The 55,467-nt window shown below is 64.9% G+C and carries 57 protein-coding genes (2 of these 57 only partly in view); 8 read left to right on the top strand and 49 right to left on the bottom strand.

Annotated elements, in window-relative coordinates:
• Window positions 1-305: the 5' portion of a sodium:proton antiporter gene (locus tag BMI89_RS06350; RefSeq protein WP_078570263.1), read on the bottom strand. 1,576 nt of this gene lie to the left of the window's left edge; the window shows 305 of its 1,881 coding nt (coding positions 1-305); it begins with the start codon at window positions 303-305; its stop codon lies beyond the left edge, outside the window.
• Window positions 306-589: 284 nt separating this feature from the next.
• Here BMI89_RS06350 and BMI89_RS06345 point away from each other — a divergent pair, with 284 nt between their 5' ends.
• Window positions 590-2,173, top strand: a complete 1,584-nt coding sequence (locus BMI89_RS06345) for a DEAD/DEAH box helicase (RefSeq protein ID WP_078570262.1) — start codon at window positions 590-592, stop codon at window positions 2,171-2,173.
• Between the two features lie 135 nt (window positions 2,174-2,308).
• Here the strand turns inward: BMI89_RS06345 and BMI89_RS06340 are convergent, their stop codons facing one another.
• The 32 genes from BMI89_RS06340 to BMI89_RS06185 form a co-directional block, all read right to left on the bottom strand.
• A complete protein-coding gene (locus BMI89_RS06340) occupies window positions 2,309-3,931 on the bottom strand; it encodes a ribonuclease J (protein WP_078570495.1) in 1,623 nt (540 codons plus the stop codon).
• 47 nt (window positions 3,932-3,978) lie between these two features.
• Complete coding sequence (locus tag BMI89_RS06335) at window positions 3,979-4,755, bottom strand: type III pantothenate kinase (RefSeq protein WP_078539517.1); 777 nt, start codon at window positions 4,753-4,755, stop codon at window positions 3,979-3,981.
• Window positions 4,756-4,771: 16 nt separating this feature from the next.
• Entirely contained in the window at window positions 4,772-5,524 is a 753-nt protein-coding gene (locus tag BMI89_RS06330; RefSeq protein WP_281478224.1) for a biotin--[acetyl-CoA-carboxylase] ligase, read from the bottom strand.
• Window positions 5,514-6,953: an NADH-quinone oxidoreductase subunit NuoN gene (gene nuoN / locus BMI89_RS06325; protein WP_078570260.1), complete on the bottom strand. Its 1,440-nt coding sequence runs from the start codon at window positions 6,951-6,953 to the stop codon at window positions 5,514-5,516. The genes BMI89_RS06330 and nuoN overlap by 11 nt, the downstream gene beginning before the upstream one ends.
• 11 nt (window positions 6,954-6,964) lie before the next feature.
• Entirely contained in the window at window positions 6,965-8,503 is a 1,539-nt protein-coding gene (locus BMI89_RS06320; protein ID WP_078570259.1) for an NADH-quinone oxidoreductase subunit M, read from the bottom strand.
• On the bottom strand, window positions 8,503-10,692 hold the full coding sequence (gene nuoL / locus BMI89_RS06315; protein WP_078570258.1) for an NADH-quinone oxidoreductase subunit L: 2,190 nt from the start codon (window positions 10,690-10,692) through the stop codon (window positions 8,503-8,505). The genes BMI89_RS06320 and nuoL overlap by 1 nt, the downstream gene beginning before the upstream one ends.
• Before the next feature lie 6 nt (window positions 10,693-10,698).
• Complete coding sequence (gene nuoK / locus BMI89_RS06310; RefSeq protein WP_075774485.1) at window positions 10,699-11,004, bottom strand: NADH-quinone oxidoreductase subunit NuoK; 306 nt, start codon at window positions 11,002-11,004, stop codon at window positions 10,699-10,701.
• A 49-nt stretch (window positions 11,005-11,053) separates the two neighbouring features.
• The gene (locus tag BMI89_RS06305) at window positions 11,054-11,662 is read right to left on the bottom strand and encodes an NADH-quinone oxidoreductase subunit J (protein ID WP_078519419.1); all 609 of its coding nucleotides are present in this window, start codon (window positions 11,660-11,662) and stop codon (window positions 11,054-11,056) included.
• Entirely contained in the window at window positions 11,659-12,069 is a 411-nt protein-coding gene (locus BMI89_RS06300; RefSeq protein ID WP_078519420.1) for a carboxymuconolactone decarboxylase family protein, read from the bottom strand. The genes BMI89_RS06305 and BMI89_RS06300 overlap by 4 nt, the downstream gene beginning before the upstream one ends.
• A complete protein-coding gene (gene nuoI, locus BMI89_RS06295) occupies window positions 12,066-12,557 on the bottom strand; it encodes an NADH-quinone oxidoreductase subunit NuoI (protein WP_075774482.1) in 492 nt (163 codons plus the stop codon). Before nuoI ends, BMI89_RS06300 begins: the two co-directional genes overlap by 4 nt.
• Before the next feature lie 3 nt (window positions 12,558-12,560).
• Window positions 12,561-13,598, bottom strand: coding sequence for an NADH-quinone oxidoreductase subunit NuoH (gene nuoH, locus BMI89_RS06290; protein ID WP_078519421.1), 1,038 nt, complete (start codon window positions 13,596-13,598; stop codon window positions 12,561-12,563).
• Window positions 13,599-13,613: 15 nt separating this feature from the next.
• Complete coding sequence (locus tag BMI89_RS06285; RefSeq protein WP_210402151.1) at window positions 13,614-14,024, bottom strand: hypothetical protein; 411 nt, start codon at window positions 14,022-14,024, stop codon at window positions 13,614-13,616.
• 14 nt (window positions 14,025-14,038) lie between these two features.
• Window positions 14,039-16,072: an NADH-quinone oxidoreductase subunit NuoG gene (gene nuoG, locus BMI89_RS06280; RefSeq protein WP_078570257.1), complete on the bottom strand. Its 2,034-nt coding sequence runs from the start codon at window positions 16,070-16,072 to the stop codon at window positions 14,039-14,041.
• A 53-nt stretch (window positions 16,073-16,125) separates the two neighbouring features.
• Window positions 16,126-16,431, bottom strand: a complete 306-nt coding sequence (locus BMI89_RS06275; protein WP_078570256.1) for a hypothetical protein — start codon at window positions 16,429-16,431, stop codon at window positions 16,126-16,128.
• Window positions 16,428-16,928 carry a DUF3291 domain-containing protein gene (locus BMI89_RS06270; protein ID WP_078570255.1) on the bottom strand — a complete coding sequence of 167 codons (501 nt, stop codon included), beginning with the start codon at window positions 16,926-16,928 and terminating at the stop codon, window positions 16,428-16,430. The genes BMI89_RS06275 and BMI89_RS06270 overlap by 4 nt, the downstream gene beginning before the upstream one ends.
• The gene (gene nuoF / locus BMI89_RS06265) at window positions 16,925-18,220 is read right to left on the bottom strand and encodes an NADH-quinone oxidoreductase subunit NuoF (protein WP_078570254.1); all 1,296 of its coding nucleotides are present in this window, start codon (window positions 18,218-18,220) and stop codon (window positions 16,925-16,927) included. Before nuoF ends, BMI89_RS06270 begins: the two co-directional genes overlap by 4 nt.
• A 10-nt stretch (window positions 18,221-18,230) precedes the next feature.
• Entirely contained in the window at window positions 18,231-18,446 is a 216-nt protein-coding gene (locus BMI89_RS06260) for a DUF5337 family protein (RefSeq protein ID WP_078570253.1), read from the bottom strand.
• Window positions 18,447-18,456: 10 nt separating this feature from the next.
• Window positions 18,457-19,356, bottom strand: coding sequence for a hypothetical protein (locus BMI89_RS06255; RefSeq protein ID WP_078570252.1), 900 nt, complete (start codon window positions 19,354-19,356; stop codon window positions 18,457-18,459).
• Between the two features lie 50 nt (window positions 19,357-19,406).
• A complete protein-coding gene (locus BMI89_RS06250; protein WP_078570251.1) occupies window positions 19,407-20,645 on the bottom strand; it encodes an NADH-quinone oxidoreductase subunit E in 1,239 nt (412 codons plus the stop codon).
• Window positions 20,645-21,889 carry an NADH-quinone oxidoreductase subunit D gene (locus BMI89_RS06245; RefSeq protein ID WP_078539530.1) on the bottom strand — a complete coding sequence of 415 codons (1,245 nt, stop codon included), beginning with the start codon at window positions 21,887-21,889 and terminating at the stop codon, window positions 20,645-20,647. Before BMI89_RS06245 ends, BMI89_RS06250 begins: the two co-directional genes overlap by 1 nt.
• The gene (locus tag BMI89_RS06240; protein ID WP_078519431.1) at window positions 21,886-22,497 is read right to left on the bottom strand and encodes an NADH-quinone oxidoreductase subunit C; all 612 of its coding nucleotides are present in this window, start codon (window positions 22,495-22,497) and stop codon (window positions 21,886-21,888) included. The genes BMI89_RS06245 and BMI89_RS06240 overlap by 4 nt, the downstream gene beginning before the upstream one ends.
• A 12-nt stretch (window positions 22,498-22,509) precedes the next feature.
• Window positions 22,510-23,034, bottom strand: coding sequence for an NADH-quinone oxidoreductase subunit B (locus BMI89_RS06235; RefSeq protein ID WP_075774728.1), 525 nt, complete (start codon window positions 23,032-23,034; stop codon window positions 22,510-22,512).
• Window positions 23,034-23,399: an NADH-quinone oxidoreductase subunit A gene (locus BMI89_RS06230; RefSeq protein ID WP_078519432.1), complete on the bottom strand. Its 366-nt coding sequence runs from the start codon at window positions 23,397-23,399 to the stop codon at window positions 23,034-23,036. Before BMI89_RS06230 ends, BMI89_RS06235 begins: the two co-directional genes overlap by 1 nt.
• A gap of 297 nt (window positions 23,400-23,696) precedes the next feature.
• Window positions 23,697-24,479, bottom strand: coding sequence for a crotonase/enoyl-CoA hydratase family protein (locus BMI89_RS06225; RefSeq protein WP_078570250.1), 783 nt, complete (start codon window positions 24,477-24,479; stop codon window positions 23,697-23,699).
• Window positions 24,472-25,335 (bottom strand): hydroxymethylglutaryl-CoA lyase, encoded by an 864-nt coding sequence (locus tag BMI89_RS06220; protein WP_078570249.1) that lies wholly within the window; start codon window positions 25,333-25,335, stop codon window positions 24,472-24,474. Before BMI89_RS06220 ends, BMI89_RS06225 begins: the two co-directional genes overlap by 8 nt.
• Window positions 25,328-25,996: a glutathione S-transferase family protein gene (locus BMI89_RS06215; RefSeq protein WP_078570248.1), complete on the bottom strand. Its 669-nt coding sequence runs from the start codon at window positions 25,994-25,996 to the stop codon at window positions 25,328-25,330. Before BMI89_RS06215 ends, BMI89_RS06220 begins: the two co-directional genes overlap by 8 nt.
• The gene (locus BMI89_RS06210) at window positions 25,993-27,909 is read right to left on the bottom strand and encodes an acetyl/propionyl/methylcrotonyl-CoA carboxylase subunit alpha (RefSeq protein WP_078570247.1); all 1,917 of its coding nucleotides are present in this window, start codon (window positions 27,907-27,909) and stop codon (window positions 25,993-25,995) included. The genes BMI89_RS06215 and BMI89_RS06210 overlap by 4 nt, the downstream gene beginning before the upstream one ends.
• A 130-nt stretch (window positions 27,910-28,039) precedes the next feature.
• Complete coding sequence (locus BMI89_RS06205; protein WP_078546600.1) at window positions 28,040-29,644, bottom strand: carboxyl transferase domain-containing protein; 1,605 nt, start codon at window positions 29,642-29,644, stop codon at window positions 28,040-28,042.
• Entirely contained in the window at window positions 29,641-30,105 is a 465-nt protein-coding gene (locus BMI89_RS06200; RefSeq protein ID WP_078570246.1) for a lysozyme inhibitor LprI family protein, read from the bottom strand. The genes BMI89_RS06205 and BMI89_RS06200 overlap by 4 nt, the downstream gene beginning before the upstream one ends.
• A complete protein-coding gene (locus BMI89_RS06195) occupies window positions 30,102-30,629 on the bottom strand; it encodes a lysozyme inhibitor LprI family protein (RefSeq protein WP_078570245.1) in 528 nt (175 codons plus the stop codon). Before BMI89_RS06195 ends, BMI89_RS06200 begins: the two co-directional genes overlap by 4 nt.
• Window positions 30,626-31,141 carry a lysozyme inhibitor LprI family protein gene (locus BMI89_RS06190; protein ID WP_078570244.1) on the bottom strand — a complete coding sequence of 172 codons (516 nt, stop codon included), beginning with the start codon at window positions 31,139-31,141 and terminating at the stop codon, window positions 30,626-30,628. Before BMI89_RS06190 ends, BMI89_RS06195 begins: the two co-directional genes overlap by 4 nt.
• On the bottom strand, window positions 31,141-32,301 hold the full coding sequence (locus tag BMI89_RS06185) for an acyl-CoA dehydrogenase family protein (RefSeq protein WP_078570243.1): 1,161 nt from the start codon (window positions 32,299-32,301) through the stop codon (window positions 31,141-31,143). Before BMI89_RS06185 ends, BMI89_RS06190 begins: the two co-directional genes overlap by 1 nt.
• 187 nt (window positions 32,302-32,488) lie before the next feature.
• On the opposite strand from BMI89_RS06185, the gene BMI89_RS06180 reads away from it, so the two are divergent.
• Window positions 32,489-33,730, top strand: coding sequence for an FAD-dependent oxidoreductase (locus BMI89_RS06180; RefSeq protein ID WP_078570242.1), 1,242 nt, complete (start codon window positions 32,489-32,491; stop codon window positions 33,728-33,730).
• A gap of 25 nt (window positions 33,731-33,755) precedes the next feature.
• Window positions 33,756-34,679: an ornithine cyclodeaminase gene (locus BMI89_RS06175; RefSeq protein ID WP_078570241.1), complete on the top strand. Its 924-nt coding sequence runs from the start codon at window positions 33,756-33,758 to the stop codon at window positions 34,677-34,679.
• Window positions 34,680-34,682: 3 nt separating this feature from the next.
• Here the strand turns inward: BMI89_RS06175 and BMI89_RS06170 are convergent, their stop codons facing one another.
• From BMI89_RS06170 to BMI89_RS06160, 3 genes are read right to left on the bottom strand one after another with little or no spacing between them, the layout of a single operon-like run.
• Window positions 34,683-35,861 carry an aminotransferase class I/II-fold pyridoxal phosphate-dependent enzyme gene (locus tag BMI89_RS06170; RefSeq protein WP_078570240.1) on the bottom strand — a complete coding sequence of 393 codons (1,179 nt, stop codon included), beginning with the start codon at window positions 35,859-35,861 and terminating at the stop codon, window positions 34,683-34,685.
• A gap of 3 nt (window positions 35,862-35,864) precedes the next feature.
• Window positions 35,865-37,085 carry a TCR/Tet family MFS transporter gene (locus BMI89_RS06165; RefSeq protein ID WP_078570239.1) on the bottom strand — a complete coding sequence of 407 codons (1,221 nt, stop codon included), beginning with the start codon at window positions 37,083-37,085 and terminating at the stop codon, window positions 35,865-35,867.
• 58 nt (window positions 37,086-37,143) lie between these two features.
• Entirely contained in the window at window positions 37,144-37,815 is a 672-nt protein-coding gene (locus tag BMI89_RS06160; RefSeq protein WP_078570238.1) for an HAD-IA family hydrolase, read from the bottom strand.
• 107 nt (window positions 37,816-37,922) lie between these two features.
• On the opposite strand from BMI89_RS06160, the gene glmU reads away from it, so the two are divergent.
• From glmU to BMI89_RS06145, 3 genes are read left to right on the top strand one after another with little or no spacing between them, the layout of a single operon-like run.
• Window positions 37,923-39,269: a bifunctional UDP-N-acetylglucosamine diphosphorylase/glucosamine-1-phosphate N-acetyltransferase GlmU gene (glmU, locus tag BMI89_RS06155; protein WP_078519446.1), complete on the top strand. Its 1,347-nt coding sequence runs from the start codon at window positions 37,923-37,925 to the stop codon at window positions 39,267-39,269.
• Window positions 39,270-39,272: 3 nt separating this feature from the next.
• Entirely contained in the window at window positions 39,273-41,087 is a 1,815-nt protein-coding gene (glmS, locus tag BMI89_RS06150; protein ID WP_078570237.1) for a glutamine--fructose-6-phosphate transaminase (isomerizing), read from the top strand.
• Window positions 41,084-41,935, top strand: coding sequence for a DNA alkylation repair protein (locus BMI89_RS06145; protein WP_078570236.1), 852 nt, complete (start codon window positions 41,084-41,086; stop codon window positions 41,933-41,935). The genes glmS and BMI89_RS06145 overlap by 4 nt, the downstream gene beginning before the upstream one ends.
• Here the strand turns inward: BMI89_RS06145 and BMI89_RS06140 are convergent.
• The 3 genes from BMI89_RS06140 to BMI89_RS06130 form a co-directional block, all read right to left on the bottom strand.
• A complete protein-coding gene (locus tag BMI89_RS06140; RefSeq protein ID WP_078570235.1) occupies window positions 41,930-42,619 on the bottom strand; it encodes a D-lyxose/D-mannose family sugar isomerase in 690 nt (229 codons plus the stop codon). The two genes, BMI89_RS06145 and BMI89_RS06140, sit on opposite strands and share 6 nt — an antisense overlap.
• A 26-nt stretch (window positions 42,620-42,645) precedes the next feature.
• The gene (locus BMI89_RS06135) at window positions 42,646-43,419 is read right to left on the bottom strand and encodes a gamma-glutamyl-gamma-aminobutyrate hydrolase family protein (RefSeq protein WP_075774454.1); all 774 of its coding nucleotides are present in this window, start codon (window positions 43,417-43,419) and stop codon (window positions 42,646-42,648) included.
• Between the two features lie 123 nt (window positions 43,420-43,542).
• Window positions 43,543-44,604, bottom strand: a complete 1,062-nt coding sequence (locus BMI89_RS06130; RefSeq protein WP_078570234.1) for a Hint domain-containing protein — start codon at window positions 44,602-44,604, stop codon at window positions 43,543-43,545.
• 207 nt (window positions 44,605-44,811) lie between these two features.
• On the opposite strand from BMI89_RS06130, the gene BMI89_RS06125 reads away from it, so the two are divergent.
• Window positions 44,812-45,048: a hypothetical protein gene (locus BMI89_RS06125; protein WP_078570233.1), complete on the top strand. Its 237-nt coding sequence runs from the start codon at window positions 44,812-44,814 to the stop codon at window positions 45,046-45,048.
• An 11-nt stretch (window positions 45,049-45,059) separates the two neighbouring features.
• Window positions 45,060-45,404, top strand: a complete 345-nt coding sequence (locus BMI89_RS06120) for a hypothetical protein (RefSeq protein WP_078570232.1) — start codon at window positions 45,060-45,062, stop codon at window positions 45,402-45,404.
• Window positions 45,405-45,747: 343 nt separating this feature from the next.
• On the opposite strand, the gene BMI89_RS06115 is transcribed toward BMI89_RS06120, so the two are convergent.
• From BMI89_RS06115 to BMI89_RS06070, 10 genes are all read right to left on the bottom strand, one after another.
• Window positions 45,748-46,986, bottom strand: a complete 1,239-nt coding sequence (locus BMI89_RS06115; protein WP_078570231.1) for an aminopeptidase — start codon at window positions 46,984-46,986, stop codon at window positions 45,748-45,750.
• Between the two features lie 80 nt (window positions 46,987-47,066).
• Entirely contained in the window at window positions 47,067-48,038 is a 972-nt protein-coding gene (galE, locus tag BMI89_RS06110) for a UDP-glucose 4-epimerase GalE (protein ID WP_078570230.1), read from the bottom strand.
• Window positions 48,039-49,343, bottom strand: coding sequence for a tetratricopeptide repeat protein (locus BMI89_RS06105; protein WP_078570229.1), 1,305 nt, complete (start codon window positions 49,341-49,343; stop codon window positions 48,039-48,041).
• Window positions 49,344-49,363: 20 nt separating this feature from the next.
• Complete coding sequence (locus tag BMI89_RS06100) at window positions 49,364-49,843, bottom strand: prepilin peptidase (protein ID WP_078570228.1); 480 nt, start codon at window positions 49,841-49,843, stop codon at window positions 49,364-49,366.
• Entirely contained in the window at window positions 49,840-50,565 is a 726-nt protein-coding gene (locus BMI89_RS06095) for a helix-turn-helix transcriptional regulator (RefSeq protein WP_168173942.1), read from the bottom strand. The genes BMI89_RS06100 and BMI89_RS06095 overlap by 4 nt, the downstream gene beginning before the upstream one ends.
• A gap of 378 nt (window positions 50,566-50,943) precedes the next feature.
• Complete coding sequence (locus BMI89_RS06090) at window positions 50,944-51,945, bottom strand: type II secretion system F family protein (protein ID WP_143593837.1); 1,002 nt, start codon at window positions 51,943-51,945, stop codon at window positions 50,944-50,946.
• A gap of 16 nt (window positions 51,946-51,961) precedes the next feature.
• Window positions 51,962-52,933 carry a type II secretion system F family protein gene (locus BMI89_RS06085; protein ID WP_078570227.1) on the bottom strand — a complete coding sequence of 324 codons (972 nt, stop codon included), beginning with the start codon at window positions 52,931-52,933 and terminating at the stop codon, window positions 51,962-51,964.
• Between the two features lie 3 nt (window positions 52,934-52,936).
• Window positions 52,937-54,367, bottom strand: coding sequence for a CpaF family protein (locus BMI89_RS06080; RefSeq protein WP_078570226.1), 1,431 nt, complete (start codon window positions 54,365-54,367; stop codon window positions 52,937-52,939).
• A 13-nt stretch (window positions 54,368-54,380) separates the two neighbouring features.
• Window positions 54,381-55,280 (bottom strand): hypothetical protein, encoded by a 900-nt coding sequence (locus BMI89_RS06075; protein WP_078570225.1) that lies wholly within the window; start codon window positions 55,278-55,280, stop codon window positions 54,381-54,383.
• A gap of 18 nt (window positions 55,281-55,298) precedes the next feature.
• On the bottom strand, window positions 55,299-55,467 hold the 3' end of the coding sequence (locus BMI89_RS06070; protein WP_078570224.1) for a TadE/TadG family type IV pilus assembly protein. Its footprint extends 482 nt past the window's final position; only the last 169 of its 651 coding nucleotides appear in the window; the start codon falls outside the window, past its right edge; the stop codon is at window positions 55,299-55,301.

Here is a 55,467-nt window from a genome sequence, read left to right as displayed (position 1 = left end):
CCGATGAAGACCAGCCGCCGTACCCCGGTTTTCGCGTCGCCCAAGCGGTGGAAATCGAGCGAGAATCCCCCCTCGAACAGGATCACCGCCACCGCGAGCGCGATCAACGGACTGAGCAAGTCGCCAAAATCCCGGCTCGGGTTCAAAAGCCCCGTCGCGGGCCCCGCGATGAGCCCTGCGACCAGCATGATCACGATGGCGGGCAGGCGCAGGCGCCAGGCCAGCCATTGCGCGCCCACGCCGCACACACCCACCAGCGCAAAGGCCAATACCGGGCCGAGACCCGCCGATTCCGCGATTGCCATACCTGTCCCTCGTCACGCTTCCGGATCAAACCCCGTTCAGGAGGTCAGGTTCCGTGCCCTTTTGCAAGAGGCCGAATATCGCGCAGGACCGCGCTATGTTCCGCGCGCAGCCCCGGGTCACCCCCTGAAAAGATTGACCTTTGCGTCGCAATCCGGTAGGGCGCAATCAAGCTCCGTAATCCGGCGGAGCTTCTCCTGGGCGCCCGGTTCCTCAAGCGCCCGATAGCGGCCCCGCCCGATGCGGGTCGCGACAGGACGCGATCAAAGGTAAACCAAGGAAACCCATGACTAAATTCACTGATCTGAAGCTGGACCCGAAGGTCCTTTCCGCCGTTGTCGACGCTGGCTACGAAGAGCCCACGCCCATTCAGGCTGGCGCAATTCCGCCCGCGCTCGAAGGCAAGGACGTGCTCGGCATCGCGCAGACCGGGACCGGCAAGACCGCCAGCTTCACCCTGCCGATGCTGACGCTGCTGCGTCGGGGCCGCGCCCGCGCCCGGATGCCGCGCTCGCTCGTGCTCTGCCCGACGCGCGAACTGGCAGCCCAGGTCGCCGAGAACTTCGACCTCTACGCCAAGAACACCAAGCTGACCCGCGCTCTGCTGATCGGCGGCGTGTCCTTCGGCGAGCAGGACAAGCTGATCGACAAGGGCGTCGACGTGCTGATCGCGACGCCGGGCCGCCTGCTCGACCATTTCGAGCGTGGCAAACTGATCCTGACCGACGTGAAGGTCATGGTCGTCGACGAAGCCGACCGGATGCTCGACATGGGCTTCATCCCGGATATCGAGCGCATCTTCCAGCTGACGCCGTTCACGCGCCAGACGCTGTTCTTCTCGGCCACGATGGCCCCTGAGATCGAGCGGATCACCAACACCTTCCTGCATGCGCCGACGCGGGTCGAAGTTGCGCGTCAGGCGACCACCGGTGCGAACATCACCCAGAAGCTGATCCAGATCGAACCGGCGCGCCGCGACCAGACGGCCAAGGCCAAGCGCGAATTGCTGCGCGCGGTAATCTCGGCCGAGGGCGAGGCCTGCACCAATGCGATCGTCTTCTGCAACCGCAAGGTCGACGTCGATATCGTCGCCAAGAGCTTGCAGAAATACGGCTTCGACGCCGCCCCGATCCATGGCGACCTCGACCAGAGCCAGCGCACGCGCACGCTCGAGAATTTCCGCGATGGTAAGCTCAAGCTGCTGATCGCCTCCGACGTGGCCGCGCGCGGTCTCGACGTGCCCTCGGTGAGCCACGTCTTCAACTACGACCTGCCGATGCATGCCGAGGATTACGTCCACCGGATCGGCCGCACGGGTCGCGCGGGCCGCAAGGGCACGGCGATCTCGATCGCGGTCCCGTCGGACGAGAAGTTCCTTGGCCAGATCGAAAGCCTCGTCGAGCAGGAAATCCCGCGCGCCGAGCCGCCGGAAGATTTCGAGCTGTCCGAAGGCGCGAAGCAACCGGCGCGCAAGCGCGAAGACGCCAAGGGCGGTCGTTCGCGCGGCGGGCGCAGCCGGGATCGTGGCGGGCGTGGGTCGAAACGCGACCAGCGCAGCGAAGAGACGCAGCAGCCGCAAGGCGCCGCGCCGCAGGAGCAGCAGGAGCAAGAGCAGGCCCCCAAGAAGGCCGAGGTTCAGCCCGAAGAGGCGCGTAGCGAAGCCCCCGAGGCCGCGAGCGCTCCGAAGCCGCAATCGCGCAGCCAATCCTCCGACGAGGGCGGTAATGCCCGCCGGTCGCGCGGTGGCCGCAACCGCCGCGAGCGCGACAACGAAGTCGTGGGCATGGGCGATCACGTTCCGGACTTCCTCACCGTCTCCTTCCGCCCCGGCGCGGTTGAGGAGACCGCCGAGGACAAAGCGGACAGCTGACGCTTTCGTATTGGTAAAAATATCCCCGCCGGAGGCTTCCTCCGGCGGGGTTTTTCTTTGTCTTTAGGGATGGCGCGCGCCCCTGCCCGCCTGCGCCTAGGGCGATCCGCGCCCTTCACAGGCGCGGAGCCACGCTCACTCGGTCAGGCGGCTGGTGACGACGATCACTTCGGGCTTCTTGCCGATCTCTTCCATCGAGACCTGACGTGCGATGCGACGCAGGCCCTCGTCGATCTTGTCGTCATTTTTGAGGACTTTGATCGAAGCGCGTTCGAGATATTGCGTCATCTCGTCTTCGATCGTCTCGGCCAGCGGCGCGCCCGAGCGGCCCAGTTTCGGCAGGCCGTTCAGCTCGACCCAGGGCTCGCCCAGGGGCTGGTCTTCCTCGTCGAGGATCAGGGTCACGAGGCACAGCCCGTTCAGCGCCATGCGCATCCGGTCCCGCACCACGCCATCCATCGCGCCGATCTGCACCGAACCGTCGAGATAGGTGCGGCCCGCTTCGATATATTCGACGACTTTCGGCGACTTGCCGGTCAGGTCGATCATCGTGCCGTTCGTCGCGACTTCTGACGCGATGCCCTTATCCGAGGCCAGCTTCGCGTGTTCGCGCAGGTGGCGATGCTCGCCATGCATCGGGATCAGCATCTTCGGCGCGAGCAGTTCATGGACCGCTTCCAGATCGGGGCGGTTCGCATGGCCCGAGACGTGATAGAGCCCGCCGTGATCGTCCACCACGTCGACGCCCATCTCCGAGAACGCGTTCATGATGCGGATCACGCCGCGCTCGTTGCCCGGGATCGTCTTCGAGGAGAACAGGAACGTGTCGCCCTCTTTCAGCTCGAGACCCAGATATTTGCCTCGGCTCAGCTGAGCCGAGGCCGCGCGGCGCTCGCCCTGAGAACCGGTCACGATCAGCATCAGGTTCTGGCGCGGCACGTCGCTCGCCTCTTCCGCCGAGATCGTGCCGGGCATGCCCTTGAGCACCCCGGTTTCTTCCGCGACCGACACCATACGCTTCATCGCGCGGCCAAGCAGACAGACCGAGCGGCCCGCAGCCTTGCCCGCCTCGGCGAGCGTCTTCAGGCGCGCGACATTCGAGGCGAAGGTCGTCGCGACGACCATGCCGGTTTGGGCGCGGATCAGTTCCGAGATCGGCTCGGCCAGCGTGGCCTCCGACCGACCGGGCAGCGGCGAGAAGACATTCGTGGAATCGCTCACCAGAACTTTCACACCGTCGCCTTCCTTGGCGATGGCATGCCACATCTCGGGCTCGAAGGGCTCGCCCACGATCGGGTTGCCGTCGAGCTTGAAATCGCCCGTATGGACGACGCGGCCCGCGGGCGTGTCGATGATGAGGCCGGAGCTTTCGGGGATCGAGTGCGAGATCGGCACGAACTGCACCTTGAACGGACCTGCCTCGATCACCTTCGGGCGCGGCTCGACGATCTGAATCGTCTCGGGCGGGATGCCCGCCTCTTCCAGCTTCAGCTGACCGATGCGGCCGGTGAAGGCGCGCGCATAGACCGGCTTGCGCAGCTTGTTCCAGACATGGGGCAGCGCGCCGATATGGTCTTCATGGGCGTGGGTGATGAAGATCGCGTCGATCCGGTCGGCATTCGCTTCCAGCCATTCGAGATCGGCGAAGATCAGATCGACGCCGGGCGTGCCGTCCATATCCGGGAAAGTCACGCCCAGATCGACAACGATCAGCCGCTCTTTCCCCTCTGGGCCGTAGCCGTACACATAGGCGTTCATGCCGATTTCGCCGGCACCGCCGAGGGGGAGGTAGATCAGTCTGTCACTCACGCGGGAAGATCCTTGTTATAGTCGTTGAGGAGGCGAAGGCCGTGCATGGTAAGGTCGTAATCCACACTGTCAAAGAGGTCAAAGCCCTGCGAGAACAGTTCGGCCAGACCGCCGGTCGCGATGACTTTCATCGGGCGGTCGCGTTCGAGCCGGATTTGGCGCACGACGCCTTCGACGAGGCCGATATAGCCCCAGAAAACGCCCGATTGGATACAGGCGACGGTATTCGTGCCGATGGCCTTTTCGGGCATCGTCACATCGACATGAGGTAGGGCGGCGGCGGAGGCGTGCAACGCCTCCAGCGAGAGGTTCACGCCGGGCGCGATCACGCCGCCGATATAGGCCCCGTCGGAGGCCACCACGTCGAAGGTGGTGGCAGTGCCGAAATCGACGACGACGATATCGCCGCCATGCCGGTCATAGCCCGCCACCGTGTTCACGAGGCGATCCGGCCCCACGGTCGTGCCCGGATCGACGCGCGGCTCGACCGGCAGGCGGCATTCGGGCTTGCCCACCACCAGCGGCCGGCAGTTGAAATACCGGTTCGACAGAACCCGCAGGTTGAACACGACGCGCGGCACGGTCGACGAGATGATCACCTCGGTGATCGAGCCCGCGATCTCCTGCACGCGCATCATGCCCGACAGCCAGAGGAAATACTCGTCCGCCGTGCGCTGGTGGTTCGTCTCCATCCGCCATGTGGCGACGAAATCCGTCCCGTCCCAGACCGAAAAGACCGTATTGGTGTTACCGCAGTCGATGCAGAGAAGCATGGCTCCCCCTTTCCGCTCAGAAAAAGATATCCGCTGCCGAGATGGCGCGACGGCCCTCGGGCGTGGTCAGGATCAGCGCGCCGGTCTCGTCGATGGTCTCGAAGGTGCCGCGATAGGTCTCAGTGCCGACCCGGGCGGTGATCTCTTCGCCCAGACGCGCCGCGCGGGCGAGCCACGCATTGCGGATCGCGTCGAAGCCGTAATCGCGGAATTGCCGGTCGTAGTTATCGAAGGCCTGCGCCAGCATCGGCAGGAAGTCGACCGGGGCGATCTGCATCCCGGTCTCGCCGATCAGGCTGACCGGAGCCATCGCCTCGGGCTCGACCTCGCTGCGGTCGGGCGCCTGCGCGAGGTTCACCCCGATGCCGATCGCGATCTGCTCTCCGCCCCGCAGGCTCTCCAGCAGGATACCCGCGATCTTGCCACCGCTCAGCAGCACGTCATTGGGCCATTTGATCGAGAGTCGCGCATGCGGGCCCCCGACATGGGCGAGCGCCGCCTCGAGCGCCAGAGCCGCGACGAAGGAATAGAGCGCCGCCTGCCCCAGCCCGCCCTCGGGCCGCATCACCAACGTGGCCGAGAAATTGCCCGTGGGCGCGCGCCAGGCACGCCCGCGCCGACCGCGGGCCGCGGTCTGCTCATGCGCGAAGATCCACGCTGAACCGGAGAGGCCCGGCGCTAGCCGGGCCGCTTCATCCATGGTGCTATCGACCGAGGGCAGGACGTGTCGCGCCACGCCCTCGGGCCAGTCATCGCGCTCAGTTGACAAGAGCCGCCGCCGCAGCCTGGGCCGCGCCCTCGATGCCGAAGAGGTTGAAGATACCGAGCAGCATCGCCAGCGCGGATACCATCAGAAGCCCCCATTGGATCGCGGGCATCCGGTTGTCCAGCGGGTCCGTCTCCTTGCCGAAATACATGTAGAACACGATCCGCAGGTAGTAGAAGGCCGCCACGACCGAGGCGATCACGCCGAGCAGCACGAGCCAGATATAGCCCGCATGCAGCGCCGCCTGAAGCACCGCGAACTTGGCGAAGAAGCCCAGGAACGGCGGCACGCCTGCAAGCGAGAACAGCAGTACCAGCATCGCCAGCGCCTTGGTCGGATCCTGACGGGCATATTGGTTCAGCGACTTGATATCGGTCACCGGCTGGCCGTCCCGCTCCATCGAGAGCATGAAGGCGAAGACGCCGACATTCATCGTTACGTAGATCGCCATATAGGTCAGCATCGCCTGCACGCCCTCGGCAGTGCCCGCCGACAGGCCCAGCAGCACGAAGCCCATATGGGTGATCGAGGAGTAGGCCATCAGGCGTTTGATGTTCGTCTGACCGATTGCCGCGACCGAACCCCAGACCATCGACAGGCCCGCGAGCAGCGCGAGGATCTGGCCCCACTCCGCCGGGACCTGACCGAAGGCGTCGAAGACGAGCCGTGCGATCAGCGCCATCGCGGCGATTTTCGGCGCGGTGGCGAAGAAGGCGGTGACCGGCGTGGGCGAGCCTTCATAGACGTCGGGCGTCCACATGTGGAACGGCACCGCCGAGACCTTGAAGGCGAGACCGGCGATCAGGAAGACCATGCCGAACAGCAGGCCGATCGGCAGGTGACCTTGTTGGACCACTCCGATGATACCCGCGAATTGCGTGGTGCCCGCGAAGCCGTAGGTCAGCGAGGCGCCATAGAGCAGGATGCCCGAGGACAGCGCGCCGAGCACGAAGTACTTCAGACCCGCTTCCGAGCTCTTCTCGCTTTCGCGGCGCAGCGCGGCCACGATGTAGAGCGCGAGCGATTGCAGCTCGAGCCCCATATAGAGCGACATCAGGTTGCCCGCCGAGACCATCATCATCATGCCGATGACGGCCAGCGTCGCAAGGATCGGGTATTCGAAGCGCAGCAGCCCGCGCCGCTGCATGTAATCGGTGCCCATCGCGAGAACCAGCGCAGCCGAGACGAGGATCATCACCTTGGTGAAGCGCGAGAACGCGTCGTCGATGAAGAGGCCACCGAAGGCCTCATGCGAGCCAACCTCGGCCAGACCGATCCAGGCCGCGATCACCAGCATGACGCCGGAGGTGATCCACAGCAGGGTCGGCGCAAGCTTGTCCTTGCCGAACCACACACCCGCGAGCAGCGCCACCATCGCGTAAACGGCGAGCAAAAACTCCGGAAGGACGATCGAGAAATCCGCAGAAGTCATCCCTCAGCTCCTCAGTGTTCGACCAGGTCGGACAGAAGGTTGTCCGGCAAGGCATCGTGATAGTTCTGGACGAGTTGCGTCACCGACGGCCCGATGATGTTGGTCACCAGATCAGGATAGACCCCGAGCAACAACGTCATCGCGACCAGCGGCGCGAAAATCCATTTCTCGCGCGTGCTCAGGTCGGTGATCGAGCGCAGGCTCTCCTTGATCAGATCGCCGAAGACGACCCGGCGATAGAGCCAGAGCGCATATGCCGCCGACAGGATCACGCTCGTCGTGGCGAAGAGCGCAACCCACGTATTCACCTGGAAGACGCCCACGAGGATCAGGAACTCGCCGACGAAATTGGCGGTGCCGGGAAGCCCGACATTGGCCATCGTGAAGAACATGAAGATCGTCGCATAGGCGGGCATGCGTTTCACCAGGCCGCCATAGGCCGCGATCTCGCGCGTATGCATCCGGTCGTAGACCACACCCACCGCGAGGAACAGCGCCGCCGAGGTGAAACCGTGCGCGACAACCATGAAGATGCCGCCCTCGATGCCCTGCTGCGTGCCCGAGAAAATCCCGAGCAGGACGACGGCCATGTGCGCGACCGAGCTATAGGCGATGACGCGCTTGATATCTGTCTGCACCAGCGCCACCAGCGAGGTCCAGATGATCGCGATCACCGCGAGCCACATCGCCCAGGGGCCGACCACGAGGTTGCCCACCGGGAACATCGGCAGCGAGAAGCGCAGGAAACCGTAATCGGCGAGCTTCAGCAGCACCGCAGCCAGCACGACCGAACCGGCCGTCGGCGCCTGCACGTGCGCGGCAGGCAACCAAGTGTGCACCGGCCAAAGCGGCATCTTGATCGCGAACGAGATGAAGAAGCCGAGCCAGAGCAGCGTTTGCACCCCGCCGGGGATCGTTATCCCGAGTATGTGCACCGGTGTGTATGGGAACTCGTAGACGAGCAGCCCCGGCATGTCCGTCGTTCCGGTGTGGAAGTAGATGTAGATGATCGACACCAGCATGAAGACCGAGCCGAAGAAGGTGTAGAGGAAGAACTTGAACGCGGCGTAGACGCGCTGCTTGCCCCCCCAGATACCGATGATCAGGAACATCGGGATCAGGCCCGCTTCGAAGAACAGGTAGAACAGCACCAGATCGAGCGTGACGAAGGTGCCCACCATCAGCGTCTCGAGGACGAGGAAGGCGATCATGTATTCCTTCACGCGGTCGGTGACATTCCAGCTACCGACGATCACCAGCGGCATCATGAAGGTGGTCAGCATCACGAAGAGGATCGACAGGCCGTCGACACCCACGCGGTACTGGAACCCCATGATCCAGGAGTATTTCTCCATGAACTGGAAGCCGGTGTTGGACGGGTCGAACCCGGCCAGCAGGAACAGCGAGATCAGGAAGGTGACCGACGTCGCGGTCAGCGCCACCCATTTCGCGTTCCGGTCCGCCTCGGGCGAGCCGCCGCGCAGAACCAGCGCGAGGATCAGCGCCGCCACGGCGGGCGTGAAGATGACGATGGAAAGCAGGTGTTGCATCAGTTCGCCCCCCCGTTGAGGACGACCCAGAGCATGAGACCGACAATCCCGATCACCATGGCGAAGGCGTAGTGGAACAGATAGCCCGATTGCATCCTGTTAAGGAACCTCGTGAATGTCGGGACGATGCCGACGGCCATGCCGTCGATAACTCGGTCAATCGAGCCCTCGTCCCCTTTCTTCCAGAATTGATAGCCGAACCAGAGCGCCGGGCGCACGAAGATGCGCTCGTACAGCTCGTCGAAATACCACTTGTTGAGCAGGAAGCGGTAAAGGCCCGGCTGCGCCTCGGCGAACCGCTTCGGCAGGCTGGTGTCCTTGATGTAGAACAGCCATGCCACGAGAAGCCCGGCAAGCATCGCCACGAAGGGCGAAACCTTGACCCAGGCCGGCGCGTGGTGCGCCTTGTCGATGACCTCGTTTTCCTGACCCATGTAGATCGCGCCCTGAGGAGCGACGCCCGGATACTTGATCACCGCCGTCGAGACGCCGACATCCGGCGAGGTCTTGGCCTCGTCCATCAGCTCGGCCTCGGCCTGATCTTCGGACATGGTCGCATCCGGCACCGGCGGCGTTGCGCCATGGGCGCCCTCACCGGACTGCGCGGCTTCGCCATTTGTCGCGTGACCCGCATCCGCCGTCTGCTCGGCATGGGCCGGAAGCCCGAAGAACTTCACCAGCTTCGCGTGATCGCCGAAGAAGACGTTGTACCAGATCATCCCGGCGAAGATCGCGCCGAAGGACAGAACCACCAGCGGCACCGTCATGACCCAGGGGCTTTCCTTCGCGTGATCATGCGCATGATGATCGCCGCGCGGCTTGCCGAAGAAGGTCATGAAGATCAGGCGCCACGAGTAGAAGGACGTAAAGGCCGCCGCGATGACCAGAAGCCAGAAGGCATAGCCCGCGCCGGAGCCGCCCCAGACGCTCTCGATGATCGCGTCTTTCGACAGGAAGCCCGCGAAGCCGATCGGCGTGAACGGAATACCGACCCCGGTGATCGCCAGCGTGCCGAAGATCATCGCCCAGAAGGTCAGCGGCACCTTTTTGCGAAGGCCGCCATAGTTCCGCATGTCCTGCTCGTGGTGCATCGCGGTGATGACCGAACCCGCCGAAAGGAACAGCAGCGCCTTGAAGAACGCGTGGGTCAGCAGGTGGAACATCGCCACCGAATAGACGCCGACACCGGCCGCGGCGAACATGTAGCCCAGCTGCGAACAGGTCGAATAGGCGATGACGCGCTTGATGTCGTTCTGCACCAGACCCACGGTCGCGGCGAAGAAGGCGGTCGAGGCGCCGATCACGACGATGAAGGTCTGCGCATGCGGAGCGTATTCATAGACCGGCGACATGCGGCAGACGAGGAACACGCCCGCGGTCACCATGGTCGCGGCGTGGATCAGCGCCGACACAGGCGTCGGGCCTTCCATCGCGTCCGGCAACCACGTGTGCAGGAAGAGCTGGGCCGATTTGCCCATCGCACCCACGAAGAGCAGGAAGGCACAGAGCTCGACCGCGTTCCAGGACCCCCAGAGGAAGTCGAGATTGGTCTCTGACAAGGCCGGCGCCGCCGAGAAGACATCGTCCAGCTGCAGCGAGCCGGTCATGTAGAACAGACCGAACATCCCCAGCAGGAAGCCGAAATCGCCGACACGGTTGACGATGAAGGCCTTCATCGCGGCCGCGTTGGCCGAGGGTTTCTTGTAGTAGAAACCGATCAGCAGGTAGGAGGCGACACCGACGCCTTCCCAGCCGAAGAACATCTGCAGCAGGTTGTCCGAGGTCACCAGCATCAACATGGTGAAGGTGAAGAAGGACAGGTAGGCGAAGAAGCGTGCCTTGTAGTTCTCGCCCTTCCCTTCGTCGAAATTCTCGTCATGGGCCATGTAGCCCCACGAGTAGAGATGCACGAGCGAGGAGACCGTCGTCACCACGATCAGCATGATCGCGGTCAGTCGGTCCATCCGGATCGCCCACGAGACGTCCAGCTCCCCCGAGGTGATCCAGTTCAGGACGTGAATGTGCTGCGTCTGATCGCCCAGCGTGAGAAAGACGATCCAGCTGAGCAGAGCGGCGAGGAACAGAAGGCCCGTGGTCAGGACCATCGCGCCCTTTTCGCCGATCACCCGCCAGCCGAAGCCACCAAGGATCGCACCGACCAGCGGCGCAAAGAGAATGATCGTTTCCATCGTCCCTTATCCCTTCATCACGTTGACGTCTTCGACCTCGATCGAGCCGCGGTTGCGGAAGAAGACCACAAGGATCGCAAGGCCGATCGCGGCCTCGGCTGCCGCAACGGTCAGCACGAAGAGGGTGAAGATCTGTCCGACGAGGTCATCCAGATAGGCCGCGAAGGCCACCAGGTTGATATTCACCGCCAACAGCATGAGTTCGATCGACATCATGATGACGATCACGTTCTTGCGGTTCACGAAGATCCCGAAAATGCCGATCACGAACAGCGCGGCAGCCACGCCAAGGTAATGTTCCAATCCGATCATGCGTTCACCCTCGTTTCCGAACTCGCGTTTTTCGCTTGCTTTTGTTCGCTCACAGCCCCTGCCCCGGTTTGACGTCCACCATTTCCATCGTCTTGGACGGATCGCGATGCATCTGCGCGATGACGTTCTGGCGCTTGACGTTGGTGCGATGGCGCAGCGTCAGAAGGATCGCCCCGATCATCGCGACCAGCAGGATCAGGCCCGCCGTCTGGAAGAGGTAGAGGTATTTGTCATAAACGAGCAGGCCGATCGCCTGCGCGTTGGTCATGCCCTCGGGTACCGGATCAGCACGCAGGCTTTCCGCCATGCCGGAGGTCTGCCACGCCCCAAAGGCGATGCCCAGCTGCACGAGCATCACGACCCCGATCAGGAGGCCCAGCGGCATGTAGCGCGCCAGCTCGCCCTTGAGCGCGGCGAAGTCGACATCGAGCATCATCACCACGAAGAGGAAGAGCACCGCGACCGCGCCGACATAGACGATGATCAAGAGCATCGCGACGAATTCCGAGCCCAGCAGCACGAAAAGCCCCGCCGCCGACAGGAAGGTGAGGATCAGCCAGAGCACCGAATGGACCGGGTTCTTGGAAATCACCACCATGAAGCCCGCGACCACCGCCGTAATGGCGAAAAGGTAGAAGGCGAAAGCAAACACCGTCATTCGTTCTCTCCCGAATTCTCGTCGAAGACCGATTGCGCGATCTCGAGCGCGCGGGTCATGGCGGGCACCCCGCCGAACATGCTCATCTGAAAGATCACCTCGGCGATCTCGCGTTGCGTGGCCCCGGCCTCGAGCGCGTGGCGGATCGTCAGGCGCAGCTGCGAGTCCGCTTGCGCGCCCAGCACCGTGAGCGCGGCGATCGTCACCAGAAGCCGCGTCCGGCTGTCGAGCCCTTCGCGGTTGAAGGTCTTGCCGAACCACATCTCCATCATGTCCTTCGACATGGTGGGGAAGAGCTTCTCCATCGCAGCCGGATTGAAACTTTCCAGCGCCGGATTGAACAGCCGCGCCATCTCGGCCGACTGCTCCATCATGTTGCTAAAGAGTTTCGAAAAATCGTCGGTCATCTGTAAGGCGCATCCAGTTCGAGGTTGCGGGCAATCTCGGCTTCCCAGCGTGCCCCGTTCTCAAGAAGCTTCTGCTTGTCGTAGAAAAGCTCCTCGCGGGTCTCGGTCGAGAATTCGAAATTCGGACCTTCGACGATCGCATCGACCGGGCAGGCTTCCTGACAGAAGCCGCAATAGATGCATTTCGTCATGTCGATGTCGTAGCGCGTCGTGCGGCGCGAGCCGTCGGCGCGGGGTTCCGCGTCGATCGTGATCGCCTGCGCCGGGCAGATCGCCTCGCACAGTTTGCATGCGATGCAGCGTTCTTCCCCGTTGGGGTAGCGACGCAGGGCGTGCTCGCCACGGAAGCGCGGCGACAGCGGGCCCTTCTCGTGCGGGTAGTTCAGCGTGGGTTTCGGCGCGAAGAAATAGCGCATCCCCAGGCCGAAGCCTTTGATGAAGTCCACCAGCAGGAAATACTTGGCAGCGCGGTTGTAGTCGAAAGCCATCTATCAGCTCCCCATCGCCCAGCGGGCCCAGAAGTGCCCGAAGATTTCGAATTTCGCGAGGAAGGCGATGATCACCACCCACGCCAGCGACAGCGGCAGGAAGACTTTCCAGCCAATCCGCATGAGCTGGTCGTAGCGGTAGCGCGGCACGATCGCCTTCACCATCGCGAACATGAAGAAGAAGAACACCATCTTGGCGAACATCCACAGCACCCCGTCGGGCAGGCCCGGGATCGGGGACAGCCAGCCGCCGAAGAACAGGATCGACATCAGCGCGCACATCAGCCAGATCGCGATATATTCGCCAGCCATGAACAGCAGATACGGGGTCGAGCTGTATTCCACCATGAAGCCTGCGACGAGTTCGGATTCCGCTTCCGGAAGGTCGAAGGGCGGGCGGTTGGTCTCGGCCAGCGCCGAGATGAAGAACAGCGCCACCATCGGCAGGTGGGGCAGCCAGTACCAGCCCAGCAGGCCCCAGCCGGTATCCTGCGCGCGCACGATGGTCGACAGGTTCATCGAGCCGGTCGAGATGATCACCCCGATGATGATCAGGCCGATCGAGACCTCGTAAGAGATCATCTGCGCGGCCGAGCGGAGCGAGCCGAGGAACGGATATTTCGAGTTCGACGCCCAGCCGCCCATGATCACGCCGTACACCTCGAGCGAGGAGGCCGCGAAGACGAACAGAAGGGCCACGTTGATATCGGCCAGCACCCATCCGTCGGCGAACGGGATCACCGCGAAGGTCAGCATCGCCAGCACGAAGCTCAGGATCGGGGCGAGGAAATAGACGAACTTGTCGGCGCCCGCCGGCACGACGATTTCCTTGACCACATATTTCAGCGCATCCGCGAAGGTCTGCATCAGGCCCCAGGGCCCGACGACGTTCGGCCCGCGACGCATCTGCACGGCAGCCCAGATCTTACGGTCGCCATAGACCAGCCAGATCATCGAAAGCATCACGAAGGCGATAACCGCCAAGCTCTGCAGCACGATCAGCAGGAAGATCCCGAAAGGTGTCGCGAAGAATTCAGCCATGATGTCCCACTCTCTTCATACGGTCGGAATGCCGCGATCCTTGCAATCGGCGACGGTCACTTCCGCGTCGATCGTCTTGAGTCCCTGCGGCAAGGCGGGCGAGATGGTGTAGACCGCATCTGCCCGCCAGATGCCACCCTCTTCAGTCACATTCGTGCGCACATGGCGCGCAAATCCATAGCCGCGCACCAGCGCATATTGCGCGGCTGCGCATTGGGCATAATCGGTCGCCGCTTTCTCGCTGGCGCCCTCGCCCGAGACACGCGCGCGGATCTCCACCAGATCGCTGTCGAGGAGCCGTGTTTCGGTGCCCCGATAGTCCGGTTTGACCGCGCTATCCCCCTGCGCCCCGCCGGTCGGCGCGCACGCCGCCAGACCGGCCAGAAGGCCGGGGGCGAGCGGTGCGATATTGGGCAGGGTCTGCATCATCCGTCTCAACCTCACTCGGCGGCGACCGGCGCTTCGGCCCGCGCTTTCGCGAGGCTGGCGCATTCGCCCATCACGACGGAGGCCCGTGCGATCGGGTTGGTCAGGTAGAATTCGTGGATCGGCAGACGGAAAGTCGCCTTGCCCATGTCGCGCGGCTCGATCGCCTGCACTTCGTTCTCCACGACCTCATCGACCTGCGCCAGATGCGGCACGTCCGCGACCATCGCGCGGCGCAGACCGGCGAGCGTGTCCCAAGGCTGCTTGGCGTCGATCTCGGCCGAAAGCGCGCGCAGGATCGCCCAGTTCTCTTTCGCCTCGCCCGGCGGGAAGGCCGCGCGGAAGGCAAGCTGCGGACGGCCTTCGGTGTTCACGAAGAGGCCGTTTTCTTCCGTGTAGGCCGCGCCCGGCAGGATCACGTCGGCGCGGTTCGCGCCGCGGTCGCCGTGGCTACCCTGATAGATCACGAAGGGACCGCCCTCGGCGCGCGGGGTAATCTCCACCTCGTCGGCGCCCATGTTGTAGATCACTTCGGCGCCGTCGATGGCCGCGAGCAGACCGCCCTCGGTCACAGCGCCCACATCCATCGCGCCGACACGGGCGGCAGCGGTGTGCAGCACCATGAACTTGGCGTTGGAGTTCTCAGCCAGCTTCATCGCATGGGCCAGAACCGCCTCGCCATCGGCTTCGTTCAGAGCGCCCTGCCCGATGATGACGACGGTATTCTTCGCCTTCGTCTCGTCCGAGATCGTCTTGCCCGACAGCTCTGCCAGCGCGGCGCGGTCGGTGCCGACATGGACGTAATCATAGGTCAGATCGCAGGCTTCGCCGACGAGACCGACCGTCGCGCCCTTGGCCCAGGCCTTGCGGATGCGGGCGTTCAGAACGGGCGCTTCCACGGCCGGGTTCGCGCCGATGATCTGCACCATCTCGGCGTTATCCAGATCGGCGATCGTTGCGTTGCCGACATAGCCGTAGCGGTTGCCGATCGGCAGCCGCGCGCCATCGGTGCGGCATTCGACCGTGCCGCCCAGACCTTCGATCAGCTGCTTGAGCGAGAAAGCGGCTTCGGTCGAGACCAGATCGCCCACCAGACCGGCGACTTTCTTGCCCTTCATCGCCTCGGCGGCGGCGCTCAGCGCCTCGCTCCAGCTTGCGGGCTTCAGCTTGCCGTCGACGCGGACGTAGGGCCGGTCGAGACGCTGGCGGCGCAGACCGTCCCAGACGAAGCGGGTCTTGTCGGAGATCCACTCCTCGTTCACGTCGTCATTGTTGCGCGGCAGGATGCGCATCACTTCGCGCCCCTTGGTATCGACGCGGATGTTCGAGCCCACGGCGTCCATCACGTCGACGGTCTCGGTCTTCGTCAGCTCCCACGGACGCGCGGTGAACGCGTAGGGCTTGGAGACCAGCGCGCCCACCGGGCACAGGTCGATGATGTTGCCCTGCATGTTCGAGTCGAGCGTCATGTTCAGGTAGTTCGCGATTTCCGCATCCTCGCCCCGACCGGTCTGGCCCATCTGGGTGATGCCCGCGACTTCGGTGGTGAAGCGCACGCAGCGGGTGCAAGAGATGCAGCGCGTCATATGGGTCTCGACCAGCGGGCCGAGGTTCAGCTCGGTCGCGGCGCGCTTGGGCTCGCGGTAGCGGCTGAAGTCCACCCCGTAAGCCATTGCCTGGTCTTGCAAATCGCATTCGCCGCCCTGGTCGCAGATCGGGCAGTCGAGCGGGTGGTTGATGAGCAGGAACTCCATCACCCCCTCGCGGGCCTTCTTGACCATCGGCGAGTTCGTCTTGATCACCGGCGGCGCCCCTTCGGGACCGGGGCGCATATCGCGCACCTGCATCGCACAGGAGGCAGCAGGTTTCGGCGGGCCGCCCACGACTTCCACCAGACACATCCGGCAGTTGCCCGCGATCGACAGACGCTCGTGGTAGCAGAAGCGCGGGATCTCGATCCCCGCCTGTTCGCACGCCTGGATCAGCGTGAGGTTCGGATCGACCTCGACCTCGTTCCCGTCGATGATGATCTTTCTCAGGTCAGCCATGGCTATCCGTCTCGTCTCTTCGGGCGCGAGGTTGCCCCCGCGCGGGTTTTAGGTCAGGCCGCGTGTCCGCAGCCCATCGGGAAGACCCAAGCGCCGTCCCGGTATGTATCGTCGATCGACGAGGCCACGGCCCCGCCGCAGATGGCGTTCGCGGCCCGCTTGGCCTCGGCGCCCTCGTAATTCGCAAAGGGCGCGGCCTGCCGCATCACAACAAGTGCGCCGTTCGCGTCATAGGCAGCCGTGTAGCCCTCGAGTGCCGCCAGACGGCGCGGCCCTTTGGAGGCCTCGTTGCCGCCCGGAGTGCCCATGCAGCCGCCAAGCGCCAGCGCGCAGCCCGATATGATCACCGCCCGCATCATGCCGCCTCCGCCATGCAGGCGCGGGTCTTCCACAGCGTGGCTTGCGGCAGGTCTTTCCAGCCGAAAGCACGCTCGGACGCGCCATTCGCGCGCAGGTCTTCGAGCCGTTCCAGCGCCTCGTCGAGCGTCGGTTGATGCCCCGCGGGCACCCACCACATGACGAAATGCTGTTGACCGAGAAGTTCGAACCACTCCGCGCGGCGCTCGTAGAAGGCGCGATGCACAGTGTTCCAAACGAATTTCTCGAGGCTTTCGACGTCTTCCCAGACCGTCAGGTTCGACACGAAGCACGGGTCGCCGCCGATCTTGGCCTCGGTATTGCCGGTGCCGGGCTCGCCCGAGCCTTCCATCATCCAGACGACCCCATCCGACCGCTTGCCAATGCCGTTCACCGCGTCGAGGGCTTTCATGAAAGCCTCCACACGCGGGTCGCCCGGTTCGGCAACCAGTCGGCCGATATTCAGCTCGGCCAGGTGATATCCGGCGGGTTGCTTCATTCGGCAGCCATCGCCCCCATGCGGCCCGTCTTGCGGACCTTGATGCGGTCTTCGATCTCTTCGCGGAAGTGACGGATCAGGCCCTGGATCGGCCAGGCGGCTGCGTCACCGAGCGCGCAGATCGTGTGGCCCTCGACCTGTTTGGTCACGTCGAACAGCATGTCGATCTCTTCGATCTCGGCCTCGCCGCGCACCAGACGGTCCATCACGCGCATCATCCAGCCCGTGCCTTCGCGGCAGGGCGTACACTGGCCGCAGCTCTCGTGCTTGAAGAATTTGGACAGGCGCCAGACGGCTTTGATCACGTCGGTGTTCTGATCCATGACGATCATGCAGGCGGTGCCGAAGCTGGATTTCAGCTCGCGCATGCCGTCGTAATCCATGATCGCGTCTTCGCATTGATCGGCGGGCAGGATCGGGCAGGACGCGCCGCCCGGGATCACCGCCTTGAGGTTCTTCCAGCCGCCACGGACGCCGCCGCCATGCTTCTCGATCAGTTCCTTCATCGAGATCGACATGGTCTCTTCGATGACGCAGGGCGTGTTGACGTGGCCCGACATCGCAAACAGCTTCACGCCGGTGTTGTTCGGACGCCCGAAGCCCGCATACCACTCCGCGCCGCGGCGCAGGATGGTCGGCACAACGGCGATGGATTCCACGTTGTTCACCGTGGTCGGGCAGCCATAGAGGCCCGCGCCTGCCGGGAACGGCGGCTTCATCCGGGGCATGCCCTTCTTGCCTTCGAGGCTCTCCAGCAGCGCCGTTTCCTCGCCGCAGATATAGGCCCCCGCGCCGTGCGACAGGTAGACGTCATAATCGTAGCCGGAGCCGCAGGCGTTCTTGCCGATCAGCCCGTCCTCATAGGCCTCGTCGATCGCGCGCTGTAGCGCCTCTTTCTCGCGGACATATTCGCCGCGGATGTAGATATAGGCCGCAGCCGCGCCCATCGCGAAACCGGCGATCAGCGCACCTTCGATCAGCGTATGCGGATCGTGGCGCATGATTTCGCGGTCCTTGCAGGTCGCGGGCTCGGATTCGTCGGCATTGATCGCGAGGAAGGCCGGACGCCCGTCGCTTTCCTTCGGCATGAAGGACCACTTGAGACCCGTCGGGAAGCCTGCCCCACCGCGCCCGCGCAGGCCGGAGGCCTTCACTTGCTCGATAATCCAATCCTTGCCTTTCGACAGGATCTCGCCAGTGCCGTCCCAATGCCCGCGCATCTTCGCGCCCTGCAGAGAGCGGTCATGCATCCCGTAGAGATTGGTGAAGATCCGGTCTTGATCCTTCAGCATATCGCTTCCCTCACTTGCCGGATTTCCGGCGCCAGATGCGCCAGACGAGTGCCAGCGCGTAGATATAGGCGGCTATCGCCGCGAGATCGCCGATCAGCGCGACCTGCGCCGACCAGCCCTGTTGTTGTCCGATCCATTGCAGGAGGAGCCAGAGGATCGTGGCGACGGCAATGATAAGGGCGGCTTTACGCCCCAACGCCCTGTCGTGCTCGTCGATCTGGCTCATTCACCCCCGCTCAGTAATCGTTCGTCTTCGCCCGTTCGAGGAAGGCATCCATGCCGTCCTCGACGATGATCTTCGCCTGGCTGACCCACTTGTCGCGGGTGCAGCGGCCCTTGAAACGCGGCACGTTCTGGTCCGCATAGGCAATCTCTTCGGGGCCCCATTTCGCGATCTGGTCGTAATGGTAGATACCCCAGCCGTTCAGCACTTCTTCGAGCTTCGGCCCGACGCCTTCGATCTTCTTGAGATCGTCGGCCCCCGCCTTGCGCGGCTGCTTCAGTCCACGCGGCTTCTTGCCGTCGCCCTCGGCGGCCTCGGGTTGCCCCCCGGCATTGGCGGCGGGCTTATCCGCGACCTGCGCCGACATCGCGGAGAGCGGCGTGGTCTCGTCGCTCTTGGGTTCGGCTTTCGGTTCTTTCGCCTTGGGCTTTTCCGCCTTCGGCTCGGCTTCAGCCTTGGGCTCTTCGGCCTCCGCCTCTTCCGTCGCGGGCTTGGTGGTCGGACCGGGCTCGGGCTTGTCTGCCTCGGGCGTAGCCGCTTCGTCCTTGGGCGTCATCGTGTCGGCACGCGCCACTTCGCGCTCGGTTGCGGGCGTCGGTGCCGCCGCTGCCGCCTGCGCCTGCGCCGCAACCCCTTCGGGAGAGGAAGCATTGAAGGTTTCGACCGGGCTTTCGGGAATTGCGGAATCGTCGGAGGATGCGCCGGTACCGTCAGCCGCGCCCGGCGCGCCATGTTCGGAGCAGAATGCCCAGATCAGGAAGGCGCCGAACAGGAGGAAGGTCATCAAACCGAGGAAAAGAGCCACGAGGAAGGGCTCATGCGCCACGACCATCAGGAATACGGTGACCACAAGCCCCGTAATACCTGCCCAGATACCCGCCTTGCCGCGGCACCCTTGTGTCTGATCACCCATTCCCGTCTCTCCATTCACTCCGCCGAACGGCGGTCTCTACCCTGTTGCGATTACTCGTAAATGCCATCTTTCTTTGCGCGCGACGAGAATTCGGTCTCCGCCCCGCTGGCCAGTTTCTCTGCCTGACCTTTCCAGTCGTCACGCGTCGCGCGACCTTTGAACCCTTCGAGATTGCTGTCGACCCAAGCGAGTTCCGCGTCGGTCCAGCCAGCGATCTGGTCGAAATGATAAATGCCCATCGAATGCAGAAGCGTCTCGAGCTTCGGCCCGACACCCTTGATCATCTTCAGGTCATCCGCCCCACCGTCGCGCGGTGCATCGAGCAGCTTGGGCTTCTCGCCCGTCTCTGCCTGCGCGGTCTCGGGTTTCGCGTCGGCCTCGGTGCCTTCGGGCTCACGCTTGGACTCCGGGCGGGCCTTCGAGGTGGCCTGCGCTTCGGATTTCGTCACGCCGGTCTTGTCGGCGGGCGTGTCCTTGGCGGGCTTGGCCTCGGTTTTCTTGGCGGCCTTGCGCGCCTCGTCCTGTTGCGCGGCAGAGCGCGGACGCTCCTGCCCCATCGTGCCGATCGGGCCGCGCTGGCCCGAGCTCTGCCACGGTGCGGCAAGCGGCACTTCCGTGCCGTCGATACGCTTGATCGTGTCGCCGATGCCGACCGCGAGATCGACCGAGGCATTGTACTCTTCCTTGTCGCCCTTGCTCTCGGTGAGCGCGGTCAGGCCCGAGGCGGGCTCGGACGAGAAGCGGCCGGTCTGCGAGCCGGGCTTCGGCACGTCGCCCTTGCCCATTTCGTCGATCAGCTTCGCGAGGCTCTCCTCGGTCAGGTCTTCGTAGTAATCCTTGCCGACCTGCATCATCGGTGCGTTCGCGCAGGCGCCGAGGCACTCGACCTCTTCCCACGAGAACTTGCCATCGTCCGAGAGCTGGAACGGCTCGGCGGCGATCTTTTCCTTGCAGACCTTCATCAGGTCTTCCGCGCCGCAGATCATGCACGAGGTCGTGCCGCAGATCTGCAGGTGGGCGACCGAGCCGACCGGAGCCAGCTGGAACATGAAGTAGAAGGTCGCGACCTCGAGCGCCCGCATGTAGGGCATGTCGAGCATCTCGGCGACGGTTTCGATCGCCGGACGGCTCAGCCAGCCTTCCTGTTCCTGTGCGCGGAACAGCAGCGGGATGATCGCCGAGGCCTGACGGCCGACCGGGAACTTGGTCATCTGGGCCTTGGCCCATGCGAGGTTCTCGGGCGTGAACTCGAAACTATCGGGTTGTTCCGGGTAAAGACGGCGAAGCATTAGCGGTCAACCTCCCCGAACACGATGTCCATCGTGCCGATGATTGCAGAAACGTCGGCGAGCATGTGCCCCTTGGCGACGTGATCCATGGATTGCAGATGCAGGTAACCCGGAGCGCGGATCTTCGCGCGATACGGCTTGTTCGTGCCGTCGGCCACCAGATATACGCCGAACTCGCCCTTGGGCGCTTCGACGGCGGCATAAACCTCGCCCGCGGGGACGTGGAAGCCTTCGGTATAAAGCTTGAAGTGGTGGATCAGCGCTTCCATCGAGCGCTTCATCTCCGACCGCTTCGGCGGGGTCACCTTGCCGCGGGCAAGCACGTCGCCCTGATTTTCCGGCATCCGCAGCTTCTCGATCGCCTGAAGGACGATCTTGGTCGACTCGCGCATCTCGGCCATCCGGCAGAGGTAGCGGTCGTAGCAATCGCCGTTCTTGCCGATCGGAATCTGGAAGTCGAACTCGTCATAGCATTCGTAGGGCTGCGCGCGGCGCAGGTCCCATGCAAGGCCGGAGCCACGCACCATCACGCCGGAATAGCCCCATTGCTGGATTTCTTCCTCGGAGATGACGCAGATATCGACGTTGCGCTGCTTGAAGATGCGGTTCTCGGTCAGCAGCCCTTCGATATCGTCGAGCACTTTCGGGAACTCATGCGCCCATGCCTCGATATCGTCGAGCAGCTTCGGCGGCAGGTCCTGGTGGACGCCGCCGGGCCGGAAATAGGCCGAGTGCAGACGTGCGCCGCAGGCCCGCTCGTAGAAGACCATCAGCTTCTCGCGCTCTTCGAAACCCCAGAGCGGGGGCGTCAGCGCGCCGACGTCCATCGCCTGCGTCGTCACGTTCAGCAGATGGTTCAGGATGCGCCCGATCTCGGAGTAGAGCACGCGGATCAGCGAACCGCGACGCGGCACTTCCACGCCGGTCAGCTTCTCGATGGCGAGGCACCACGCATGTTCCTGGTTCATCGGCGCGACATAGTCGAGGCGATTGAAGTAAGGCAGGTTCTGCAGATAGGTGCGGCTTTCCATCAGCTTCTCGGTGCCACGGTGCAACAGCCCGATATGCGGGTCGGCACGTTCCACGACCTCGCCGTCCAGCTCCAGCACCATGCGCAGCACGCCGTGGGCGGCCGGGTGTTGGGGACCGAAGTTGATGTTGAAATTGCGGATGCGCTGCTCGTCGGTCAGCGTGTCCTTCGAGCCGTCATCATAGACATTGTTGCGGATATCGCCGTCCATCATTTCGCCTCCTCGCCCTTCTCGTCACCGGGAAGGATGTATTTCGCGCCTTCCCATGGCGAGAGGAAATCGAACTGCCGGTATTCCTGCGTCAGTTTCACCGGCTCATAGACGACGCGCTTGAGCACTTCGTCGTAACGCACTTCGACATAGCCCGTCGTCGGGAAATCCTTGCGCAGCGGATGGCCGCGGAAGCCGTAATCGGTCAGCAGACGGCGCAGGTCCGGGTGCCCCGAGAACAGGATGCCGAACATGTCGAAGATCTCGCGCTCGAACCAATCGGCACAGGGGTGCAGCTTGGTGATCGAGGGCACCATGTCCTCTTCGCGGACCGCCGCCTTAATGCGGATGCGCTGGTTGCGATACATCGACAGGTAATGCCAGACGACATCGAAGCGCTGCGGGCGTTCGGGCCAGTCGATGGCCGTGATGTCCACGAGGTTGGTGAAGCGGCAATTCGGATCGTCGCGCAGGAACTCGGTGAAGCCGGGAACGGATTGCGCGGTGATCGTGACCGTCAGCTCGTCGAAGGCGATCTCGGTGGAGACCACGTCATCGGGGCGCTTCAGCTCGATATGGCCGGCCAGTTCGCGAAGGGCAGTATCGTCCATCTCTCGCTCTCCTCAGCGCACCAGCGTGCCGGTGCGGCGGATTTTGCGTTGCAGCTGAAGGATGCCGTAAAGCAGTGCCTCCGCCGTGGGCGGGCAGCCCGGAACGTAGATATCGACCGGCACGACGCGGTCACAGCCGCGCACCACCGAATAGCTGTAGTGGTAATAGCCACCGCCATTCGCGCAGGAGCCCATCGAGATCACGTAGCGCGGCTCGGGCATCTGGTCGTAGACCTTGCGCAGAGCGGGCGCCATCTTGTTGGTGAGGGTGCCGGCGACGATCATCAGATCAGACTGGCGCGGCGAGGCGCGCGGCGCGGTGCCGAAGCGCTCGAGGTCGTAGCGCGGCATCGACACCTGCATCATCTCGACGGCGCAGCAGGCGAGGCCGAAGGTCATCCAGTGCAGCGAGCCGTTGCGCGCCCAGTTGATGATGTCTTCGGTGGAGGTCAGCAGGAAGCCTTTATCCTGCAATTCCTTGTTCAGCGTCTGCGTCGCGACTTCGCGATCCGCACCGGCGGTATTGGCAGAGGTCATCACGCCCATTCCAGCGCCCCTTTCTTCCACTCATATGCGAATCCTACGGTCAGAACCGTCAGGAAGACCATCATCGACCAGAATCCGACCATGGAAAGCTGACCGAAGGCCACCGCCCAAGGGAAGAGGAAGGCCACTTCGAGATCGAAAATGATGAAGAGGATGGAAACGAGGTAGAAACGAACGTCGAACTTCATCCGGGCATCGTCGAAGGCGTTGAAGCCGCATTCGTAGGCCGACACCTTCTCAGGGTCGGGATTGCGGACCGCCACCACTGCCGCGGCGAGCATGAGCACAAGGCCCAACACGATCGCCATGGCGAGAAAGATGAGGATGGGAAGATATTCGCGCAGCATGTCATGCATGGGCTTGGCTCCCTAACATCGCGACGACTTGTCGCGCAGGTTCTGGCTAGGCGAGCAATAGCCTTGCGCCCCATTGGGGTCAACCGAGAGCAGGCCGGAAAATCATGCAAATGCGGGCCACAGATGCTTTTTGCATACGAATGTATGCGAATTTTTTGCGCTTCGAGCGCCGCTCAGAGCCTGCCCGCGTTGGACTGCGCCGCTTTTGCAGCAGCGCAGCCTTCGATCAAACTTAACGGCGCTTTGAATTTTCGGAATATTCGACCTGCGCGTCGCAGGGTGCCACTTAAGGCTGCCTTAAGCTTTCCACGCCGGATCGCGCTTCTCGAAAAACGCGGTGATTCCTTCGTCCGACTCGGCGGATTCCCAGCGTGTCACCAGCGCTTCGATCGTCATGTCGATCACGCTCTCGTCGATCCGCGGCCCCAGCGCCCGGACCAGCGCCTTCGCCTCGCCCACCGCCCCCGGCGCGCAGGCGAGATAGGGCTCGGCCTCGGCCATCACGGCGCGCTCCAGCACCTCGGGCAAGACCACCTTGGCCAGCAATCCCAGCTCGCGCGCCTCGGCGGCCTCGAAGATCCGCGAGGACATGAAGACCCGACGCGCCCGGGCCTCGCCCATGCGCGCGACGACATAAGGAGAGATCGTCGCAGGCGTCAGGCCCAGCCGCGTTTCGGTCAGCCCGAATTTCGCGCCCTCGACACCGATGGCCACGTCACAGACCGACATCATGCCGATCCCGCCGCCGAAGGCGTTGCCCTGCACCGCGCCGATCACCGGTTTCGGGCAGGTGTTGAGCGCCTGCAGCATCCCTGCGAGCTTGCGCGCCGCCGCCGCACGCTCTTTCGCGCCCGCCGCGATCTGGCTCTGCATCCATTTCAGGTCGCCACCCGCGCAGAAGCTGGGCCCTTCGGCGGCGAGGATCACCACGCGCACGGCGTCATCGGTGCCAAGCTGGCCGATCGCCGCGGTGATCTCTTCCATCATCTGCTCGGAGAGCGCGTTATGCTTCTCCGAACGCGCCAGCGTGAGCCGCGCGATGCCACGCGCATCGGTCTCGGTCTTGATCGTCTCAAACATCGCCCTGCCCTTTCATCTTCTTCGCCATCGCGGCGGCCTCGGCCAGAACGGCCATATCGAGCCCGGTCTCGTAGCCCAAAGCGTCGAGCCGCGCCTGGACCGCCTCGGTCGCAACATTGCCAGCCGCGCCGGGCGCATAGGGACAGCCGCCCAAGCCCCCGACGCAGGCGTCGAACACCCGCAGGCCCATCTCGAGCGAGGCTTCGATATTTTCCAGCGCGCGCCCGGAGGTGTCGTGGAAATGCCCGGCGAGCTTTTCCGCCGGGACCTCACCCAACACCGCGCGCAGCATCGCCGTCACGCTTTCGGGCGTACCCTGCCCGATCGTGTCGCCGAGGCTGATCTCGTAGCAGCCCATGTCGCGCAGTTGCTCCGCGACCCGGGCCACGTTCTCCGGCGGCGTTTTCCCATCGAATGGGCAATCCGTGACGACAGAGATATAGCCGCGGACTTTCATATTATCGACTTTCGCAGCCTCCATGATGGGCGCGAACCGCTCCAGGCTTTCACTGATCGAACAATTCAGGTTCGCGCGCGAAAACCCCTCGGAGGCGGAGGCGAAGATCGCAACCTCATCGACTTTGGCCGCTTTCGCCGCCTCGTAGCCTTTCATGTTCGGCGTCAGCGCCGCGTAGGAAATACCGGGGCGGCGCGTGATTCCGGCGAAGACTTCCGCCGAGTCGGCCATTTGCGGCACCCATTTCGGGCTGACGAAAGACCCCACCTCGATCCGCCGGAACCCGGCTCGGCTCAGGCAATCGACCAGCGCGATCTTGTCGGAAAGCGCGATCTGGCGCTTTTCGTTCTGCAGCCCGTCACGCGGGGCCATCTCGAAGATTTCGACAGTCTCAGCCATTGCCTTGCTCCATCGGGGGCAGCTCGTAGAAATCCTGCGCATACATGCTCGCCCCGCCCTTCTCGACCGCGCGCTGATAGGCAGGCCGCGCCTCGATCCGGTCGCGATAGGCGGAGATGTTCGGGAAGCCCTCGCGCGGTACGAAGCGGAACATCGCGTCGATATTGAACCCCATCATGCAATCGGCTGCCGAGAACGTTCCGATCAGCCAGTCGCGCCCGACCAGATGCGCCTCGAGCGCCTTCATCGTCACGCCGAGCCGCTTCGTCTCGAGCGCCATCATTGCGGGCGAGCGCGCCTCGGGCGGACGCAGGAAGATATGCTGAATATTGAGGCTTTGCAGGATGTTGCCCTGCGTCTCAGCGAAATGCACCCATTCGAGGAAATCCGCGCGAGTGGGCTCCCCCGTGACCGGGGCCAGCCCCGCCTCGGGCCGCGTCTCGGTCAGGTATTCGACGATCGCGCCGCTCTCGAAGATCGACCGCCCGTCGACCTCCAGCGCCGGGATGCGCCCGGCGGGCGAGAGTTCGCGAAACTCCGGGCTGCGCAGCGAGCCATCGGTGAGCGACCATGTCTGAAGCTCGTACTCGAGCCCCATCTCCTCCAGCAGCCACAGCACCCGCATCGAGCGCGCGCCGGGGATGTGATGCAGTCGGATCATGCCTCGTCCTCCAGCCGGATGAGCGCCGCGCCCGCTTCGACCTGCGCGCCCTCAGTCACCAGAACTTCGGCCACCACACCGTCGCGGGCTGCGCGCATCGTGTGTTCCATCTTCATCGCTTCCATGATGGCAAGCCGGTCCCCCGCCGCCACCGTATCTCCGGCAGAGACGAAGACCGCCTTCACCAGCCCCGGCATCGGCGCGAGCGTCAGATCGGAAGCGTCGGCATCTGCCCCGCGCGCCAGCGGGTCGGGGATATCGAAGCGATGCGCGCCATGCAGGAAGATCGTGATCGCCCCGTCCGACTGCGCCATCCGCGCCCCGGTCTTGGCACCATCCACCCGCCAGCCATCCTCGGCCAGCTGGCACGTATGAGCCTCCTCGCCCAGCTCGACCGCGACATGGCCCCGCCCGTGCACGCGGATCGCGGCCTCTTCCTCGAAGGGCACGGCGCGGCGCGGCGATTGCCAGAGGCTGAAGCCGCTCGCATCGCCGTCCCAAAGCCCCGCCGCAGCGACTACGGCCAGCGCTTTTGCGGCACCCGGCGTCTCGGTCGGGGCGGCGAGCGCGTCGATCTCGCGCCCGATCAGCCCGGTATCGACCTTGCCCTGCGCGAAGCCCTCGTGCCGCGCAAGCCGCGCGAGGAAGGCGAGGTTCGTCACCGTGCCCGCCACTTCCGTCTCTTCCAAGGCGCGCGCAAGTCGCCCCAGCGCGGTCGCCCGCGTCGGCCCATGGGTGATGACCTTGGCGATCATCGGATCGTACCACGGGCTGATCGTGTCGCCGGTGCGCACTCCGGTATCGGCGCGACACCCATCGGCGAAGCGCAGATGCGAGAGCGTCCCCGTCGCGGGCAGGAAGCCCGCGGGCACGTCTTCCGCGTAAAGCCGCGCCTCGAACGCATGGCCGGTGATCGTCAGATCGTCCTGCGCGCAGGGCAGCGGCTCGCCGGAGGCCACCCGCAATTGCCATTCGACCAGATCGACCCCCGTGATCGCCTCGGTCACGGGATGCTCGACCTGCAGGCGGGTGTTCATCTCCATGAACCAGAACCGATCCGGGCGCAGCCCGTCTGAGCCGTCCACGATGAACTCCACCGTGCCCGCGCCCTTATAGCCGATCGCTTCCGCCGCGCGCGTCGCCGCCTGCCCCATCGCCTCGCGCATCTCGGACGTCATGCCCGGTGCGGGGGCCTCCTCGATCACCTTCTGGTGGCGCCGCTGGAGCGAACAGTCGCGCTCGAACAGATGCACCGCTTCCGCGCCATCGCCGAAGACCTGCACTTCGATATGGCGCGGCGATCCGATGAATTTCTCGATCAGCACGGCAGGATTACCGAAGGCGGTCTGCGCCTCGCCCTGCGCGGAAGCCAGCGCATCCGCGAATTCGGACGGCGCCTCGACCAGCCGCATCCCCTTGCCGCCGCCACCCGCGACCGCCTTGATCAGCACCGGGTAGCCGATCGTGTCGGCCGCACCCGCGAGGTGCTCGGGGTCCTGATTGTCGCCGTGATAGCCCGGCACGACGGGCACGCCCGCCTTTTCCATCAGCGCCTTGGCTGCATCCTTGAGCCCCATCGCGCGGATCGCCTTGGCCGAGGGGCCGATGAAGACCAGCCCCGCCGCCTCGACGGCATCGACGAAATCGGGGTTCTCCGAGAGGAACCCGTAGCCCGGATGGATCGCCTGCGCGCCGGTCTGTTTGGCGGCGTCGATGATCGCATCACCGCGCAGATAGCTGTCTTTCGGCGCGGGGCCGCCAATGGCCACCGCCTCGTCGGCCATCGCCACATGGCGCGCCTCGCTGTCGGCCTCGGAATAGACGGCGACGGTCGCCACGCCCAGTTTGCGTGCGGTCTCGATCACGCGGCAGGCGATCTCCCCGCGATTGGCGATCAGGATCTTGGAAAACATGTCGGTCTCCCCTTTGAGAGCGTCGGAGGGGGCGCTGCCCCCGCTCCTGCGGAGCCCCCCGGGATATTTCGGCCAAGTCGAAGCTTTGCACTTCCTCTTGATCCAAATATCCCCGCCGGAGGCATGAAAGTTACATCCGGAACAGGCCGAAGCGGGTCGGCTCGATCGGAGCGTTGAGCGCGGCGGAGAGCGAGAGCGCCAGCACGTCGCGCGATTTGCGCGGGTCGATGATGCCGTCATCCCAGAGCCGCGCCGAGGCGTAGAGCGGGTGCGACTGGCGCTCGAACATCTCGATAGTGGGGCGCTTGAACTCGGCCTCTTCTTCGGCCGACCACTGGCCGCCCTTGCGCTCGATCCCGTCCCGTTTGACGGTAGCGAGCACACCGGCCGCCTGTTCGCCGCCCATCACGGAGATCCGCGAGTTGGGCCAGGTCCAGAGGAAGCGCGGGGAATAGGCCCGGCCCGCCATGCCGTAATTGCCAGCCCCGAAGGAGCCACCGACCAGCATTGTGATCTTCGGCACCGAGGTGGTGGCGACGGCGGTGACCATTTTTGCCCCGTGGCGCGCAATGCCCTCGTTTTCATATTTGCGCCCGACCATGAAGCCGGTGATGTTTTGCAGGAAGACCAGCGGGATCGACCGCTGCGAGCAGAGTTCGATGAAATGCGCGGCCTTCTGCGCGGCTTCCGAGAACAGCACGCCGTTATTGGCGACGATGCCCACGGGGCAGCCTTTGACATGGGCGAAGCCGGTGACGATGGTCTCGCCGAAGCGCGGTTTGAACTCGTCGAAGCGCGAGCCGTCCACGAGGCGCGCGATGACCTCGCGGATGTCGTAGGGGGTGCGCAGGTCTGCCGGGACGACGCCGAGGATTTCCTCGGGGTCGTAGGCGGGCTCCTCGGGGGATTGCCAGTTCACCGTCGAAGGTTTCGTGTAGTTTAGATTGCCGACCGCGCGGCGCGCCAGCGCCAAAGCATGGGCATCGTCTTCGGCGAGGTAATCGGCCACGCCGGAGAGGCGCGTATGCACGTCGCCGCCGCCGAGGTCCTCGGCGGTGACCACTTCGCCCGTCGCGGCCTTCACCAGAGGCGGGCCTGCGAGGAAGATCGTGCCCTGCTCTTTCACGATGATCGTCACATCCGACATCGCGGGCACATAGGCACCGCCCGCCGTGCAGGACCCCATCACCACCGCGATCTGGGCAATGCCCTTCGCCGACATCCGGGCCTGATTGTAGAAGATGCGCCCGAAATGGTCGCGATCGGGGAAGACTTCGTCCTGATTGGGCAGGTTCGCACCGCCCGAGTCGACGAGGTAGATGCAGGGGAGATGGTTTTCCTCTGCGATTTCCTGTGCGCGCAGGTGTTTCTTCACCGTCAGCGGGTAATAGGTGCCGCCCTTTACGGTGGCGTCGTTGGCGACCACCATGACCTCTTGGCCTTGCACCCGACCGATCCCGGCGATCACGCCTGCGCATGGCGCGGCATTGCCATACATGTCATGCGCCGCAGTCGCGCCGATTTCCAGAAACGGCGAGCCGGGGTCGAGAAGCCCCGCCACCCGTTCCCGCGGCGCCATCTTGCCGCGCGACAGGTGCCGCTCCAGCGCGGCGGGGCCGCCGCCAGCCGCTGCCTGTGCAGCCGCGTTTTCGATCTGCGACAGCGCGTCGAGATGCGCCTTGCGATTGGCCTGAAAGTCCTCCGACGAGGTCAGGGCCTGCGATAACAGTTTCATTCCATCCTCCCCAAATCGCGCAGTTCCAGCGCGCGTTGCGCCGTACGCTCGAGGTAGCATTGCGACGCCACGACCGTGCGGATCGTGCCGTCCTTCCAAATCTCGTAGAGCAGCCCGCAATCGGCGTCGCGATACTGCCCCCACGCGCTTTGCGCATCGAGCAGCTTGTTGGCGAGCTCCGTGCCGCCCTGCTCCAGCAGACGGGCGCGCGCCGCCTTATATTGCGACTTCGCGATATCGTCCCAGACCTGCGCCTCGCCTTGCAGGCAAGCCGAGATGCCAAGCGTCGTATCGCCGCCCGGCTGACCCTGACAGGTAGCGGCCGCCTCGCCGATACAGGCGGGATGCGTATCCTTCGCCCCGTCGAAACAGGCGCGCACCGCATCCGGATCGACGCTCGGCTCCTGCGCCAAGGCGGGCGTGGCACAGATCAGTGCCGCGACGATTGATAGCCCTTTCATTGGGTATCTCCTTCAAGCTGCTCGGCGCGCGCGATCAGGCGCAGCGCCTGCGCTCCGGTCAGTTGCATTTCACATTGCGATCCGGCCGGGCCTGCGCCCGAGCCGCCGCCCCAAGTCGACATTTCATAGGTGCAGGACGCATCGCGATAGGCGATCCATGCGCGCTGCATCTCTTTCAGCGCAGGCACCTGCGGCGGCGCGGCGGAACCCAGCTCTTGCAGTTCCGCATCCATCTTGCCGTCCTGCGCGACGACCGTCTGATAGGCTGCATTCAGGCGGCTGTCCCAATCGTCGCGTTCTGCGCCGAAGCAAAAGCCCATGCCCGCATTGCTCGACCCGGCATTGTCTACAGTCATGCAATGTGCAGCCCCAAGCCCGATACAGGCGCTGCGGGCGGGTCCGTTTTTAGCTGCGAGACAGGCCGTGATAACCTGCGGATCATAGGCGACGGGAATGCCTTCGGCGCGCGCGGCAGTGGCCGATAGGCTCAGCATGGCGACACCGATCATCCAAAGCGTCTTCATTGCGTCCCTCCCTTGCCATGAGCGGACAGCGTCTCGGCCCAGTCCTGCAATTCCAGCGCATGTTCGGCGGTCTTGCGCATCAGGCACCGCGCCTCGTCCGCCTCCGCACCCGCGCCCTGCAGCGCGGCCCCATAGGCGCAGGCGCCATCGCGGTAGCGCGCCCAGGCGGCTTCCGCCTCACCCAGCTGCGCGCCTTGCAATCCGGACGGTGACTTGCCCGCCACGATTTGCGCCGCGTCACTGGCCGCCGCCGCTTGGCGCAAACTGTCGAGGGCTGTCGCCGCCCGGTCCGACCAGAATGCGCGCTCGGCATCATAGCAGGCGCGGCGGTCGGTGGGGCTGGCATCGTCACCGATGCATCGCTCCGCCGCTTTGCCGATGCAGGACGCAGGGTCTTCGGCGCCCGACAGGCAGCTCTCCAACGGGGCCGGATCGAAATCCGCCCCTGCCCCTTGGGCCTGCGCCGCCAGTGGCGCTGCAAACCCGATCAGGAGGAGAGCGCCCGCTCGCATCAGACGGCTCCCATGATCTCGCGACCGATGAGCATCCGACGGATTTCCGAGGTGCCCGCGCCGATCTCCATCAGCTTCGCGTCCCGGAACAGGCGCGAGACGTTGGAGTCGTTTAGGAACCCGGCCCCGCCAAGGGCCTGCACCGCCTGATGCGCCTGCACCATTGCCTGCTCGGACGCATAAAGCACGGTGGCAGCCGCATCCTGACGCGTCACCGCGCCACGATCACAGGCCTTCGCGACCTCGTAGGTGTAGGCCCGCGCGGTGTTCATCGCGACATACATATCGGCGATCTTGCCCTGCATGAGCTGGAAATTCCCGATCGGCTGGCCGAACTGCTCGCGCTCCTTGCAATAGGGCACGACCTCGTCGAGGCTGGCCATCATGATGCCGGTGCCGATGCCCGAAAGCACCACGCGCTCGTAATCGAGGCCCGACATCAGGACGCGCACGCCGCGCCCCTCTTCGCCCAGCACGTTCTCGAAGGGCACTTCGCAATCCTCGAAGAACAGCTGCGCCGTGTTCGAGCCGCGCATGCCGAGCTTGTCGAAATGCTTGGAGGTGGTGAAGCCCTTGAAATCCTTCTCGACGATGAAGGCGGTGATGCCTTTGGAGCCCGCTTCCGGGTCGGTCTTGGCATAGACCACGAGCGTATCGGCATCGGGGCCGTTGGTGATCCAGTATTTATGGCCGTTCAGGACGTAGTAGCCGTTGCGCTTCTCGGCCTTGAGCTTCATGCCCACCACATCCGAGCCTGCGCCGGATTCCGACATCGCGAGCGCGCCGACGGACTCGCCCGAGATCAGCCCGGGCAGGTATTTCTTCTTCTGCGCGTCAGAACCGTTCAGCTTGATCTGGTTCACGCAGAGGTTGGAATGCGCGCCGTAGCTGAGCGCGATCGAGGCCGAAGCCCGCGCGATTTCCTCGGTGGCCACGACATGAGCGAGATAGCCCATCCCGGCCCCGCCATATTCTTCCGACACGGTGATCCCGAGCAGGCCAAGCTCGCCCATCTCGGTCCAAAGCTCGTTCGGAAACTCATTATCCAGATCGGTTTTGGCCGCGATCGGGGCCACACGCTCGGACGCCCAACGGCGCACCATATCGCGCAGTGCGGCGATATCCTCGCCCAGATCGAACTCCATCGAACCTGCGAACATCGGATCTCCTCCCCCGGTTTATTGAACGCGCGTTCATTTATGCGCAATTGCCGAGTCGGGTCAAGGCCCGTGGGCTGGGACGCGGACAAAGGACGCAGCGGCACGAGCCACTGGCACAGGGGCTGGTCACTTGCAGTGATTGCCGCCACAAAGAGACCTGAGAGCTTGGAAACCAACGGGAGCGAAGATGGGCCAGCCACGTCATATCGTGATCGGAGCGGGGATCGTGGGCACGATGACCGCATGGGCGCTGGCCCGCCGCGGGTTGCCGGTGACGGTGATCGACCGCCTGCCCGGCCCGGCGGAGCTGTGTTCGCGCGCGAATGCCGGGATCGTCTCGATTGGCCATGCGAGCGCCTGGGCGGGACCGGATGCCTTGCCGCAACTGCTGCGCGCGATGGCGGGGCGCAATCCGGGCGTGAAGCTGACCGCGCCCTTCGATCCGGCGCTGTGGCGCTGGGGCACGACCTTCCTGCGCAACTGCACCGGGGCCGCGCAGGCACGCAATACCGCGCGGATGATGCGGCTGGCCGAGACCGCTCGCGCCGCCCTGCCCGACATGGCGCAGGAGCTGGGACTGGACGCGCTGATCCGCTTTGAAGGTGGGCTCTATCTTTATAACGCAACCGATGAGATCGACGCCCATGACGACGGGCGACTGACGCGGATCGACCCGGACTGGCTGGCCGAAAACGATCCGCTCTTGGCAGAGGCGGGTTTTGCGGGCGGGTTCCTCTCGCCGATGGATGCCGCGGGCAATTGCCACGAGGTGACCCGCGCCGCCGCCAAAGCCCTTGCCGCCAAGCACGGCGTGCAATTTCGCTACAACAGCGCGGTGACCGGCTTCACGCAGGCTCATGGCAAGATCACCGGGGTCAACCTCGCCGACGAGACGCTGCCCGCGGCGCAAGTGATCCTCGCCGCCGGGGTGGAGACGCCCGATTTGGCGCGGCCTCTGGGCTTTGCGCCGGATATCTACCCGGTGAAGGGTTATTCGGGGACATGGGAGGTGCGCGACCCGAGCCGCCTGCCCCGCCACCCTTATATCGACGAGGCCGCGATGCTGGCTGTGGCCTCTTATGGTGGTGTCTTGCGGGTGACCGCGATTGCCGAATTCGCCGGGCGCGACCGGACGCCGCGCGAGGATCGCACGAAGGTGCTGACCGATTACGTCGCCGCGCGTTTCGGCGATGCGGTGAGCGATGCACCACCGGTGCTGTGGACCGGATTGCGGCCCTCGACCCCGCATGGCCCGCCCTTCCTTGGTCGGGTGAAGTCTTACGACAACCTGTGGGTCAATGCAGGCCACGGGCAGCTGGGCTGGACGCTTTCGGCGGGCTGCGGTGCGCTACTGGCCGATGCGATCACCGGTGCCGCCAACGGGCCGCGCGAGGTGTCGGCCCCGGCGCGCTGGCTGGCGCCTCTGTGACGCCCGAGACAATGAAGGAGACGACATGAGCCCGAAGATCATCCCCTATGACATCGCTGAAAAGCTGGACTGGCCGGGCGCAATCGCGGCGCTGCGCGCGGGCCATACGCGCCCGAAGGCGGAGCTGGGCGATACGTTTCTCGGGCCCTCGGATGCGGTACTGCTGAGCCGCGCGGCCTATATTCCGGGGCTGGGTTACGGGGTGAAATCCTTCACCGTCTGCGACGGCAATGCGCAGGCGGGACTGCCGACGGTGCAAGGCGCGATGGTGGTGTTCGAGCCCGAGCATGGCCAGCCCACCGCGATCGTCGATTGCCCGCTGGTGACCGAGTTCAAGACCGCCGCCGATTCCGTTCTGGGCGCGCAGCTTCTCGCCCGCCAGGACAGCCGTCGTCTGTTGATCGTGGGCGGGGGCCGGGTCGCACGCTCGCTGATCGCGGCCTATGCGGCGGGCTTTCCGGGGCTGACGGAGATCACGCTCTGGACGCGCCGCCCCGAGCAGGCGCAGGAGCTGGCGGCTGACCCCGCCCCCGAGGGCATTAGCCTGCGCGCGGTGACCGATCTCGCCGAAGCCGTGGCAGAGGCCGATATCGTCAGCTGCGCCACGATGGCCCGCGCGCCCGTCTTGCAGGGCGCATGGGTAAAGCCCGGCACCCATGTCGATCTGATCGGAGCCTATAAGGCCGATATGCGCGAGGCCGACGATGCGCTGATCTCGACGGCGAGCCTCTTTGTCGACAGCCGCGACACCACGCTGGGCCATATCGGCGAGTTGCTGATCCCGATCCGCGAAGGGGTGATCACGCCCGAGGCGGTGAAGGCCGATCTCTACGATCTTATCGGCGGCGCGCGCGGGCGGGAAAGCGCCGAAGAGATCACGCTTTACAAGAATGGCGGTGGCGCGCATCTCGACCTGATGATCGCCGACTGGATCTCGCGCGCGGGGTGAAGATCAGGCCTCGGCCTCTTCGCGCAGGATGCGCGCGATCTGGGCGGCGTCATCCGTCGAGAAAGTCAGCGGCAGGCGCAGATCCAGCAGCGTCGCCAGCACCGCATCGGTGCGCGGCAGGTTCTGCGCCTCGGCATAACGCCAACTGTCATGGCGCGAGGTGAAGCCCGCAGGCTCATCCGCGCCGAACCATTTCAGCTCGACCCCGCGGGCCGCAGCCCGGGCGACAAAATCCAGCATCTCCGGGGCGGAGCGCCCCGGCAGGCGGAACTGGAAGGACGAGCCGACATAGCTCTCGGCCTCGGGGCGCTCGATCAGCGCGATGCCCTCCGCCCCGGCAAGCCCGGCTTCGACCTCACGGTACAGTGCATTCCAGCGCGCCACCCGATCCGCCAGCGTCGACAGTTGCGGACGCAGGATCGCGGCGCGCAGATGGTCCATCCGGCCCGAGACATTGGGCGTGTCGTATTTCAGCCCCTCGAACACCTCCGGGCCGGGCGCTGCGCGGTGCCGCTCGAAAAGCATGTAGCTGCCCGAGAGCAGGATCATCCGCGCCGCCAGCTCGGCATCGTCGGTCACGATCAGCCCGCCCTCGCCCGAATTCATGTGCTTGTAGGTCTGGGTCGAATAGCACCCGATCGCGCCATGCCGCCCCGAGTGAACCCCGGCCCATGTCGCCCCCATCGTATGGGCGCAATCCTCGATCACCGTCAGATCATGGGCGCGCGCGATCTCCATCAGCGCGTCCATGTCGCAGATATGGCCGCGCATATGTGACAGCATCAGCACCCGCGCCTGCGGGGCTTTCGCCGCCAGATCGTCAAGATCGATGGTCAGTTGATCCGTCACCTCGACCAGCACGGGCTTGCCACCGACCGCCGCGATCGCGCCGGGCACGGGGGCGAGCGTGAAGGCATTGGTCAGCACCGGATCGCCCGGGCCGACGCCTACGGCGCGCAGCGCGCAGCCCAGAGCGTAGCCGCCCGAGGCGACGGCGAGGCAATAGGGCGCACCAGTCAACCCGGCGAATTCTTCTTCCAGCAGCGCCACCTCGCCCGGCTCTCCGGGCAGCGTGTTGTATCGATGCAGGCGACCCGAGCGCATCACCTCGACGGCGCGTTCGATCGCATCTTCGGGGATCGGCTCCTGCTGGGTGAAGTTGCCTTTGAAGACCTCGGACATCGCTCAGACCTTTCTTGCGCGGATGAACAGCGCCAATGCCACCAGCAGGATCACGGAAGCCACGTAAAAGGCCATATCCGGCGTGCGGATCGGAGCGTTCTCGGCGAGGAATATCCCGAAGACTTGGGTGAAGAACAAGGTGCCCGCCAGCATTGCGAGGTTCATCAGCGCGGATATGCCACCCTGCAGCGCGCCCTGCGCATCCTCGGGCACCGCGTTGGACATCAGCGAGGCGATCATCGGATGCACCAGCCCCTCGATCCCGGTGATCAAGAGGACGATCAGGACCATTGCAAGCGAGGTCGACAGACCCAGTGCGATGGTCATGCCGATCCCGACAATCAGCCCGATCACCACCACCCGCGCCTCGCCCAGACGGGACGCGAGCGGACCGGCCAGCCCGCCCTGAAAGATCGCCGCGACGACCCCGTAGCCTGCAAGTGTCAGCCCCACCGTCCCCTCGGACCAGCCGAATTTCGCCATCCCCCAATAAGGCCAGATCGCGGGGTACACGGCGGAGGCGAAAAGATAGACGCCAAGGGCGGTGCCCATTGGCAGCACGCCCGGATAACGCGCGAAGACTTTCAGCGTGCCCAGCGGGTTGCAGGCGCGCCAGTCCACCGGACGGCGCAGGCCCTGGGGCAGGCTTTCGGGCAGCACGATCAGCCCGTAGATCAGGTTCAGCCCCGACAGCGCGGCCGCCACGAAGAACGGCACGCGGGGGCCAAGCTCGCCCAGAAACCCGCCAAGCGCGGGCCCTGCGATAAAGCCGAAGCCGAAGGCCGCGCCGATCAGACCGAAGGCGCGGGCGCGCTCGGCCGGTGGGGTGATATCGGCAAGATAGGCGTTCGCGATGACGTAGGACGCGCCGCAGATGCCCGCGACGATCCGGCCCACGAAGAGCCAGAGCAGCGTCGGCGCGAAGGCGTGAAACAGGTAATCGACGCCCAGACCGCCGATGGCGAGCAGCAAAAGCGGGCGCCGTCCGAACCGATCCGAGAGGTTGCCCATCAGCGGCGCGAACAGGAACTGCGCGAGGCTGAAGGCCGCGAACATCCAGCCGCCGATCCGGCTCGCCTGCGCCAGATCGACATGGCCGACATCCGCGATCAGCGAGGGCAGCACCGGGATGATCAGGCCGAACCCCACCATGTCGAGAAACACCGCGATCAGAACGAAGGCGGTGGCGTGAAAGCGCGATGGACCGATGGGGGCTGCGGTCATGGCCGTCGGCGGCCGCGTCTGAGGGGTGGTTTGGGGCGGCACAGCCCCGCCGAGGCGCTCACCCGAGCATCCGCGCGGCAAGCGCGGGCAGATCGTCGAAATGATCGAGCAGCGCCTCGGGTGCGAGCCGTTCGATGCCGCGCCCCTCCGGGCCGAAGGTCACAAGAACACAGGGGACGCCGACCGCGCGGGCGGTCTCGCGATCGGTATTGGTGTCGCCCACCAGCAGCGAGGTTTCCAGCTTGCCCCCGGCCCGCTCGACCGCCGCGAGATAGGGATCGGGCGAAGGTTTGCGCAGCGGAAGCGTATCGGCACCGATCAGCGCGTCGAAAAGCGCGGCGATCCCGAGCCGGTCGATCAGATCACGCGCGAGACCTTCGGGCTTGTTGGTGCAGACGGCCGTCGCAAAACCCTGATCGCGCAGCGTTTTCACTGCCGACTCCGCGCCGGGATAAAGCTGCGTATGGCGGTCGATATTCTCGCCGTAATGCGCAAGCAGCGGGTGATAATCGGCCTCGACCAGCTCGGCGACCTCCGCCTCCGGCAGCCCCAGCCGCCCATAGCCGGCCTTGAGCATCGCACGGCCACCATGGAAGGCGGTCAGCGCGTCCCCCGCCGGATCGAGAAGCGGCGCATGGCCGCGCGCCGTAAAGCAGGAATTTGCCGCTGCGATCAGGTCGGCGGAGGTATCCGCCAAAGTCCCGTCGAGGTCGAAAACCACTGTGCGCATTGCCTTTTGCTCCTTCCGTAACACCGCGAAAGGAAGCGTGAAGACGCACCACTTGCGGCAAGCAAGCCAATGGTTAAAACGGGGCCGAGCAGAAGAAAAGGTTTCTAATGGCGATTGCATTGATCACCCTCGCGGCGGGACAGGGCACCCGCATGAAATCCGACTTGCCGAAGGTGCTGCATCAGGTGGGCCGCGCGCCGCTGGTGGCGCATGCGCTGGCTGCCGGGCGCGCGCTCGAACCCGAGACCGTGATCGTGGTTGCGGGCCACGGTGCCGACAAGGTGAAGAAAGCCGTCGCGAAGGTCGATCCCGAGGCGCAGATCGTGCTTCAGGAAGAACAGCTCGGCACCGGCCATGCGGTGGCGCAGGCCCTGCCCGCGCTCGACGGGTTCGACGGCCGTGTGATCGTGCTTTACGGCGACACCCCCTTCATCCGGCCCGAGACGCTGGAGCGGCTGGCGGCGTCCGATGCGGCGGTGACCGTGCTCGGCTTCGAGGCGGCCGATCCGGGCCGTTACGGGCGTCTGGTGGCGCAGGGCGACACGCTGGATCGGATCGTGGAATTCAAGGATGCCACGGATGAAGAACGCGGCATAACCCTTTGCAACTCTGGCGTTATTGCCTGTGACGCAGTGCTTCTGACCGAACTGGTCGCGGGGCTGTCGAACGAGAATGCGTCGGGCGAATACTACCTCACCGATATCGTCGAAGCCGCGCGCAAGAAGGGTCTGACCGCGCAGGTCGTGACCTGTGACGAGGCCGAAACGCTGGGCATCAACACCCGCGCCGAGCTTGCCCGCGCCGAGGCCCTGTTCCAGGAGCGGATGCGCGCCGAGGCGATGGAAAACGGCGTGACCATGGTCGAGCCCACCAGCGTCTGGTTCGCGCTCGACACCTATATCAGCCGCGATGTCGTGCTGGGCCCGAATGTCGTCTTCGGCCCCGATGTGACCATCGAATCCGGTGCGGTGATCGAGGCCTTCTGCCATCTCGAAGGCTGCCACATCTCGCGTGGGGCGACGATCGGCCCCTTCGCCCGTCTGCGCCCCGGCGCGGAACTCGCCGAGGACGTGCATATCGGCAATTTCGTCGAGGTGAAGAACGCGATCCTCGCGGAAGGTGTGAAAGTCGGCCATCTGACCTATCTGGGCGATGCCGATATCGGGGAGCATACGAATATCGGCGCGGGCACGGTGACCTGCAATTACGACGGGGTGATGAAGCATCGCACCACCATCGGCGCGAACGCCTTCATCGGCTCGGACACGATGCTGGTGGCCCCGGTGACGGTGGGCGACGGCGCGCTGACGGGCTCGGGATCGGTGATCTCGAAAGACGTCCCTGCCGAGGCGATCGCGATCGAGCGCTCCGAGCAGGTGAACCGTCCGGGCCTCGCTACGAAGCTATTTGCGAAACTGCGCGCGGAGAAAGCGCGTCGCATGAAGAAAGATTGATAAATGTGTGGAATTATTGGCGTTCTGGGGAAGCACGAGGTTTCCCCCTGGCTCGTTGAGAGCCTCAAGAGATTGGAGTATCGCGGCTATGACAGTGCCGGGATCGCGACGGTAAATGCAGGCAAGCTGGACCGCCGCCGGGCCGTGGGCAAGCTTTGGAACCTGTCCGATCTGCTGGTGCATGAGCCCCTCCCGGGCAAGTCTGGCATCGGCCACACCCGCTGGGCGACCCATGGGGCTGCCACCCAGGGCAATGCGCATCCGCATCGCTCGGGGCCCGTCGCGGTCGTGCATAACGGCATCATCGAGAACTTCCGCGAGCTGCGGGCCGAGCTGGCCGAAGCCGGGATCACCCCGGAGACGCAGACGGATACCGAAACCGTCGCGCTGCTGACGCGGATGTTCATGGATCGCGGCATGGATGCGCGCGAGGCCGCCGTCGCGACGCTTGGCAAGCTCGAAGGCGCGTTCGCGCTGCTATGGCTCTTCGACGGCGAAGACGATCTGCTGATCGCGGCGCGCAAGGGCTCGCCGCTCGCGATCGGGCATGGCGACGGCGAGATGTTCGTGGGCTCGGACGCGATTGCGCTCGCGCCGATGACCGACCGGATCACCTATCTCGAAGAGGGCGATTACGCGTTCGTCACCCGCGCAGGCGCCGAGATTTTCGACGCCGAGGGCCGCCGCGCGAACCGCGACGAGAGCCGCATCGATCTGGGTCAGGCGCAGGTCGAAAAGGGTGGCTACAAGCACTTCATGGCGAAGGAAATCGCCGAGCAGCCCGTCGTGCTGGCTGACGCTTTGCGACATTATCTGCCCGAAACCGGGCTGAATCTGCCTGCGGAGTTGGACTTTTCCAACATCGACCGGATTATCCTGATCGCTTGCGGCACGGCGCATTATGCCTGCGCGGTGGCGAAATACTGGTTCGAAACCTTCGCCCGGATTCCGGTCGAGATCGACGTGGCCTCCGAATTCCGCTACCGCGAGCCGCCCCTGTCCGAGCGCAGCCTCGCCGTCTTCGTCAGCCAATCCGGCGAGACCGCCGATACGCTGGCCGCGCTGCGCTATTGCTCCGAGCGCGTTGCGAAGACCGTGGCCGTGGTCAACGTGCCCACCTCCTCCATCGCGCGCGAGGCGGACATCATGCTGCCGATCTTCGCGGGCGTCGAGGTCGGCGTAGCCTCGACCAAGGCGTTCACCGCGCAGCTGCTGGTTCTGGCCGTGATGGCGCTGAAAGCGGGCCGCGACCGGGATGAGACCGACGAGCCGACGCTGGGCAGTCATGCCGATACGCTGCGCGCCCTGCCCGGCCTGCTCAATCAGGCCCTGTCGATCTCCGAGCCGATCGCGCATCTCGCCGAGCAACTTGCCGAGGCGCAGGACATCCTCTTCCTCGGACGCGGCGCGATGTATCCGCTGGCACTGGAAGGGGCGCTGAAGCTCAAGGAAATCAGCTATATCCATGCCGAAGGCTATGCCTCGGGCGAGTTGAAGCACGGACCGATCGCACTCATCGATCGCTTAGTGCCGGTGATCGTGATGGCGCCGTATGACAAGCTCTTCGACAAGACCGTTTCGAACATGCAGGAGGTGATGGCGCGCCACGGGATGGTGCTGCTGGTCTCCGATGCCAAGGGCGTCAGTGCGGCGCAGGACGGCACTTGGGGCACGCTGCAAATGCCCGATATTGCGGAACCTTTCGCGCCGATCCTTTACGCGGTTCCGGCGCAGCTGCTGGCCTATCACACGGCGGTCGCGAAAGGCACCGACGTGGATCAGCCGCGCAACCTCGCCAAATCGGTGACGGTCGAATGAGCCGCAAGCGGGGCAAGAAACGCGTCGCGCGGCCGCGCGCGGCGGATTACGCGCCGCTCGACCCGGCGGAGGACGCCCGGCTGCGCGCCGAGGCCGAGGCCTATGCGGCCTCGGATGCGGAATATGAGGCCTTCGCCGAGGAAGAGGACGCCGACGCGCCGCTCGGCCCCCCGCCTACGCTGGAAGACGCGCTTTTCGCGCTGGAAAGCTGGGCGGATGCCGAGAAAGCCGCCGAGATGGCCGCTTATCACAAGGCGGAGCGGCGCTATCTGGGCATTGCCGTCCCCGCGATCGAGGACATGGTGGCGCTGTGGCGTGGCCAGCTCGACGTGCCGGGGCGCGTGGAGTTGGCGCGCGGGCTTTGGGACAGCGACATTCACGAGGCGCGGATCGCGGCGGCCAAGCTGCTGACGCAGGCGCGGCTGCGCCCCGACGGTGCCGCATGGGACTTGATCGCGAGCTGGGTGCCGCAATTCGACGCCTGGGCGATTGCCGATCATGCGGCCAAGGCGGGCTCGAAACGGCTTCAGGCCGAGCCGGCGCGGCTCGACGAGGTGGCCGACTGGGTGCGCTCGGATCACATGTGGACGCGGCGCGCGGCCTTCGTCTTCACCCTGCCCTGGACCAAGCAGCGCAACCCCAAGCCCGAGGACGAGGCGGTGCGCGATGAGGTTCTGGGTTGGGCCGCGCAACTGGCCGAGGATCGCGACTGGTTCATCCAGAAGGCCATCGCGTGGTGGCTCCGCGAGCTGAGCAAGAAAGACCCCGCCCGCGCACAGGCCTGGCTGGCCGAGCATGGCGAAAGGCTGAAGCCTTTCGCCCGCAAGGAAGCCAGTAAATACTTATGAAGCCAGGAACTTGTCGTAGTCGCTGACCAACAGATGGCGCGGCGCTTCGTCTTCCTCGATCTCGGAGAAGCGCCCGATATCTTCGCGGAAGGTATTGTCGGTATTGTCGTCGTTGACGGTCGAAACCTCGCCGATCAGAACGTCGCCGCCCTCGCCCCAGAAGGCATGCCAGTCACCGGGCCGCAGGGTCACGCTCTCGCCGGGGCGCAGGATCAGAACCTCGCCGGGCTCGTAATTGCGCGGGACGCCGTCGCACATCACCTGCCCGCCTGCACTCTCGTCGAATTTGCCATCCGCGTCGGAGCCATAGAGCTCGATCGCGAGGTCTGCGCCGCCGCGATTGATGATGTCCTCGGCCTTGATGATATGGGTATGCATCGGGCTGATCTGGTCCTTGCGCGAGATCAGGAGCTTCTCGGCATAGGCCATGCCATGGCCCGCCTGAAGATCGCGCAGATCGCCGTTGCGCAGGGTAAAGAGAAACAGGCCCAGCTTGTCGAAATCGCCCTGCCCGTAATCGGTGATATCCCAGCCCATCGCGGCATCCACGATGCGCTGTGCCTGCGGCAGGCGCGCCTTGAACTCGGCCGGGCTCCACCATGCGAAGGGCGGCAGGCGGAAGCCGAATTCCTGGATCATTTCCTCGGCCGCGGCCATGATTTCGTTCACGCGCGAGCGTTTCATCTGTCTCTCCGTTTTGTCTTTGCGGCTCAGGCGACGCAGGCGGCGGGCCGTTCGCCGCGCGCCCAAGCACGCACCGCATCGCCGAATGCCTCAAACAGAGGGCGCGAGACCGGATCTTCCGCCGCACGCCATTCGGGATGCCATTGCACCGATAGGGTAAACCCCGGCGCGTCCTTAACATAGATCGCCTCGGGCGTACCATCGGGGGCGCGCCCTTCGATCACAATCCGGGTACCGGCGGTGCAGACGCCCTGCCCGTGCAGCGTGTTGGTCTCGACCTCATCCGCGCCGAAGAGACGCGCGAACCGGCCGCCGGGGGTGAGCGTGACCATGTGGCGGTTGGAGAATCCTTCTTCGAGCGTGCCTTCCGGCGGCATCCGGTGGTTCAACCGGCCCGGAAGCTCGCGGATCTCGGGGTGGAGCGTGCCGCCCATCGCGACGTTGACCTCCTGAAAGCCCCGGCAGATGCCAAGGAAGGGCTGCCCGTTTTCGACACAGGCGCGCACCAGCGGTAGTGTGATCGCGTCGCGGGCGCGGTCGAAAGTGCCGTGCTTCTCGGTCGGTTCCTCGCCATATTCATGCGGATGGACGTTCGGCCGCCCGCCGGTCAGCAGGAAGCCGTCGCAAACCTCCATCAATTCCTGAACCGACACATATTCGGGATCGGCGGGGATCAGCAGCGGGATGCAATCGGAGACCTTGCTCACCGCTTCCGAGTTGAGCTGCCCGCCTTCGTGGACGGGGTAGCGGTCACCTACCAGGCCTCTATTGCCGATGATGCCGACGACGGGTCTGGTCATTGATATCTCCTTTGTCCCGAAGCTAAGGCGACGTTCGGGCAGAGAAAAGGCGCAAAATGCGCACGAAGCCGTGCATCTGACGCACAGCCCAAGCCTGCAGCGATTTCCAGCGGATTTGCCCGTTCAGGCGGCCAGATCGTGGCGCAGGATAGCGGCCTCGGAGGGCTTGAGCGCACGGCGCGCGAAGGCCCCATAGCTGAGCGGATTTTCCTCGACCTCGGGCACCAGCGCCTCGAGCCCGGCGCGCTGGTCGCGGCCGATCATCTCGAGCCGGGTGGAGGCCGGGTGGAAGCTCTCGGTTTCCAGCCCGTTCGCGGTCAGCACCTGATGGCGTTCGAACATCAGGTGGATGTATCTCAGGCCGCGCAGCGCGCCCTCGAAGCGGATCTGGCGGCCATTCACCAGATCGCAGGCACGCACCAGCACCTCGTCTTCGGCGAACAGCGCCTGTGCCGCGCGTCCGCGCACCAGCATCCGGTGCTGAGGCGACACGATCAGATCGCGATCGGGCCGGGCGATGCCGAAAGCCCCAGCCGAGATCCGCACCGGGCGCAGATGCGGCATCGCGTGAAGCCGCGCGCCCGAGATGTCGCGCCGACCGATCCAGCAGATCGGCTGCGCCCCGTCATCGCGGGTCAGCACGCGGTCGCCTTCGCGCAACGCCTCGACCGGACGGCGGCCCCGGTCGGTCTCGATCAGCGTGCCGGGGGTAAAACAGATGACGCCCGCAGGCCCCTGCCGCGCCGCTTTCGGGCGCAGGTCTAGCGCCCGGTCGACCACCCAGAGATCGCTGTCCACCGGCGGCATCCGACCGGCGAACATCAGGATGCGCGTGCCGCTTTCGGGCAGCTCGATCAGGGTGACGACATAGGCGTGATAGCCATCGGTCACGGTAAAGCTTTGATTGGGCGTATCGGTCTCGTCGGGATCGTCGAGCGTTCGCGGATGTCCCACGGCCTCGCCCAGCAGGCGACGCACCGCGCGGGCGGCTTTCGTGCGCCGCTCCGCCTCGCCGCGCGCATTGTGCAAGATGAGCCGATCATTGGGCCCGTCCACGCAGATCGCCTGTCCTGTCCACCGCCAACATGCCCCCACGGTCACGACCTCAAGCGGCGGCACCGGAGTGCCATCGATTTCCGTCTGCGCCCATGAAATGACGAAGGTGCCCTGATAGCCCGCCTTCATTGCCCAAATCCTGCCCGTATTTTTGCGAGAGCTTATGTCTGCCCTCTGCTTGTTGATTGTCACGGTATCATGATGAATTCGCGATGTGAATCCCCATCTTGACGCTTAGGGCAAGCGGCCTTCACCGAAACTTGCGCGCGACCACGCTTGTCCCCCGCGCGCGCAACTGCATTTTCCGATAAGAAGAGCACCCTGAGGAGACTCATGATGAAAGCAATCGCCCTGATCGCCGCCCTCGCCTGCGCCGCGCTGCCGTCGCTGGCCGCCGCGCAGCAGCAGCCGCTCAATGCGCTGGAGATTCAGCACGTGCATTCCCTCGTCGGCAATGTCGACCTGTCCAACCTGACTGACCGCCAGATCGTGCAGATCAAGGATGCGCTGATTCAGAATGTCGACCGGACCGCTAAGGAAACGCTGATCCGTATGGCCCTGAAGAAAAAGTGAGGAAACTGCCTATGACGACCCGTTTTACCGCCGTAACTTTCGGTTGCAGCCTTGCAGTGGCGCTTGGCCTTGGCGTCGGGATCGCGCAAGCCGGTGTCACGTCGCAGCCACCCGCTGACCTTGGCCCGCAAGCTCCCGCGAAGAGCTCGAGCGGGTCCGACCCGGCCTATTTCATGCCCGCCGACCCGCATCTCAGCATGTTCGATCAAGCGCGCGCTGCGGAGTTTACGAACGGGAAGAAACTCAACAACATCGGCTTCACGCAGGTCGCCGCGATCGAGAATGCGCTGATCCATCCCTCGCTCGCGCAGAACCGCGAAAAACTGATCTCGAAGAGCCTCGATACCGGGCACTAAGCGGGCGGAAATCTCGAATTCTTGCTTGTCAGGCTGGGCACCGCCCGGCCTGAACGCGTTTTCGGGGAGGAGGATCGAAAACCTGCGTCGGCCGGGCGGCCCTTCACACAGCGCAAGGGTGCGCGAGTTGCCCAAGAGGGTCGGCCAAGCCCGACCCGTATGTTCAGAGTTCGCCCAGTTTCCGTTTCCGTCAAGCAGCGCCCGCGTTCAGCGGCGCCATCCTACGCCGGGTGCATCGAACTGCGCGAGATGAGGCGGAATTCCTCACGTCCGCACAAAAAATAAGCGCCCGACACACCAATCGGCGTGCCGGGCGCTAAACTTTGTCAGGTTCCGCGGCCTATCAGGCCCATTCGCCCTTACGGAAAACCGGGACGCGGGTGCCGTCGGGCTTGATGCCGTCGATATCGGTCTCGGGGCCGCCGATCATCCAGTCGACATGGATCATCGAGCTGTTTCCGCCCTTCGCCGCGACTTCCTCTTCGCTCAGTTCACCGCCATTGACGAAGCATTTCGAATAGCACTGCCCCATCGCGATATGGCAGGCCGCGTTCTCGTCATAGAGCGTGTTGAAGAACAGCAGCCCCGAGGCCGAGATCGGCGAGCCATGCGGCACCAGAGCGACCTCGCCCAGACGGCGCGCGCCCTCGTCCGTGTCGATCAGCTTCTGCAGCACCGCCTCGCCACGGCTGGCCTTCGCCTCGACCACTTTGCCGCCCTCGAAGCGCATCTCGATATTCTCGATCAGGCTGCCTTGATGCGACAGCGGCTTGGTCGCGCGAACGACCCCGTCGACGCGCTCGGCATGGGGCGTGGTGAAGACCTCTTCAGTCGGGATATTCGGGTTGCAGACGACGCCGTTATTGGCCTCGGAGGCACCACCGCTCCATTCGTGATCGTCGGCGAGGCCCACGGTCAGATCGGTGCCGCCACCGGTGAAATGCAGCGCCGAGAAGCGCTGCTCGTTCAGCCAGTCACGGCGCTTGCGCAGGGCCGCGTTATGCGCCTCCCATGCGGCGACGGGATCGGGTTGATCGGCGCGCGAGGCGGCGAAGATCGCGTCGGCCAGTTTGCCCACGGCTTCCTCTTCCGGCAGATCGGGGAAGACGCGCTTGGCCCAGGCCACGGTCGGGTAGCTTACGATCGACCAGTTGATCTCGAAATTCGAGATTTTCTCCAGTGCCGGTTTATAGGCGATGGAGTTGGCCTTGCCTGCGCGCGAGACTTTCTCCGGGTCCTGTTCCGACAGCAGCATCGGGTCTTCGCCGACGATCGCCATGCGGGCCGCGCCGGCCTCATAGGCCTTCGCCATGCCCTGATAGAGCCAGTCGGGCGCGCGGTCGAAGCTTTCGTCCTTCGCGTTCTCAAAGCGGGCCAGCGTGATCTGACCATCGCTGAGGATCGGGGTGAAGGTGCCTGCGCCCGCGCGATAGGCTTCGGCGGCGATCCGGCGCACCAGCGGCAGCGCCTCGACGGGCGCGGTCAGCACCAGATCCTGACCGTCTTGCAGGTTCAGACCCACCTGCACGGCAACCTCGGCCAGCCGGTCGAGAAGTTGCGGATCGATTGCGTCGCTTGCCATGAGAGCCTCCTGAATTGCGTTGAGGCGCAAGATAGATGGCTGGGCGGCAGGCTCAACCCCGGCAGAGCACGAACCCGAGGTCAGAGGCCGAACCACGGGGCGGCATGGGACACGATCTCGTCAAGTTCACGGTAACGCGCGCTAAAGCCCAGAGCGTCGCGCGCCCGCGATGGATCGGCCACCAGTTCCGCCGGATCGCCGGGGCGGCGTGGGGCGTCCTCGAAGGGCACCTTGCGCCCCGTCACCCGCTCGACCGAGGCGATCACCTCGCGGATCGACGCGCCCCGCCCGGTGCCGAGGTTCAGTTTCAGGCTGTCGCCGCCGCCCTGCAGGTGATCGAGCGCCAGAAGATGCGCGCGGGCCAGATCGTCGACATGGATGTAGTCGCGGATGCAGGTGCCGTCGGGCGTCGGATAATCTGTGCCGAAGACCTTCACCGCCGGTCCCTGCCCCGAGGCCGCGCGCAGCACCAGCGGGATCAGATGGGTCTCGGGATCATGCCGCTCGCCGATCTCGCCGCTGGGATCGGCGCCGCTCGCGTTGAAATAGCGCAGGGCCGCGAAGCGCAGATCGGTCGCGGCGGCGGCATCCTCCAGCATCCATTCGCAGATCAGCTTGCTGCGGCCATAGGGGTTGATCGGGTTCTGCGGCGTGTCCTCGGAGATCGGCAGCGTCTCGGGCGTGCCATAGGTGGCGCAGCTCGACGAGAAGACGATCTTGTCGAGCCCCACCGCCTGCATCGCGCTCAGAAGGGCGGTCATCCCGCCCAGATTGACGTCGTAATAGCGGGTGGGCTCGGCCACGCTCTCGCCGACATAGGCCAGCGCCGCGAAATGGATCACAGCGTCGATCCGGTGCTCCTTGAGCGTTTTCTCGACCAGTTCCCGGTCGCGCAGATCGCCCTCGACGAGAGGCCCCCAGCGCACCGCATCGGCATGGCCGCGCGACAGATCGTCGAAGACGACGGGGGCGTGCCCCGCCGCAGCCAGCGCCTTGCAGCAATGCGACCCGATGAAGCCCGCGCCGCCTGTAACCAGAACCTTCGATGTCACTTACGAGCCCCACCCTTCGCGCAGCATCGCGCCGACGATCTCGGGCGCCAGAACCCCGTCACGGCAGGCCATATCGCCCGGCATCGTGCCACAGGCGCGTTCCATCGCACGCAGTGTGCCGCGCCCGGCGAACCCGTCGAGCGGGCCGCGATACAGCCCTTTATCGGCAAGGTCTTTCTGGATCATATAGACCGCGAGCCGCGGGTTGGCCTTGAACAGATCGCGGGCCTCGGCGGCATTCATCTTCGCCCGGGCGGGCGCGATCTCTCCTGCGAGCGGCGCAAAATCGGCATCGTGCCGATGCCTCGCCACACGGATCGTCATCGCGTAATTCGCACGTTCTTCGGGCGTGAACAGATCGCTATGCGCGTCAAGGAAGTCCGCCGCCCCTTTGGGATCGCGCCGAACGTTATAGGAATTGCCGTCGCGCAGGAGCCCGACCAAGTAGCGTGCCGCAGTCCGGTTACCCGCTTCGGCAGCCTCGCGCAGTTGCGCCACGGCCTGTTTGCCATCGCCGCGCATCGAGATACCCCAGATGCGGCGCGTGGCGTCGAGCACTTCGATCCGCTCGTTTCCGGCCGCTCGGGCGGCCTTGGCATAGCCGTCGAACTTCGCGCGCGACGCTTTGCCGCCACCGAGATAGCCATACATCGCGCCCTCGGCCAGCGTCGCATAAGCGCCATCGACACCCGCCGCGCCAGCGCGTTCGAGAAACGCCTGCGCTGTCTTCGGATCGCGCTGCGACCACATCAGCGTCTCGCCGTATTTCCACAATCCGGTCGCGTCGCCCGCCTCTGCTGCGGTCTCGAACAGGTCGCGCGCCTTGGCATAATCGCGCGGCAGTCCCGTTCCGTAGAGATAGGCCTCGCCCAAGATCAGCGCCGCTTTCGCATCGCCCTTTGCGATCTGCGTCTCAAGCAGGTCGACCCCGCGCGCAGTGTCGCGTGGCAAAGCCCAGCCGCCGATCAGCTGCTTGCCCAACAGACGGTGCGCATCCCAGCTGCCCGCTTCGACCGCCTGTTCGAGATAGCCTACGGCGCGATCACGATCCGCAGCGACAGGACCGCCCCAGAGGAGCAGGTCACCTGCGGCCAAAGCTGCTTCGGGATCGCCTTGCGCCGCGGCGTCCTCCAACATCGAGAGCCCGGCCTGTGGATCGGGCTTCATATCGCCAGAACCCCAGACGAGCGCCTGCGCGCGTTCGGTGACGTCGGGTTTCGTTTCGTCCGCGAGGAGCGGCGCGCTGACCGTGCACAAAGCCAGAGCGACCACTCCGAGCGGTTTGGTCCAAATCTTGCGTGACATAGGTCCTCCCTTGGCGGGGCCTACCCGCCGACCAGATAAGGCAAAGCCAGACCCGCAAGCGCGATCGAGACGCCCATCGGGAGCTTTCCCCGTGCGTAACAACTTTTCCAACCCAAGCGGGGCCCAAGCCGCGTCGCCACCGGCGCGCTTTGCAGCCCCATCGTCAGCGCCGAGCCCGCAAAAAGCGCGACGGAAAAGGCGATCAAAAACTCCCCCATCGCCGCAGAGGGCACGAATAGCATCAGGGCCGCGAGGAATTTCACGTCCCCTCCCCCGAAGGCGCGCAGCACGAAAAAGACGTAGCCGACCAAGAAGGTGATCGCGCCTGCGGCGAGGCGCAGGCTCAGCTCGTGCAGACCCAGAAACGGGGCGCAGAGCGCAAAGAAGCCAAGCGTGATCAGCACGATCTTGTTCGGGATGCGCATCTCGCGCAGATCGCTGAGCGCGACCCAGATCAATATCGGGGCCAGCGCCGCCAGCGGCAGGAGCTGCCCGGTCATGCGACCCGTCCGGCTCTGGCGCCGGCGAGCTCGAAGGGCAGTTCGGAGACAAGCTGGAAGGTCAGTTCCGCCAGATTGCGCGCGCCGGTCTTGGCGTAGAGATTGCTCAGATGGGTGCGCAAGGTGGATTCCTTGATCCCCAGCTCCGCAAGCATCTGATCGGGCGACTGACCGTGGCGCAGCAGCAGGCAGACGCGATATTCCGAACGGCTCAGACGCGCCGGGTTATCCGCGCTCAGGATCGGCGAGCCGATGAGCGGCGCGGCCTGTTTGGCGGCGGATTTCAGCAAGGTCTCGGTGAACATGCCCCGCGCGCGGTTGTGCCAGGTGCGGCTCAGCGTATCGCCGAGCGTGGTCAGCACCGCTTGCTGATACTGGCGCAGCTTCTCGGTGAAATGCAGCTCGAGCGTATCGACCCAGCGATCGCTGATCTCGAGCGGAATGACGACCATTTCGACGAGGTTGCGCCGGGCCAGTGCCGAGGCGACCGCCTGCGGCACGTCCTCGTCCTGCATCGAGCGATACCAGGTCGAGCCCCGTTTGGCCTTGTCGAGATAATCGCCCAGCAGATCGCCTGCGAAGCTTTGCTCCAGCGGGATCCGGCAGCCGGATCGCGCCCTGTCATGGACCAACGCCCGTGCCGATGCGCCCGCATCCCGCGGATAGCGCGCCAAAATGACGGCCTCGGCCCCGATACTGTCGGTCAGATATCTCAACGCCATGCGCAGCGGGTTCGTCCCGTGCAGACACTCACACCACTGTGCAACGGCCCCAATCATGCCCGCTTCGATAGCGCGCTCTTGCCCGGGCGAAGCCCCGGCTGTCCCATAGTCCCGCATGGTCCCCACCATCCCCAGAAACTATTATATGTGGCCCACTTATGTGCGTGACAGCGCGTAGACCATCTCTAAGCGTAACCCCTAAATGCGTTAATTCCTAAGCTAGCCATTTGGACTATATCCACAGCCCCCTGTGGATGATTCGATTGATGCGCTCCGCAATCAAAGGTTGCATATTCGGCATTTAAATCGAGATTTTGGCCTAAAAAATTGTCCGTAAACAATGTCTTGGGAAAAGTGCGCATTTGGAAACGATTCGATTTACTGGGCGTAATTCACGAAATAGCGAATCACCACCGGGCCAACGGCGATCAGGATCAGCGCCGGGAGCATCAGCGAGGCCAGAACTCCGGACATCTGCACCGGCAGGCGATTGGCCTTTTCCTGGGCCCGCATCTCGCGGATACCGCGCAGATCGGCGGCATAGGTGGTCAACGCCTGCGCCATCGAGGCTCCGAAGCGCAGCGACTGGCTCGCGACATTGGCGAAGGCGCGCACGGTCTCGACCCCGGTCCGGTCGGCCATGTCGCGCAGTGCCGCCTCGCGCTCGCGCCCGGCCTGAACCTGGCGCTGCACCGAGAGGAACTCGAAGGAAATCTCCGGCGACGTCTCCGCAAGCTCGTTGCCCACGCGGGTCATCGCCGCATCGAACCCCATGCCGCTCTCGATCGCGACCTGCATCAGATCGAGCGCGTTCGGGAAGCTCTCTTCGATCCGCAGCCGCCGCTCGCGCATCCGGCTGTTGAGCCACATAAGCGGCAGCAGATAGCCGCCTGCGACGAGCCCGGTCAGGATCTGATAGGTCGCCATGCCGCTCAGGCTGCCGAGACGGGCATCCAGCCCCATCGGCAGGCCTATTTCGGGGCTGCGCGCGGCAAACAGAAGCCCCATGAAAATGCCCGGCAGGCCGATCCCCAGCGCGATCCGGACCAGGGTGAAGCGGCGCAATGCGCTGGCCCCGGACAGCCCGGCCTGCGCAAGTTTGCGTTCCAGCTTGGAGCGGGTCTGGCGGTCGGCGGGCACGAAGGCCTTCAGGATCTGGCCCGGACGTGCCTCCGGCGCCTTGAGATAGCCGTGCTCGGCGCGCCCTCCCGTCTTCGGTCCGCCGATGGCCGCGATGCGCTCGGCGGCGCGGTCGCGCTGGAAGGCGGCCTGAAGCCCGACGATCAGCAGCAGCAGGCCGAAGCCGATCCCGGCGGCCAGAAGCGTCTCGGGCGCGATGCCCATCCGAAGCGCGAAATCCTCGATCCGTGTCATCAACATGGTCTCTCTCCCCGGCTCAGATCCGGAACTGCACCAGACGGCGCAGCACCACGGCATTCAGGATGATCAGCGTCACGACGATGATCGCCATCGTGCGGAACATCGGGTGATCGGCGACTTCGCCGTAGTAATTCGGCGAAATCAGCGAAGTGAAGCCGAACATGATGAACGGCAGCGCGGTCAGGAACCACGCTGAGGCGCGCCCCTCCGCCGAGATCGCGCGGATCTTGCGCCGCATCGAGATCCGGCCCCGCGTCGTCGCCGCCAGCACTTCGAGCACGCGGGCGAGATCGCCGCCCGTACCGTGCTGGATACCGATGCTGGCCGCGAGATAGTCGGCGTCTTCCAGCCCCACCCGCTCGGCGAATTCCAGCACCGCGTCGGGCAGGTCTTCGCCATAGGTCACCTGATCGAAGATGATGCCGAATTCGGTGCCGATCGGATCGGGCATCTCCTCGGCCACGGCACCGATCGACATGTTCAGCGGATGGCCGATCTTCAGACCTCGCGCGAGCATGTCGAGCGCGTCGGGCAGCTGGCTCGTCAGCACTTTCATCCGTTGCGTCGCCCGCGAGCGCAGGATCATGAAGGGCAGCACCAGCCCGATCGTCACAGCCGCAGAGGCCGCCCGCAGCGGGCCGAGCGGAGCAAGCGCCAGCACGAAGCTCCCGATCGCAAGTGCCGCGCAGATCAGCAGGAACTTGTCCGGCCCGATCCGGAAGCCCGCGCGATGCAGCAGGCGCGGCAGATCGAACCGCTTCGGCAGCCGGGCAATCCAGCCCTTGCGCGGGTTGGGCTTGAGCAGCGCGAGCATCTCCTCGGTGTCGCGCCCCTTCGCGATCATCTTCATCCGGCGGCTCTTGGCCTCACCGCTGGTCTCGGTGCGGTTGAGCAGGTGCAGGCCGCCCGTCAGCGCCAGCAGAACGCCAAGCGCGATGCCGCTATAGGCGACATAGGCGGCGAGGTCCTTTTCGATGATCTCCCACATGGCTCAGTTCCCCCGCATCTTGAAATCGGACGGATCGACCGCGACGCCTGCCGCGATCAGGTCTTCGAGGCAGCGCGGACGCAGGCCGGTCGCGGTGAACTCGCCCTCGATCACGCCATCGGCAGAGGTGCCGGTTTTGCGGAAGGTGAAGATGTCCTGCATCATCACGATATTGCCTTCCTGCCCGGTGATCTCGGAGATCGAGAGCACCCGGCGGCGACCGTCGGACATGCGCGCGATCTGCACGACGATGTCGAGTCCGGAGGCGATCTGCGAGCGGATCGCGTTGAGCGGCATGTCGAGGCCGATCATCGTCACCATCTGCTCGATCCGCCCCAGAGCGTCGCGCGCGGAATTGGCGTGGACCGTGGTCATCGAGCCGTCATGGCCCGTGTTCATCGCCTGCAGCATGTCGAAGGCTTCCGAGCCGCGCACCTCGCCGACGATGATCCGGTCGGGACGCATCCGCAGCGCGTTCTTCACCAGATCGCGCTGGATCACCGCGCCCTGCCCGTTCGGATTGGACGCGCGGGTTTCCAACCGCACAACATGCTCCTGTTGCAGCTGCAATTCGGCGGCGTCCTCGATCGTCACGATCCGCGTGCGCGGGTCGATGGCGGCCGAGATCGCGTTCAGAAGCGTCGTCTTGCCCGAGCCGGTGCCGCCCGAGATCAGGATATTCTTGCGGGCATGCACCAGCCCGTGCAGGAACCGCGACGCAGCCCCCGTCATCATCCCGGTCTCGACAAGCCGCTCCATCGTGTAGGGTTGGCGCGCGAATTTACGAATCGACAGGCTCGGCCCGTCAATCGCACAGGGCCGGATGATCGCGTTCACGCGGCTGCCGTCTTCGAGCCGCGCATCGACCCAAGGGTTGCTCTCGTCGATCCGGCGCCCCACCCGCGAGACGATCTTGTCGATGATCCGCAGCAGGTGGCGCTCGTCGCGGAAGCGTACCGCCGTGCGCTCGAGGACGCCGTGACGCTCGACGAAGACACGGTTGCAGCCATTGACGAGAATGTCGTTGATCGACGGGTCGGCCAGCAGCGGCTCCAGCGGGCCGAGCCCCAGGACCTCGTTGAGAAGCTCGTCGACCAGCGTCTTGAATTCCTCCGCGCGCAGCGGGGTTTTCGCGTCGCGCAGCTCTTCGCTCACCAGCGCAGCCACTTCGCGGCGCAGCTCCTCAGGCACGACCTTGTCGAGCATCGACAGGTTCAGCCGGTCCAGAAGCGCGTCATGCAGGCGGCTTTTCAGTTCCAGCGCACGCCGCTGCGCCTCTTCGTAGACCTCCGCCGCAGGCGGTTTGGGCGTAACCTGCTGTGCGGCCATCTCGCGCGCGTCTTTCGGCGGGCTGCCCGCGTAGGGTTTGCCGAGCGGGATCACCTTTTCGGTCTCGGTCGGTTTCGACCCGCGATCCGTGAAATTGCGAAACATCTCGTGCTCCCCCTCAATTCGTCCGGGCCGCGCTCTGTGCGAGCCGCCCCTTCGCCAGACCGGCAATCGCTTTCGACAGCGCAGAGCGCCGCCCGATCCGCGCAAGAGGCACGCCGCGATCGGCAGCCTCCTTGGCGGCGCGCGGGTCGTCGGGCAGCCAGTGGCTCAGATCGCGATCGAGCGCCTTCGCCGCCTCCTGCTGCACCCGCGAGCGCATCAGCGGACGGCTTTGATGGTTCACGACCACCTCGATCTCCAGCGCGAGGTTCTCCTCGTGATAGGCGTCGATCAGGCGGCGGGCCTGCTGCAGCGAGGGCACCGCGAGATCTGTCACCAGATACATCAGGGACGCGCGCGCCAGCACCGGCGAGACCCAATCGATCAGCGCATGCGGCAGATCGACGACGACGTAATCGCAGCGCGCCTGCATCAGGGTGATGAGTTCGGTGACCTGATCGGCCCCGAGCGCCCCGAGCGGCGCGAAAGCGGCGGGGGCGCAAAGTACTTCCAGCCCGTCTTTCGTATGCTGGAGCGACTGATCGAGGAAGGTCTCGTCCGGCACCGCCCCGCTGCGCGCCATGTCGTAGAGCGCCGGGCTCGGGTCGAGATCGAGGAAACCCGCGACCATGCCGAATTGCAGATCGAGGTCGATCAGCCCGACGCGGCGCGGTGCCTGGCCTTTCTTCACCCCTTGGGCGGCCAGTTGATGGGCGAGATTCACCGCCAGCATCGTGGCCCCGATCCCGCCGCGGCTGCGCGCGACCGCGATCACCTGCCCCTCCTCGTCGGGCGCCCGCGCGTGTGTCAGGCGCTCGGCCTCGGCGGAAAAGGTCAGCCGGCGCTTGGCGGGCGCGGCAAGGTCGCGCGCGCTCGGCTCGGGCACCAGGAATATCGGTTTGGTTCTACGGGTCATTTCATGTCTCCCCTTGCTTTAGCTTCCCGCGCCCTGCGCGAGATCCTCGCCCGGCATCGACGTGCTCATGCTCGGGAAGGCGATATCTGCATCAAGATTTTCATCGGCAGTGCCGGTCACGAGCCCCACCAGCGCGCCCAGCGGCGTCGCGAACTGGAAGCTCACATTCTGCAATTCGACGGTGACC

The sequence above is a fragment of the Thioclava sp. F36-7 genome (assembly GCF_002020075.1).
GTDB lineage: Bacteria > Pseudomonadota > Alphaproteobacteria > Rhodobacterales > Rhodobacteraceae > Thioclava > Thioclava sediminum.
The sequence above is the reverse complement of the archived record's forward strand: the minus strand, read 5'-3'. Positions and strand labels throughout refer to the sequence as shown.

Coding starts and splice junctions, on each gene's coding strand:
- BMI89_RS06345 (WP_078570262.1), top strand. CDS start 590: ATGACTAAATTCACTGATCTGAAGCTGGACCCGAAGGTCCTTTCCGCC.
- BMI89_RS06340 (WP_078570495.1), bottom strand. CDS start 3,931: ATGAACGCCTATGTGTACGGCTACGGCCCAGAGGGGAAAGAGCGGCTG.
- BMI89_RS06335 (WP_078539517.1), bottom strand. CDS start 4,755: ATGCTTCTCTGCATCGACTGCGGTAACACCAATACGGTCTTTTCGGTC.
- nuoN (WP_078570260.1), bottom strand. CDS start 6,953: ATGACTTCTGCGGATTTCTCGATCGTCCTTCCGGAGTTTTTGCTCGCC.
- BMI89_RS06320 (WP_078570259.1), bottom strand. CDS start 8,503: ATGCAACACCTGCTTTCCATCGTCATCTTCACGCCCGCCGTGGCGGCG.
- nuoL (WP_078570258.1), bottom strand. CDS start 10,692: ATGGAAACGATCATTCTCTTTGCGCCGCTGGTCGGTGCGATCCTTGGT.
- nuoK (WP_075774485.1), bottom strand. CDS start 11,004: ATGATCGGATTGGAACATTACCTTGGCGTGGCTGCCGCGCTGTTCGTG.
- BMI89_RS06305 (WP_078519419.1), bottom strand. CDS start 11,662: ATGACGGTGTTTGCTTTCGCCTTCTACCTTTTCGCCATTACGGCGGTG.
- BMI89_RS06300 (WP_078519420.1), bottom strand. CDS start 12,069: ATGACCGACGATTTTTCGAAACTCTTTAGCAACATGATGGAGCAGTCG.
- nuoI (WP_075774482.1), bottom strand. CDS start 12,557: ATGGCTTTCGACTACAACCGCGCTGCCAAGTATTTCCTGCTGGTGGAC.
- nuoH (WP_078519421.1), bottom strand. CDS start 13,598: ATGGCTGAATTCTTCGCGACACCTTTCGGGATCTTCCTGCTGATCGTG.
- BMI89_RS06285 (WP_210402151.1), bottom strand. CDS start 14,024: ATGCAGACCCTGCCCAATATCGCACCGCTCGCCCCCGGCCTTCTGGCC.
- nuoG (WP_078570257.1), bottom strand. CDS start 16,072: ATGGCTGACCTGAGAAAGATCATCATCGACGGGAACGAGGTCGAGGTC.
- BMI89_RS06275 (WP_078570256.1), bottom strand. CDS start 16,431: ATGATGCGGGCGGTGATCATATCGGGCTGCGCGCTGGCGCTTGGCGGC.
- BMI89_RS06270 (WP_078570255.1), bottom strand. CDS start 16,928: ATGAAGCAACCCGCCGGATATCACCTGGCCGAGCTGAATATCGGCCGA.
- nuoF (WP_078570254.1), bottom strand. CDS start 18,220: ATGCTGAAGGATCAAGACCGGATCTTCACCAATCTCTACGGGATGCAT.
- BMI89_RS06260 (WP_078570253.1), bottom strand. CDS start 18,446: ATGAGCCAGATCGACGAGCACGACAGGGCGTTGGGGCGTAAAGCCGCC.
- BMI89_RS06255 (WP_078570252.1), bottom strand. CDS start 19,356: ATGGGTGATCAGACACAAGGGTGCCGCGGCAAGGCGGGTATCTGGGCA.
- BMI89_RS06250 (WP_078570251.1), bottom strand. CDS start 20,645: ATGCTTCGCCGTCTTTACCCGGAACAACCCGATAGTTTCGAGTTCACG.
- BMI89_RS06245 (WP_078539530.1), bottom strand. CDS start 21,889: ATGATGGACGGCGATATCCGCAACAATGTCTATGATGACGGCTCGAAG.
- BMI89_RS06240 (WP_078519431.1), bottom strand. CDS start 22,497: ATGGACGATACTGCCCTTCGCGAACTGGCCGGCCATATCGAGCTGAAG.
- BMI89_RS06235 (WP_075774728.1), bottom strand. CDS start 23,034: ATGACCTCTGCCAATACCGCCGGTGCGGATCGCGAAGTCGCGACGCAG.
- BMI89_RS06230 (WP_078519432.1), bottom strand. CDS start 23,399: ATGCATGACATGCTGCGCGAATATCTTCCCATCCTCATCTTTCTCGCC.
- BMI89_RS06225 (WP_078570250.1), bottom strand. CDS start 24,479: ATGTTTGAGACGATCAAGACCGAGACCGATGCGCGTGGCATCGCGCGG.
- BMI89_RS06220 (WP_078570249.1), bottom strand. CDS start 25,335: ATGGCTGAGACTGTCGAAATCTTCGAGATGGCCCCGCGTGACGGGCTG.
- BMI89_RS06215 (WP_078570248.1), bottom strand. CDS start 25,996: ATGATCCGACTGCATCACATCCCCGGCGCGCGCTCGATGCGGGTGCTG.
- BMI89_RS06210 (WP_078570247.1), bottom strand. CDS start 27,909: ATGTTTTCCAAGATCCTGATCGCCAATCGCGGGGAGATCGCCTGCCGC.
- BMI89_RS06205 (WP_078546600.1), bottom strand. CDS start 29,644: ATGAAACTGTTATCGCAGGCCCTGACCTCGTCGGAGGACTTTCAGGCC.
- BMI89_RS06200 (WP_078570246.1), bottom strand. CDS start 30,105: ATGAAAGGGCTATCAATCGTCGCGGCACTGATCTGTGCCACGCCCGCC.
- BMI89_RS06195 (WP_078570245.1), bottom strand. CDS start 30,629: ATGAAGACGCTTTGGATGATCGGTGTCGCCATGCTGAGCCTATCGGCC.
- BMI89_RS06190 (WP_078570244.1), bottom strand. CDS start 31,141: ATGCGAGCGGGCGCTCTCCTCCTGATCGGGTTTGCAGCGCCACTGGCG.
- BMI89_RS06185 (WP_078570243.1), bottom strand. CDS start 32,301: ATGTTCGCAGGTTCGATGGAGTTCGATCTGGGCGAGGATATCGCCGCA.
- BMI89_RS06180 (WP_078570242.1), top strand. CDS start 32,489: ATGGGCCAGCCACGTCATATCGTGATCGGAGCGGGGATCGTGGGCACG.
- BMI89_RS06175 (WP_078570241.1), top strand. CDS start 33,756: ATGAGCCCGAAGATCATCCCCTATGACATCGCTGAAAAGCTGGACTGG.
- BMI89_RS06170 (WP_078570240.1), bottom strand. CDS start 35,861: ATGTCCGAGGTCTTCAAAGGCAACTTCACCCAGCAGGAGCCGATCCCC.
- BMI89_RS06165 (WP_078570239.1), bottom strand. CDS start 37,085: ATGACCGCAGCCCCCATCGGTCCATCGCGCTTTCACGCCACCGCCTTC.
- BMI89_RS06160 (WP_078570238.1), bottom strand. CDS start 37,815: ATGCGCACAGTGGTTTTCGACCTCGACGGGACTTTGGCGGATACCTCC.
- glmU (WP_078519446.1), top strand. CDS start 37,923: ATGGCGATTGCATTGATCACCCTCGCGGCGGGACAGGGCACCCGCATG.
- glmS (WP_078570237.1), top strand. CDS start 39,273: ATGTGTGGAATTATTGGCGTTCTGGGGAAGCACGAGGTTTCCCCCTGG.
- BMI89_RS06145 (WP_078570236.1), top strand. CDS start 41,084: ATGAGCCGCAAGCGGGGCAAGAAACGCGTCGCGCGGCCGCGCGCGGCG.
- BMI89_RS06140 (WP_078570235.1), bottom strand. CDS start 42,619: ATGAAACGCTCGCGCGTGAACGAAATCATGGCCGCGGCCGAGGAAATG.
- BMI89_RS06135 (WP_075774454.1), bottom strand. CDS start 43,419: ATGACCAGACCCGTCGTCGGCATCATCGGCAATAGAGGCCTGGTAGGT.
- BMI89_RS06130 (WP_078570234.1), bottom strand. CDS start 44,604: ATGAAGGCGGGCTATCAGGGCACCTTCGTCATTTCATGGGCGCAGACG.
- BMI89_RS06125 (WP_078570233.1), top strand. CDS start 44,812: ATGAAAGCAATCGCCCTGATCGCCGCCCTCGCCTGCGCCGCGCTGCCG.
- BMI89_RS06120 (WP_078570232.1), top strand. CDS start 45,060: ATGACGACCCGTTTTACCGCCGTAACTTTCGGTTGCAGCCTTGCAGTG.
- BMI89_RS06115 (WP_078570231.1), bottom strand. CDS start 46,986: ATGGCAAGCGACGCAATCGATCCGCAACTTCTCGACCGGCTGGCCGAG.
- BMI89_RS06105 (WP_078570229.1), bottom strand. CDS start 49,343: ATGTCACGCAAGATTTGGACCAAACCGCTCGGAGTGGTCGCTCTGGCT.
- BMI89_RS06100 (WP_078570228.1), bottom strand. CDS start 49,843: ATGACCGGGCAGCTCCTGCCGCTGGCGGCGCTGGCCCCGATATTGATC.
- BMI89_RS06095 (WP_168173942.1), bottom strand. CDS start 50,565: ATGGCGTTGAGATATCTGACCGACAGTATCGGGGCCGAGGCCGTCATT.
- BMI89_RS06090 (WP_143593837.1), bottom strand. CDS start 51,945: ATGTTGATGACACGGATCGAGGATTTCGCGCTTCGGATGGGCATCGCG.
- BMI89_RS06085 (WP_078570227.1), bottom strand. CDS start 52,933: ATGTGGGAGATCATCGAAAAGGACCTCGCCGCCTATGTCGCCTATAGC.
- BMI89_RS06080 (WP_078570226.1), bottom strand. CDS start 54,367: ATGTTTCGCAATTTCACGGATCGCGGGTCGAAACCGACCGAGACCGAA.
- BMI89_RS06075 (WP_078570225.1), bottom strand. CDS start 55,280: ATGACCCGTAGAACCAAACCGATATTCCTGGTGCCCGAGCCGAGCGCG.